This is a genomic window from Ensifer sp. 22521, assembly GCF_052044795.1.
GTDB lineage: Bacteria > Pseudomonadota > Alphaproteobacteria > Rhizobiales > Rhizobiaceae > Ensifer.
In genome coordinates this window covers 338,851-387,788 of the sequence record NZ_JBQENM010000005.1, presented here as the reverse complement: position 1 = coordinate 387,788, position 48,938 = coordinate 338,851, and the positions used below count along the sequence as shown (strand labels likewise).

The window sequence follows — 48,938 nt, the reverse complement described above, 5'->3', positions numbered from 1 at the left end:
GTTGACTACAACGTCAAGATCCGCGTGAAGGCAGACGGTTCGGGCGTCGAGCTTGCCAACGTGAAGATGTCGATGAACCCCTTCGACGAAATCTCGGTCGAAGAAGCGCTGCGGCTGAAGGAAGCCGGCAAGGCGGAGGAAGTCGTCGTCGTTTCCGTTGGTCCGGCCAAGGCCGAAGAGACGCTACGCACGGCCCTTGCCATGGGCGCCGACCGCGCCATCCTGGTTGAGACCGAAGACCAGGTCGAGCCGCTCACTGTGGCCAAGATCGTCAAGGGCGTCGCCGAAGCCGAACAGCCGGGCCTGATCATCGTCGGCAAGCAGGCGATCGACGACGATTCGAACCAGACCGGCCAGATGCTGTCGGCTCTGCTCGGCTGGGCCCAGGGCACCTTTGCCTCCAAGGTCGAGATCGGCGATGGCAAGGCAACCGTGACCCGCGAAGTCGACGGCGGTCTGCAGACCATCGACATCAAGCTGCCGGCAGTTGTCACCACCGACCTGCGCCTCAACGAACCGCGCTACGCCTCGCTGCCCAACATCATGAAGGCGAAGAAGAAGCCGCTCGACAAGAAGACCCCTGCGGACTTCGGCGTCGACACCGCTGCCCGCCTCAAGGTGCTGAAGACCGAGGAGCCGTCGGGCCGCAAGGCCGGCATCAAGGTCAAGTCGGTCGCCGAGCTCGTCGAAAAGCTCAAGACCGAAGCCGGCGTGCTCTGATTTAAGGAAGGGAGATATCATCATGGCCATTCTTCTTCTGGCTGACCACGACAGCAACCACCTTTCCGACCAGACCGCCAAGGCGCTGACCGCCGCCTCCAAGATCGCCAGTGGGACTGGAGCCGATGTGCATGTGCTGGTCGCCGGTAGCGGCGCCAAGGTGGCAGCCGAACAGGCGTCCAAGCTCGCAGGCGTTGCCAAGGTGCTCGTCGCCGACGACGCCTCGCTTGCCAACAACCTCGCAGAGCCGCTGGCAGCCCTCATCGTATCGCTCGCCGGCAACTACGACACGATCGTCGCAGCGGCGACCTCTGTCGGCAAGAACGTCATGCCGCGCGTCGCAGCGCTGCTCGACGTCGCCCAGGTCTCGGAAATCATCGAGGTCGTCTCTTCCGACACCTTCAAGCGCCCGATCTATGCCGGCAACGCCATCCAGACGGTACAGACGACGGAAGCCAAGCGCGTCATCACCGTGCGCACCGCCTCCTTCGCCTCTGCCGCTGAAGGCGGTTCGGCTGCGATCGAAAGTGTCGCGGCTGCCGCCAACCCGGGTGTCTCCAGCTTCGTCGCCGACGCCCTGTCGTCGTCCGACCGTCCGGAGCTGACCTCGGCCAAGATCATCATCTCCGGTGGTCGTGCGCTCGGTTCCTCGGAGAAGTTCCAGGAAGTCATCCTGCCGGTTGCCGACAAGCTCGGTGCTGCCGTCGGCGCCTCGCGCGCCGCTGTCGATGCCGGCTACGCGCCGAACGACTGGCAGGTCGGTCAGACCGGCAAGGTGGTCGCACCTGATCTCTATATCGCCTGCGGCATCTCCGGTGCCATCCAGCACCTCGCCGGCATGAAGGACTCGAAGGTCATCGTCGCGATCAACAAGGACGAAGAGGCACCGATTTTCCAGGTCGCCGACTACGGCCTGGTTGCCGATCTCTTCGAAGCGCTGCCTGAGTTGCAGAAGGCCCTGTAACCACGGCAAGAGCCGCCCGCCGCCACCCATGAAAAGGGCTGGCAAAAGCGTGGACTTGGCATTAACAATCTACCGGGCCGGCCAAACCGGCCCGGTTTGCGTGTCTGATGGCGGCCTCACCGCCAAACCTTTGAAGATGGATGTTCGCCGCGATGATCAAGACTGTCGGAATTATTGGTGCCGGGCAAATGGGCTGTGGCATCGCGCATGTTTCGGCAATCGCCGGATACAAGGTGCAGATCTACGATCTTGCCGCTGAACGGATCGAAGCGGGCCTTGCCACCATCAACGGCAACCTCGCCCGCCAGGTATCGTCCGGCAAGATGACCGACGAGGCCCGCAAAGCCGCCTTGGCCCTGATCAAGGGCTCATCCGACATCAACGACCTGTCGCAGGCCGACCTCGTCATCGAAGCCGTCACCGAAGACGAGACGATCAAGCGCAAGATTTACGGCCAGGTTTGTCCGATCCTGAAGCCGGAAGCGATCCTGGCGACCAACACCTCTTCTCTGTCGATCACCCGTCTGGCCTCGGCCACCGATCGTCCCGAGCATTTCATGGGCATCCACTTCATGAACCCGGTTCCGGTCATGAAGCTGGTCGAGCTCGTGCGTGGCATCGCCACCGACGAGCTGACCTTCAAGACCGCCAAGGAGTTCGTTGCGACGCTCGACAAGACCGTAACGGTCGCCGAAGATTTCCCGGCCTTCATCGTCAACCGCATCCTGCTGCCGATGATCAACGAGGCGATCTACACGCTTTACGAAGGCGTCGGCAGCGTCGAGGCCATCGACACGGCGATGAAGCTTGGCGCCAACCATCCGATGGGCCCGCTGCAGCTTGCCGACTTCATCGGCCTCGACACCTGCCTGTCAATCATGCAGGTGCTCTATGACGGCCTGGCGGACTCGAAGTATCGCCCCTGCCCGCTGCTGGTGAAGTATGTCGAGGCAGGCTGGCTCGGCCGCAAATCCGGCCGCGGCTTCTACGACTACCGCGGCGAGATTCCGGTTCCGACCCGCTAACTTGTCGTCAAAGGCAAAGAAAAACCCGGCGATCCGCCGGGTTTTTGTTTTGTGCACCTACCGATCCCGCCTCAGCTACCGACTGCCGGGGCGACAGCGGCGCTGATCAGCGCCTTGGCATCATCGCTGTCCCAGGCGGCCGGGCCGTTCATCGAGCCGATGAGGCAGCCCTTGTCATCGAGCAGCAAGGTCGCCGGCAGGCCGAAGGCGAGGCCTTCCTTCTTCATGTTGTTGAACACGCCCATGGAGGCGTCGCGGTAGTAGCCAAGGTCGTGCACGGCGGTCTCGTCGAGGAACGCCTTCGGCTTCTCGTCGTCGCCGACATCGATGTTGATCGCCACCACCTCGAACTTGTCGCTGCCGAGCGACTTCTGCAGTGCGTTGAGCGCCGGCATTTCCTCGCGGCACGGCACGCACCAGGTGGCCCAGAGGTTGACCAGCAGGGTCTTGCCGGCAAAGGCCGAGACATTGGTCGGCTTGCCGTCCGGACCGTTGAAGTCGAGCGCAATCGGCCGCGGCGACGAAGCCGGCGACATGGCAGCGACATGACCCTTCATGAACGGCGTCAGCGACGCGACCTTGGCTGATGTCAGCGGGCAGCTGGTGCTGGCCGTTTCAGTCGCCTCGCCATTGCCAGACCCCGTCTCCTTCACGTATACCGCTGCCGCACCGACGATCACGCCAAACAGGGCGGCGAGCGCGAACAGTTTCACGGCCGGGGGGGATTTCTTCTGGTCGGGCATTTCATTCTCCAAGGCGGGCATTCTTCATGGCTGACGGCAATTCCGAGACGAAATCCTCCAACCAAATGTGGGGCGGTCGCTTTGCCTCGGGTCCGGACGCGATCATGGAGGAGATAAATGCCTCGATCGGCTTCGACAAGAAGCTCTATGCCCAGGACATCCGCGGCTCAATAGCGCATGCGACGATGCTGGCGCATCAAGGCATCATTTCGACTGAAGACAAAGACAAAATCGTTCACGGCCTCAACACGATCCTGTCAGAGATCGAAAGCGGCCAGTTCGAGTTCTCGCGCCGCCTCGAAGACATCCACATGAACATCGAAGCGCGGCTTGCGACGCTGATCGGTCCCTCGGCCGGACGCCTGCACACCGCCCGCTCGCGCAACGACCAGGTGGCGCTCGACTTCCGCCTCTGGGTCAAGGAAGAGCTGCAGCGCACCGAGAAGGCGCTGACGGCGCTGATCGCCGCCTTCCTCGACCGTGCCGAGGAACATGCCGATACCGTCATGCCGGGCTTCACACACCTGCAGACCGCGCAGCCGGTCACCTTCGGCCACCATTGCATGGCCTACGTGGAAATGTTCGGCCGCGACCGTTCGCGCGTGCGCCATGCCATCGAGCATATGGACGAAAGCCCGATTGGTGCTGCCGCACTCGCCGGCACCGGTTTCCCGATCGACCGGCACATGACCGCCAAGGCGCTCGGCTTCGCCGGCCCGACCCGCAACTCGATCGACACCGTGTCCGACCGCGACTTCGCGCTCGAATTCCTGTCGATGGCATCGATCACGGCCACGCACCTGTCGCGCCTCGCCGAAGAGATCGTCATCTGGTCGACGCCGCAATTCGGCTTCATCCGCCTGTCGGATGCGTTTTCGACCGGCTCCTCGATCATGCCGCAGAAGAAGAACCCGGATGCTGCCGAACTGGTGCGCGCCAAGACCGGCCGCATCAACGGTTCGCTGGTCGCACTTCTGACGGTCATGAAGGGCCTGCCGCTCGCCTATTCCAAGGACATGCAGGAAGACAAGGAACAGGTCTTCGACGCCGCCGAGAGCCTCGAGCTGGCGATTGCCGCCATGACCGGCATGGTGCGCGACATGACTGTTCGCACCGACCGCATGAAGGCGGCCGCCGGCTCCGGCTATTCGACCGCGACCGATCTTGCCGATTGGCTGGTGCGCGAGGCGGGCCTGCCCTTCCGCGACGCCCACCACGTCACCGGCCGCGCCGTAGCACTTGCCGAACAGAAGGCCTGCGATCTGGCGGATCTCTCGCTTGCCGACCTGCAATCGATCCATGCCGACATCACCGAGAAGGTCTTCGACGTTCTGACGGTCGAGGCTTCGGTTGCCAGCCGCACCTCCTTCGGTGGCACTGCGCCCAACGAGGTTCGCAAACAGATCGCCTGGTGGCGCGCCCGAAACTAAGGGATGAGCGAAGGTGTGGGCGGCCTCCGCCCGCAAATTCAGGGTGCACAAGCGCCGGAAAAATCGATAAGACATCGCACCAGCATCAGTCCCGCGAAGGAAAATAACGATGACATTCACGAAGGCGGCCCGGCTTGCGCTCCTGCTGGCGATCCCCGGGCTGGTTCTTGTCGGTTGCGGACGCAAGGGCGATCTCGACCGCCCCGGTTCGACGGCGCCGATCAACACCAAGGCGCCCGCCGGCACCGTCGAGCAGAAGGAAAAACCGGACGACCGTCCTTTCCTGCTCGATCCCCTCCTCTAGATCCGCTCATCGTTTCCAACGAACCATTGAATTGATCTAACTCTTTGAAATTACGCAATTCCGGACGAAAAACCGCTTCATACTCTCCTGGAATTGCGCAAAAGCCGAGCTGCAGCCCGTGAACCACTTCCAGTACCGCGACGGAATCCTCTACGCTGAAGACGTGCCGGTCACCGACATCGCGCGCGCCGTCGGCACGCCTTTCTATTGCTATTCGACCGCCACGCTCGAGCGCCACTACACGGTCTTTTCCAAGGCCTTCGCCGATGTGGACGCGATGGTCTGCTATGCGATGAAGGCCAACTCGAACCAGGCGGTGCTGAAGACGCTCGGTCGCCTGGGCGCCGGCGTCGACGTCGTCTCGGGCGGCGAACTGCGCCGCGCCCTTGCAGCCGGCATTCCCGCAAGCCGGATCATGTTCTCCGGCGTCGGCAAGACGCCGCAGGAAATGGACCTGGCGCTGGACGCCGGCATCTATTGCTTCAACGTCGAGTCCGAGCCGGAACTCGAAGTCTTGAACCAGCGCGCCGTGCGCGCCGGCAAGCGCGCCCATGTCTCCTTCCGCATCAACCCTGACGTCGACGCGAAGACCCACGCCAAGATCTCGACGGGCAAGAAGGAAAACAAGTTCGGCATTTCCTGGGAGCGCGCCCGCGCCGTCTATGCCCATGCCGCCACGCTGCCCGGCATCCAGGTCACCGGCATCGATATGCATATCGGCAGCCAGATCACCGAACTGCAGCCCTTCGACGACGCCTTCAAGCTGCTGCGCGAGCTGGTCGACACGCTGCGCTCCGATGGCCACTCGATCGACCACGTCGACATCGGCGGGGGCTTGGGCATTCCCTACAAGGACGACAACAACCCGCCGCCGCTGCCCGATGCCTATGCGGAAATCGTCAAGAGCCAGCTGCAGTCGCTCGGCTGCAAGATCGTCACCGAACCGGGCCGGCTGATCGTCGGCAATGCCGGCATCCTCGTGACCGAAGTGATCTACGTGAAGGATGGCGGCGACAAGACCTTCGTCATCGTCGACGGCGCGATGAACGACCTCATCCGCCCGACGCTTTATGAGGCCTATCACGAGATCCGCCCTGTTCGCATCTCCGCCGCCAACGCCCCGCGCATCCGTGCCGACGTCGTCGGGCCCGTCTGCGAAACCGGCGACTACCTGGCGCTCGATCGCGAGATGGCGATGCCGAAGCCCGGCGATCTCTTCGCCATCAGCTCGGCAGGTGCCTATGGCGCCGTCCAGGCCAGCACCTACAATTCCCGTCTGCTGATCCCTGAAGTTCTGGTCAAGGGCGACCGCTTCCACGTCGTTCGTCCGCGTCAGGATTATGATGCCCTGATCGGCCTCGATTCGGTTCCGGACTGGCTCGCCTGAGGCGATCCGCACCAACGACGACAATCTGTGGATCGGCCACCCGGGCGATCACGATTCTGTTTGCGCCCTCGTCTTCGCCACAAACGATGGTATCCTGAAGGCCAGCGGAATAAGCTAAGCTGCGCCGTCTCCGGCCGCATCTCGCTTTACGATATAGGGTCAGCCACGAGCGTTGACGGGCGACCGAAAGGAAACTTGGGCGGATGACGCAATTCCGGCAGGATGAAACGCCACAACCGAAGCCGTTTTCGAGAACCCTGGCGCTGAAGAGATGGCTGGCGCGCTGGGTGCTGGTCGCCGAACAGCTTCTGCCGCGCACCCTCCTGCCCGGTTCCATCGTTCTTCTATTTCTCGCCTGCGCTTGGCTCGGCTTCTTCCGCGTGGCACCGTTCTGGCTGCATGCCGCAGCTCTCTTTGCCTTCGCCATCGGTTTTCTCGCATCGCTGTTTCCGCTGACGCGGATCCGTTTGCCCGGAAATGTCGACGCGGACCGCATGCTGGAAGAGCGCAACGCCCTGCCCCACCAGGCGATCCGCGTCCAGGACGATCGGCCGGCAACCGACAATCCACTGGGCGACGCGCTGTGGCGCGAGCACCAGGCCCGCATGGCACGGATGATCGGCGCGCTCGAGACGGGGCTTCCGCGTCCTGATATCGCCCGGCACGATCCTTTTGCCCTGCGTGCCGTACCGGTGCTTCTCGCCTGTCTCGCCTTCGCCTACTCCTATTCCAACCGCGCCGGCCTGCTCAGCGACGCGCTGCGCCTGCCGCAGGCTGCGGTCGAAACGGCCGATATCCGCATCGATGCCTGGGTGACGCCACCCGCCTATACCGGCCGTGCCCCGATTTTCCTCACCGGAAAGCCGGAGCCCGTATCGGCTGCGGAGGACCCCGGGGCCATTACCATCCCGCAATTCAGCGACCTGACGGTCCGTGTCACCGGCGCCGGACCGGACCAGATCGTCCGCTTTGCGGAAAGTGGCGCGGTCAAGGCAATCGCCATTCCGGCGGCCGGCGAGAAAGCCGGGGAAACGAAGCCCAAGCCGAAGGTAGGCGAGGCCGGGCCCAAGGTCGCCGAAATGGTTGCGTCAGAGCCTGCCCGCAACCCGAATGCCGTGCGCAACCATGTCTACAAGGTCGTCAAGGACGGCGAGCTCGTCGTCGGGGATCGGCGCTGGGCTTTCAAGATCATTCCGGATGGTGTGCCGCAGATCTCCTTCGACGGCATTCCTCGTCCGACCGTCAATGCGGCGCTGGAAATCACCTTCGCTGCAACGGACGATTACGGCATCGCCCAGGCTTGGGCCGAGATCCAGCCACTCGACGAAGCGGCAGAGGGGGCTCGCCCGCTCTATCCGCTGCCGGAATACCGGCTCGATCTGCCGCGCCGCAACGCGCGCGAAGCCAAGGGCACGACCAGCCGAAACCTCAGCGAACACCCGCTCGCCGGCAAGCGCGTGAAGGTCACCCTCGTCGCCCGCGACGCCGCAGGCCAGGAGGGCCGCAGCCCGCCGCATGAAATGATCCTGCCCGCCCGCCAGTTCATCCAGCCGCTCGCCGGCGCAGTCGCCGAGCAACGGCAGGTCTTCGCCCTCGATGCCAACGACCTGCCGCGCGCGCTCGACCTCAACGATGCCGTTGCTTCGCTTGCCGAGGACTGGATCCCCAATCTCACGCATTTCCTGCTGCTGAAATCGGCTCGCACGCGCATGGCCCTTGCCTACAACGAAGACATGCTGCGTGACGCCGCCGGATACCTATGGGAGATCGCGCTCGGCATCGAAGATGGCGACCTGTCGCTCGCCGAGCGGCGCCTGCGCGACGCACAGCAGGCGCTCTCGGACGCGCTGGAGCGCAATGCGTCCGACCAGGAAATCGCCAAGCTGATGCAGGAGCTGCGCCAGGCCATGCAGGAATACATGCAGGCCCTCGCCCAGCAGGCGGCGAAGGACCCGCGTATGGCGGGCAAGATGAACCCGAACAACATCCTGCGCCAGCAGGACCTCGAAAGGATGATGAACCAGATCGAGAACCTGGCGCGCTCCGGCGCGCGCGATCAGGCACGCCAGCTGCTGTCGGAACTGCAGCGGATGATGAACAATCTGCAGGCCGGCCGCGGCCAGCAGCAGATGGGCCAGCAGAACGATGCCATGAGTCAGCAGATCGAGAAGCTCGGCAAATTGCTGCAGGATCAACAAAAGCTCATGGACGAGACCTTCAAGCTCGACCAGGCGCAGCGCGACCGGATGCAGCGCGGCGACCCGTTGCAGGGCGAGGATAACGAGCTCTTCGGTCAGGAGATGCCGCAGGATCCGGAACAGCGCGGCGATCCGAATGGCCAGCCCAACCCGCTCGACGAGATGACCGCCGAACAGCTGAAGGATGCGCTCAAGCAGTTGAAGCAGCAGCAAGACGCGCTTGGCAAGCAGCTCGGAGAACTCAACAAGAGCCTCGAAAACATGGGCATCAAGCCGGGCAAGGGCTTCGGCGAAGCCCAGCGGGAAATGGACGGAGCCTCCGGCGCGCTTGGCAAGGGCCAGGGCGAACAGGCGGTGGGCAATCAAGGCCGTGCGCTACAGGCGCTGCGCCAAGGCGCCCAGGACATGATGAACCAGATGCAGAGCCAGGGTCAGGGCCCCGGCATGGGCGTCCCGCAATTCGGCCAGAACGGCCGCGACCCGCTTGGCAGGCCCCAGAACAACCGCGGTCCGGAATTTGGCGACCACGTGAAGGTGCCCGAGGAATTTGACACGCAACGCGCCCGTCAGATCCTCGAAGAGATCCGCCGCCGGCTCGGGGATAACCTGTCGCCGGAGGCCGAGCGGCAATATCTCGAGCGCCTGCTCGACATGCAATGAGCCCGTAGCTGGTTCGGGCCAGCCGATCCGATATTCCGGTCCTCGCGAGGCGCAGCGTTGCGGCGCCTAGAGCAATTCCAGGAAAAGTGCGAAACGGTTTTCCGTGCGGAATTGCGTAATTTCAAAGACTTAGGTCATTTCAGTGTTTCGATGAAACAATGAAATGATCTAGCCTCAAGCCCACGACCTCGGCAGCAATCAGTTGTCGGATTGGGATTCGTCAGGCAGCCAGCGCGAGCGCAACGGCCTTGCGGATATCGGGAAGGGAAAACGGCTTGGAGATGACGTCGACGATCTTGTCGGCCAGATCGTCGGCCCGCTCGCGCTGTTCGGCATAGCCGGTCATCAGCAGGATCTTCATTGCCGGAAAGGCAGCCGACGCCTGATGCGTCAGCTCGATGCCGTCCATGACGGGCATGCGAATGTCGGAAAGCAGGAGATCGAAAGCCTCGCTCTGGAGGCAGGCAAGGCCGTCGGCACCGTCGCCCGCCTCGACCGTCTCATGGCCGTCGAGCTTCAGTGCCCGCGCGACGAAGGAACGCAACGCATCCTCGTCCTCGGTAATCAGGATTTTCGCCATCATGGCCTCCGCGTTTCCGAGGCGCGGCTTTCACGCCGACGCCCGCACCTGATCCAAAAGGTTACAGCGGGCGTCGGTCATCGACCGGACACGACGGCGCTGCAGCACCGCCAATCCGATAGGGAATCACCACGCGGTACATCCCCAACCAACCAGTTTTTCGTTTGTGTTCGGTAAACGCGCGGCGACCGGATTTCAGGGTCGGCGTGCCGTTTTGACACGCCTTACTCGGCGTCGCCGGTGACGACACCTACAAAAGGCAGCTCGCGGAAGGCATAGGCGACATCCATGCCATAGCCGACAACGAAGTGATCGGGGCATTCGAAACCGACATAATCGGCTTCGAGCTCGACCTTCCGCTTGACGCGCTTGTCGAGCAGCACGGCGATCGTCACGTTGCGCGCGCCGCGCTCGTACATCAGCTCCTTGGCGAAACGCAGTGTCCGGCCGGATTCGAGAATGTCGTCGATCAAAAGCACGTCACGCCCATGCACGTCGCTGTCGATATCCTTGATGATCTTCACGCCCTGAGAGACCGTACCGAGCCCGTAGCTCGACAGCGTGATGAACTCGACTTCCGGTGCAAGGCCGGTGTTGTGCATGGCGCGGATCAGGTCTGCAGCAAAGATGAACGATCCCTTGAGCACCGCGATCACCAGCAGATCCTTGTGCGGACCGTTGACGATCATCCCGGCCAACTCGCTGTTGCGCGCGGCAATCGTTTCGGCCGTGTAGAGAGGTTCGATATTCTTACCGCGAACAACGGGCATCAAGGCTTCTCCAGCGTTTCATCCGGAAGACCAAAGCCTTCCCATCCGCGCCGCTTAGCACAATCAGCGGGCTGAAACACCGTTTTCAGCGAAGGAAACCGTCACATCGGGCATTTTTCCACCTGCATAGGGCAGCCGCGTCCTGAAATGGCGGCTCTCGCCCGGCGCGATTGCCGCGCCTTCGGGCATCACGCGCGTGGTCGTAACCTGGCGCCCGTTGGCTGCCACCCCCACCACGACGAGCGGCAGGCGCTGTTCGACATCGGAGCGGTTGTCGATCGAGCCGTAGACGGAAAGCACCCGCATGCCGCCGGAATAGTCGAGCGAGCTCGTGACCCCTGATATCGCAAGCGGCTGGATATCGGCCTGCCCGTCGCCCGCGAAACCGACGATCACCAGAAAGGATGCGAGTGCGAAACCCGCGACCAGGCCGGCGAAGCGGCGCGCCGGCATGTCGCGCAGCCGCGCTTCGGCGAGGCTCAACAGTCGGCCGGCAAGCGACGTTTCGTCGGCCACGACCGTCAAGGTCGGCCGTTTCTGATTTCCCATCTTGGCGTTGTCGTTGAACACCGGATAGGGCGTTCGGCGCGACGAGGGAGCAATCACCTCGAACTCGGCATCGACATAGTCGACGCGTCGCGGCATCGCGGCTGCCTCACGACCGCCCCGTTCGGGCGGCAGGAAGTCCGCCGAAGCGCCGGCGGTTTTGGTCCGGAATGCATGCATGACCAGTTCCTCCTGTCCCACAGGGGCACGGTGCGGCCACTCGACCTACCGCCTCGACTGCGAAACCATCGGGCAATGCGCGAACCCTTGGCATGCAAGAATCTAGGCATTGCATCAATTCTTTCCGACACGTAAACCGGAATGGTTAATGTTTCGGAAAGACGTCGCGAAAGCGGCACCTTTTCATGAAAAATTAACCGCTGCTTAACCATGATTCCGCTGGCGGTTTTGCCTTTCGAGGCTGGTCGTCCTATGCGCGGAGGACCGGAACCGGCCGTCGGTTGCAGGGCCGTGAGAGAGACTGGGCTGCCGCTTGATTCACTTTGAGAACGTCGGACTGCGCTATGGCATGGGACCGGAAATCCTCCGGGACCTGACCTTCGATATTCCGCGCCGTTCGTTCCAGTTCCTGACCGGTCCGTCGGGCGCCGGCAAGACCACCCTTTTGAGACTGCTGTTCCTCTCGCTGCAGCCGACGCGCGGCCTGATCCGGATGTTCGACCGCAACATCTCGTCGATCCCGCGCGAGGAGTTCCCGATGCTGCGCCGGCGCGTCGGCATCGTCTTCCAGGATTTTCGCCTGCTCGATCACCTGACCACCTATGAGAACGTCGCCCTGCCGCTGCGCGTCCGCGGCAAGGAGGAATCGAGCTATCGCGCCGACGTGCTGGAACTGTTGAAATGGGTCGGCCTCGGCGAGCGCATCAATGTCCTGCCGCCGGTTCTTTCAGGCGGCGAAAAGCAGCGCGCGGCGATCGCGCGGGCGCTGATCGACCGGCCAGAGATCCTGCTTGCCGACGAACCGACCGGCAACGTCGATCCGCCGATGGCCAGGCGCCTCCTCAACCTCTTCCTCGAGCTGAACCGGCTCGGCACCGCGGTGGTGATCGCCACCCACGATCTGTCGCTGATGGATCAGGTGGAGGCGCGACGCATGATCCTTTCGCAGGGGCGGCTCGACATCTATGAGTGACAGCCGCACGAAACGCCAGAAGGATGCGCCCGAGCAGGCGTCGGAGCCGCAACAACGCCGGACGGAAATGCGCGTGCGGCCGACCGGCCCGATCGTGCCTTCGACCAATGTCTCCGGCCATGCGCTGATGTGCGTCATCGCCATCATGTCGTTCCTTGCCTGCCTGACACTCGGCGGCGTCAGCATGGTCAGGGCAACGGCCCAGAGCTGGCAGTCGCAGATCTCCCGCGAGATCACCGTCCAGATCAAGCCGGACGATAGCCTCGACATGGAGAAGGCGCTCGCCGATGCCCGCGATCTGGCGCTGACCTTCAGCGGCACGACCGATGGCAAGATCGTCGATCGCGCCGCCACCGCGCGCCTACTGGAACCCTGGCTCGGCGAGGGCCTCGATCTCGACGAATTGCCGGTGCCGCGGCTGATCATCATCACCATCGACGAAAACAATCCGCCCGATTTCGCCGCCATGCGCAAGGCGCTGACCGAGACGATCCCACAGGCCTTCCTCGACGATCACCGCACCTGGGTCGACCGGCTCGTCGCCATGGCCAATACCACGGCGATGATCGGCACCGGCGTGCTGGCCCTCGTGTTCTCCGCCATGGTGCTGACGGTGATTTTCGCCACCCGCGGCGCCCTTTCCGGCAACCGTCACATCGTCGAGGTGCTGCATTTCGTCGGTGCCGAGGCCGGTTTCGTCGCCTCCGAATTCCAGAAGCATTTTCTGAGAATCAGCCTCAAGGGTGCCGGCACCGGCGGCCTGCTTGCCGCGCTGTCCTTTGCGCTTGCCGGCTTCTGGCAGTCGCAGACATTGGCAACACCGCAGACCGATCAGGCAACCGCCCTCTTCGGAACCTTTACCATTGGCTATGGTGGCTATCTCGGTATCGCCGCCATCATCGTCGTCATCGCCATCCTGACGACCGTGACCGCTCGCCTCACGGTCATGCGCACGATCTACGAGATCGACCTCATCCGTTCGGACCCCGGCCGCACGGATCTCTACCAGAGCTGAACCGCCCGATGTTTCGCCGTGCCTCGATCTATTCCTTGCCGTAATCTGTGGCTATGTGAAGAGAATCATGATGGCGCGAGAATTACGCGGGAACGGGATGGCCGGAGGAGGCAAATGGCAGGGGAAAGCCGACGATGGCCGGCGGCCCCGCAGCCTCTTGCGCAAAATTCTCCGGCGAACGTTCTTCGTCCTCCTGTTACCGCTCGCGCTCCTGATCGGCGCCTTCCTCAATTTCGCCGACACCGTCGCATCGCTGCAGCCACCCGTGCATCCCAAGGCGGATGCGATCGTCGTCCTGACCGGTGGTTTCCAGCGCATCGACCAAGCGGTCGATCTCTTGAAGGGCGGCGCCGGAAAGCGCCTGCTCATCTCCGGCGTCCACCCGACGACCACCGGCAGCCAGATCCGCCGCAACACCCAGAGCTCCGCCGATCTCTTCAAATGCTGCGTCGATATCGGTCATGAGGCGATCGATACCATCGGCAACGCCACCGAGACGGCACAATGGATCCGTGATCGCGGCTATACGAGCGTGCTCGTCGTTACCAACAACTACCATATGCCACGCAGCCTGCTGGAGCTTCGGCGTACCCGCCCGGAGACGGAATTCATCCCCTACCCGGTGGTCAATTCGGATCTCAAGACGACGAACTGGCTGCGCAACCCGATGGTACTGAAATCGATCCTCCTGGAGTTCGGGAAGTATACGATCGCATCGGTTCGCGATCTCGCCGGCGCCCGGCCGACGAGCGGCCTGCGCACCGATTCCTCACGCGCCACGCCGGCGGAAGAATAGAGGCCATCGAGAACGTCGATGGCCTAAAGTGAGAGAGGGCAGTTTTCCTTCTGCACGGTTTCGTGTAGGCAGCGATCAATCGGCCTGACGCCGAGCCCCTTAAGAACTCGCCTACGAGAGCGTACCTGATGATCGTCTTGCGTTCGATCCTTTTCAACATGGTGTTCTACGCCAATCTGATCGTGCAGATGATCGTGCTGACGCCGATCTATTTCCTGCTGCCGCGCAAGAAGGCCTGGTTCGTTCCCAAGAACTGGGTGCGCAGCAATCACTGGCTGCTCGACAAGATGGTCGGGACGACCTTTGAGATCGAAGGCTTGGAGAACCTCCCGAAGGTCCCCTACATCTTCGCTCCCAAGCACCAGTCCTTCTGGGATGCCTATGCGCTGCTCCCCTGGCTCGACGATCCCTTCTACATTCTGAAGCGTGAGCTCACCTGGATCCCGCTGTTCGGTTGGTACATCCTCAAGCAGCGCATGGTTCCGGTAAACCGGGCCGCACGCGGCAAGGCGATGACCAGCGTCATGGATCGCACCAAGCAGGAAATGGCAACCGGCCGCGAACTCATCATCTACCCGGAAGGCACGCGCCGCCCGCCGGGCGCTCCGCCGGAGTACAAGTACGGCATCGCCCGCCTCTACCGCGACCTGAACGTGCCCGTCGTGCCGGTCGCCATGCATCCCGGCCTCTTCTGGCCGCGCCGCAAGTTCCTGCGCTTTCCCGGCCACTTCAAGGTCCGCATCCTGCCGCCGGTCGAGGCGGGCATGGATCCGGATGCATTCCTTGCCAAGCTCATGGAAGTCACGGAGAAGGCCAGTGACGAACTGCTTGTCGAAACGGTGCAGAACAATCCGCACCTGCCGCTGCCGCCAACCGCCGAGCAAAGGCTGAAGGAACTGAAGGCCGCCGGCAGGGCCTGAGCGATCAGGCCCGCGCACGCTGGCGTGTCTGCTCGAGCAGGCCCACCACCTCTTCCAGCCAGTGATCGCGGATGCCCATTTCCTTGAGATGGGCAAGCGTGTTGAACACATACTCGCTGTTCGGCCCGGATTTTCCGGTCGAAACGGCGACGATATCGGCCGCCTCACCGGTGCTGAGCGTTCCGGCATACTGGACGTGGTCGCGGTCGATGACATAGGCAAGCGCCGGCACCCGCCGTCCATCGGCAAGCAGCACCGGCATCGTGCGCTCCTTGTAGACATGCGTCACCAGTTCACGCTCGCGCAGATAATCGGTAACACTCTCCCGCTGCCCACGCTCGACACGAAAAGCCGTGCCGATGCAGGAGCCGCCTCGGTCGAGCCCAAGCACCAGTCCCGGCCGCTGTTCGGTGCCGCGGTGAACCCAGGAATGCACGCAGAGCGACCGGCGATAGCCGAATGCGCGTGCCGTCAGCTTCTCCTCGAAGGCAAAGCCGGGGTTCCACATCAGCGACCCGTAGCCAAAGACCCAAAATTCGTCCATATCCACTGTCATTCAACCCGCGCTGTCTGCTCTCGCCACCGAATCACCATCGGCTTGTAGGAATGGTCAGCCATGTCGGTTTCTACGGCACAGCATCTCGGCACGAAAGAGACAAGCTCGTCCTCGTGCACCCGAAGACAAGAATAGTTTTGCGGATCGGCGGCGCCACCCGAAAGGCAGCCGCAGTCCAGTTTAGAGTGAGGTATCCGCGCCCATGTCGGCAACCGCAGTTTCCAATCCCTCGCCGGTCAGCCGGAAGTTCCGCTGGCTGACGGCAGGCATCGTGCTTGTCGCCGGCATCTATTCGGCCGGCTGGTTCCTCGCCGCCGATCAGATCGAGAAACGCCTCACGGCCCGTCTTGCCGATGGACAGGCAGCCGGCCTCGGCGGCGAATGCACGAACATGGACGTGCGCGGCTTTCCGTTCCGAATCGGCCTCTTCTGCGACAAGGTCCACCTCGACGACACCCGCCATGGCACATCCGCCTCCTTCGGGGCGCTGCGCACAGCCGCCCAGGTCTACCAGCCCGGCCACGCCGTGATCGAGCTCGACGGCCCGGCCGAAATCCGGGCGTCGCCCGGCCTCAACGTCTTCGCCGACTGGACGCTGCTGCATGCGAGCGTGCGTGCGACCTTGTCCGGTGTCGACCGCACCTCGCTCACCTATGACAACCTCACCGGTCGGGTGCGCCTGCCGCTTGCGGGCGACGGTCTTGGCTTCGGCGCCAGCCACGGCGAACTGCACCTGCGCCAGAACGGCGCGGATCTTGATGCCGCTTTGAGCGTCGACAAGCTCGACCTTCGTCCGGAGGAAGGCCCGAGCTACGCGCCGCCGGCCACGGTGGCTGCGGACCTGACCTTCACCGACAAGGCCGGGTGGATGGCAACCACACCGACACCGGAGATGTTTCGCGGCAGCAAGGGCGAACTCCGACAGCTCACCCTCGATCTCGGCTCCGGCATGAACGCCAAGCTTTCCGGCCCCTTCTCGGTCAACGATCAGGGACTGATTTCCGGCGAGTTCTCGCTGACGATGACGAATATCGAGGCCTGGCGGGCCAATCTGGTCAAGCTGATTCCCGACGACGCCAACCTCGTCGACAACACCGCGAACATGCTGAAGGCGCTCGCCAACGGCAAGGACGAGGCGACCGTGAAGCTCAACGTGCGCGACGGCACGGCGTTTCTCGCCTTCATCCCGATCGGCGTCCTGCCGACGCTCTAGATCGTCGAACACCCGCTTCCGGACGGAAGACCGTTCCTCGGTCTTCCTCGACTTGCTCAGCTTATTTCTGATCCATGGCATGCCGGCCGAAGTCCGGCATCGCCGTATCCTGGCCCGCCTGGATGATCGAGCGGCGGATGGCGCGGGTGCGGGTGAAGAGGTCGAAGAGCTTCTCGCCGTCGCCCCAGCGGATCGCCCGCTGCAGATAGGCGAGATCCTCCGAAAACCGTGCCAGCATCTCCAGGATCGCGTCCTTGTTGTGCAGGCAGACGTCACGCCACATGGTGGGATCGGATGCCGCGAGACGGGTGAAGTCGCGGAAACCCGAGGCCGAATACTTGATGACTTCGGACTCGGTGACGGTCTCGAGATCATCGGCCGTTCCGACGATGTTGTAGGCGATGATGTGCGGCAGATGCGAAACGATCGCCAGCACCTTGTCGTGGTGCTCGGCGTCCATTTCCTCGACCATCGAGCCGAGCGTTTCCCAGAAACGCCGGAGCCGCGCGACCGCTTCCCCATCAGCGCCCTCCGGCGGCGTCAGGATGCACCAGCGGCCGCGGAAGAGGCCGACGAAGCCGGCATCCGGGCCCGAGTGCTCGGTACCGGCGATCGGATGCCCCGGCACGAAATGAACGGTCTCGGGCAGATGCGGCGCCATCTGCGCGATCACCGAGCCTTTGGTCGAGCCGACATCGGTGACGATCGCACCGGGCTTCAGATGCGCGGCAATCTCGGCCGCGACGGCACCGGACGCGCCGACCGGGACCGAGACGATCACGAGGTCGGCGTCGCGAACGGCGTCGGCCGCAGACAGTGTATAGCGATCGCCGAGCCCGAGCTCCTGCGTACGCTTCAGCGTCGCCTCGCTGCGCGTGGAGACGACGAGCGTACCGGCAAGCTGCTTCTCGCGGATATCGCGCGCGATCGACGAGCCGATGAGACCAATGCCGATGAGGGCGATCGTTTCAAACTGCTGAGCCATTATTTCCGTCCCATGAATTCGATCAGCGCCGCGATGACGCCTTCGTTGGCTTCTTCCGAGCCGATGGTCATGCGCAGCGCATTGGGGAAGCCGTAGCTGCGGACCGCCCGCAGGATATAGCCGCGGCTGGTCAGGAAATCATCGGCTTCCTCGGCCCGCTTGCCGTTTTCTTCCGGAAAGTGGATCAGCACGAAATTCGTGACCGAGGGCGTGATGCGCAGCCCGATCGCTTCGAGCGCTTCGCTGACACGCGCAAGCCAGGTGAGATTGTGATCGACTGCCGTTGCCACGAAAGCCTGATCACGGATCGCCGCAGCACCCGCCGCGATAGAGGGCGCACTGAGGTTGAAGGGCCCGCGGACACGGTCGACCGCGTCGATCACCTCCGGCGGTGCATACATCCAGCCGATGCGCAAACCCGCAAGACCGTAGATCTTCGAGAAGGTGCGGGTCATCACCACATTGCGGCTGGCCGAGACGAGCTCCAGACCGGCGGCATAGTCGTTGCGGCGCACATATTCGGCATAGGCCGCATCGAGCACCAGCAGCACACCCTCGGGCAGCCCCGCATGCAGCCGGCGGACTTCATCGACGGGGATGTAGGTGCCGGTCGGATTGGCCGGGTTCGCCAGGAAGACGACCTTGGTGCGCTCGGTGACCGCCGCGAGAATGGCATCGACATCGACGCGCGCATCCTTCTCCTTGACGGTAATGGGCGTCGCGCCCGCCGCCAGGATCTGGATCTTGTAGACGAGGAAGCCATGCTCGGTGATGATGCCTTCGTCGCCGGGCCCGAGATAGGTGTGGCAGAGAAGCCCGAGCAGCTCGTCCGACCCATTGCCGCACATGATGTTTGCCGGGTTGAGGCCGTGCACAGCACCGATCGCCTCTCGCAGCGCCCGCGCCTGGCCATCCGGATAACGTTCGAGGTTGAAGGCAGCCGACTGGAAGGCCTCGATCGCCTTCGGGCTTGCGCCAAGCGGTGTCTCGTTGGACGAGAGCTTATGCACCTTGGCGACACCCGGCGCGTGCTCCTTGCCCGGCACATAAGCGGCAATATCCAGGATGCCGGAACGCGGCTCAGGGCTCTTCGAAGCAAGGCTCATCGGGTCAGCTTTCTTTGGCCATCAAAGTGCTGCAGCGACCGATACGTGCCTTGGGAGGCGCGCGGCGCTGCAGGCAGGAAAAGAGGTCAAGCCATTAGCGGCGCAAGCGGCTTTTGTCGAGGGTCCGCCGCGGTTCCCAGGCAGGTTAGCGGGTGGGACGCGGCCTCTCGCGCGTGCTCGGCACGCCCTGCGGCGCCAGCACCGGCACGAAGACGCGGCGCGATGCGCGTGCGGCGACCGGCAGCCCCTGGTAAAGCCGCTTCTGCGCCTCGACGACGATGACGCCGGAGAAGACCGGCCAGAGCGAACGGCCGAGCCGCTCGAAGCCCCGACGCAGCCGCAGGATCGCCCTGAGTTTCGACGGCGGGAAGAAGAGCGCATCCGCCGTGGCACCTGGCGTGAAGTTGGTCTCGCGCAGCAGCGCCGTCAGCTGCCCACGCGAATAGGGTCGCCCGGAACCGAAGGGCGTGTGTTCCATGCGCGCCCAGACGCCGCGCCGGTTGGGCACGACGATGATAAGGCGACCGCCTGGCGCCAGCACCCGCCAGATCTCCTTCATGGTCTCCCGCGGGCTTTCGGCGAATTCCAGCGAATGCACCATCAGCACCCGGTCGATCGAGGCGTCGGGCAGCGGCAACTCCTCATCGAACACCAGCGCCGTCGAGGAGAGCTCGGCAACCGGCCAGTTCACCGCCCCCTGCCCCGCCGGCATGAAGGCGAAGGTGCGCTCCGTGTCCTTGCGGAACCGTTCGAGATAGGGAACGGCATAGCCGAGGCCGACCAGCCGCTCGTCCGGGAGCCGCGCCCAGACGGACGAAAGCGCCATGGTGACGGATTGCTCCGCCATCCGGCCGAGCTCGGAGTGATAGAATTCTCGCAGGTCGACGATATCGGTGTGCATTCGCAACATGTTAGCTTCGAAGCGGTAGACTTCAAGGTAAGGCTCGCTACATTCGGCAGCATTCCCTCTCTTCTGACCGGAGGACGTGCCATGGCCGCGCTCGAACTCGACCTCTTCCTCTGCCGCACCGATAATTTCGGCGTGCTGATCCACGATCCCGAAAGCGGCCTGACCGCCTCTATCGACGCGCCGGAAGAGGCGCCCATCCTGGAAGCGCTGGAGCGGCGCGGCTGGAGGCTTACCCACATCCTGACGACCCATCATCACGGCGATCACGTGGCGGCAAATGACGCCCTGAAGGAACGCTTCGGCGTCACGATCATCGGGCCTTTCGGGGAAGCCTCGAAAATTCCGGGGCTCGACAAGGCCGTGCGCCATGGTGAGCGCTTCGATTTTGCCGGTCGTTCCGTCGAGGTGATCGAGACCCCGGGCCACACGGCCGGTCACATCTGCTTCCACTTCCCGCAGGACAGGCTGCTGTTTGCCGCCGACACCCTGTTTGCGCTGGGCTGCGGTCGTCTGTTCGAGGGGACGGCAGCGACCATGTGGCAGTCTCTCAGCCGGCTGATGGCGTTGCCGGATGACACGACGGTCTATTTCGGCCACGAATACACGCTGTCCAACGCCCGCTTCGCGGTCACGGTCGACCCCGAGAATGCCGAGCTCAAGGCGCGCGCCGCCGAGATCGAGGAGACGCGCTGCGACGGCGGCTTCACCGCACCGACGACGATCGGCCTGGAGAAGCGCACGAACCCGTTCCTGCGCGCCACCGACCCGGGCATCCGCGCCCATCTTGGAATGCAGAACGCCGACGATGCCACGGTCTTTGCCGAAATCCGCAAGCGGAAAGATAATTTCTAGTGGCTGAGACGCAATCGGCGGCGGAGATCATCAAGGCACTCGGTTTGGCGCGCCATCCGGAGGGCGGCTGGTACTTCGAGACCTTCCGCGATACGGCTGGTGGCCCACGCGGGCATTCGACGGCAATCTATTATCTGTTGGAGCGCGGCGAGCGCTCGCACTGGCACCGTGTCCGCGACGCGGTCGAGATTTGGCACTATCACGCCGGTGCGCCGCTCGAACTCAGCATCGCCGAAGATGGAAAATCCGCCGAGACGCTGCGGCTCGGGTCCGACATTCTGAGCGGAGAACGACCGCAGGGCGTGGTCCCGGCCGATTGGTGGCAGTCCGCCGCCTCGCTTGGCGAATGGACGCTGGTCGGCTGCACCGTCGCGCCAGCATTTGATTTCGCCGCCTTCGAAATGGCGGCCCCCGACTGGCAGCCGCCCAAGCGATAACAAGCCCGGTTATTCCGCCGGCTGGGCCACCGTCGCACGATTGCGGAAGATCATGTCCTTTGCAGCAAGCACTGCGCCGCCGGTCACGAACAGGCAGGCGAGCGCGATGCGCCAGGACGGCTCGGCAAAACCGAACAGGATCAGGATCAGCGTCGAAAGCACCGGCGCCGCATAACTCGCGACGCCGAGAAGCTGGATATTGCCGTTCTTCACCCCAAAGTCCCAGGCATAGAACGCCGCTCCGACCGGCAGCAGCCCGAGGCCGACGACCGCCAGCCACTCGAAGGTCGTCGCCGGCCAGACGGTCGTTTCGAGCGCCAGATGGCAGACGAAAGACAGGATCGAGGTCGCAAGACAAAATCCTGTCACGACATCCGTCGAGACCGCTTCGAAGCGGCGGGTGATGAGCGAATAGCCCGACCAAGTGAAGGCGCAGAGAAAGGCGGCGCCGTAGCCAAGCAGATAGGCATCGTCGAAGGCAACGCCATTGCGCGCCACGATCAGGATCGTGCCGACGAGGCCGGCGAGTGCGCCGGCGAGATGATACCAGCGCAAGCGCTCGCCCGGCAGCAGCGCCGAGCCGACGACGATCAGCAGCGGCCAGAGATAGGCGATCAACCCGGCTTCCACTGCCGGGGCGTTGCGCAGGGCCGTGAAATAGAGAAAATGATAGCCGAACAAACCGGCGATACCCGTGATCCAGACCTTGGCGGGTTGCTTGAGCAGCGCCAGGCGCTCCGGCCTCATCCCCAGCACCACCAGGCCGGGCAGGCTGCCGATCAGGAAGCAGATCGCCGAAAGCTGGAACGGCGGCATCTTGCCGGATGCTGCCGTGAACAGCGCGAGCAGCGACCACATCAGGATGGCGGAAAAGCCGATCAGCGTTGCCTTGAATGTCATAGTCGTCCCCTCGCGCGATTTCTCTCACGGAAACCTGCGCCGATAAAATCTTCGTGCTTCGTGGTATTTAACCTTTTAGTTGCACACGACCGCGCGTCAACCACCAAATCGCGTCGCCGAGACCGTGACCGGTCCGAGCTTGGTGGGGATGCGGACATAGACGGGGGCGTAGACGTTCACGTTGGGCGCCTTGGCAAACCAGATTTCCATCGTCTGCAGACGACGCAGATACTCGACATCCTCGCGGCCCTTCTTGTAGCCGGCCTTCGGCACGAAACGGATACCGCAGACGATCACCTCCCCTTCGAAGCCCTTGGTCTTGAAAGGCTTGGTCCCCTTCGGTGAGAGCTTGATGTCGAGCCGCGACTCGCCATCAAAGATCGGCAGCGTGTTGGGGCATACGCGCGCCTCGGCGGGAATGATGAGGCCCGAGAGCGGGTCGAGCACGTTGCGCATGTCGCGTGAGGTGACGGGCACCCAGTTCTTCGGCAAGGGCGTCCGCTTCGGCGTCATGCTGGCTTGCACCACATTGCCGTTGCGATAGGTGACGTTGATCGCCCTGCTCTTCGATCCACTGCGATAGGACATCGAATAGTGCGAGGCGCGCAGGTAGTCCCTGCCGATCACACCCGAAACCTGCGTCTGGCCCGATGTGTGGCTCAGGATGTCGAGCAGACCGGCCGACTTCAGCGTTCCGGATATCGTGTAGCGATTCTTCTGAAGCTCGGTATGGAAGGAGGCGCGCGCAACCGGCAGACCGGCGAGCGAGATGCTGTAATCCGTCAGATGTTCGACATCGGCGGCCGACGATGCTGTGGAAAACGAGACCGCGGACAGCAACGCCGCCACGCGAAAGCCATTTCGCAACTTCATGCCCTTAAAAAATCCATCGCTTGAATATCGCCGCAATACCCTGAAATGCAGGCTCTTTGCGGCTTTTCTACGCCCAGTTCGCTGCAGCCGGTCGTCGGGCCGGCCCCGTGGCCGCCACACGTCCTCATGCAAGAAATAACGCATAGCAAAACCGCTTGGAATGGGTCTCGCAAGGCATTATTCTTGGGAAAACCACGCCTCATATCTGAAGAACGGTCGGGAAAAACCGCGGGTTTTCCGAGAATGCAAGAGGTTTGGCTTGACGGGCGGGCCGTCTCTGACTATAGAACCGCGACTTTCCAATAATGGCCTAGGAACGCGGCCTGGGCTCTGGGCCCGCTACCGCATTGTCCGGCGGCGATAAAGAGAATAGGTGTACCATGTCCCGTAGTTGCGAATTGACCGGCAAGGGCGTCCAGTCGGGCAACAATGTAAGCCACGCCAACAACAAGACCAAGCGCCGGTTCCTGCCGAACCTGTGCAACGTCACGCTGATTTCCGATGCTCTCGGCCAGCGCTACCGTCTGCGCGTTTCCGCTGCAGCTCTCCGCTCGGTTGAACACCGTGGCGGCCTCGACGCCTTCCTGCTGAAGTCGGACGAGAACGAGCTGAGCATGCGCGCTCGCCTGCTGCGCCGCCAGATCGTCAAGAAGGTTGCTGAAGCCGCCTAATCGGCGCCAGCGTCCTGTCTTTGACACGCGTTTAAAAGGCTTGCGGGTTCATCCAGCAAGCCTTTTTCTCGTGCGCGTGTTTCTGCCTTCATCGGCCGGATGCTCGATCCGGCTTTCATCCCTCTAGCTGGTGGCATCTCCCAGGATAAAAAAATGCTGATCAACCGCACTTTCTTCGTCTATATCGCGCTGATGACCCTCGTGGTCGTGGCTTCGAACATCCTCGTACAGTACCCGCTGCCGGGCTCGATTGCCGGCATGCAGCTCGGCGATCTTCTCACCTGGGGCGCCTTCAGCTACCCCTTCGCCTTCCTGGTGACGGATCTTACCAATCGACAGTTCGGGCCGCGCATCGCGCGCCGCGTGGTGGTCGCAGGCTTCATCGTAGCCATCCTGCTCTCCTTCGTCGCCGCCACGCCGCGGATCGCGATCGCCTCAGGTTCGGCCTTCCTGTTCGGGCAGCTTCTCGACATCTCGGTATTCAACCGACTGCGCCGTCAGAGCTGGTGGCATGCGCCGCTCGCAGGCTCGCTGATCGGCTCGGCGCTCGACACCGCAATGTTCTTCTCCTTCGCCTTTGCCCCGTTCTTCGTGTTCTTCGGACCGAACGACAGCTTCGCGCTGGAAACCGCCCCCCTTCTCGGCGTGCTCACGGCCGAAGCACCGCGCTGGATCTCCTGGGCGATCGGCGACTTGAGCGTCAAGATCCTCTGCGGCCTCGTCATGCTGCTGCCCTATGGTGCGCTGATGAGCGTCGTCAAGCCGATGCCGGCAGCGGAAGCCAAGGCATCCGCCTAAACAAGGTCTACCGAAAAGGATCGAGCCGATGATTGCGGTCAAAACGACCGCAATCATCGGCTCTGTCGTTTCAGAGCTTGGATCACTCGCCCCTTGGGCGAAACAAGCATTGCCTACTGCGTCAGCACGGTCGTGAGGCGGAACTCGAGCATCAGATTGCGCTCGAGGATGGAGTGGTTGTCGTCCGAAACGACGATCACCCGAACTTCGCCATCCGGCCGTACGACGACGTCGAGCCCTTCCATATTGTCGATCTGGTGGCGCATGTCGGCTTCGAAGATGACTTCGCCATCGACCACGGCGCCGGGCTTGATCGTGTCGCCGGCAATACGCCGGATCTGCATTCCGAGACCAGAACCGAAAGAGAAGCGCCGTTCCAGCAGCAACAGGTCGCCGTTCGGCAGGAACGCGCCGTCGGTTACCGCATAGGGATCCTTGCGCACGACGGCAAACGCGCCGCGCTGCGGCCCGTCGAGAATGCCCGCCAGCAGATTATCCGCCCTGTCGACGCTGCGCTCTGCAACGGCGATCGTCGCGCCGGCCAGGGGGCCGTCCTTTGGCGCGACTGCGATGGTCTCGATGCCGCCATTGTTGCGCAATTCCTTGATCGGGAACGGCAACGCCAGGCTCCCGATCGGCGTCGATGCAGCAAAGCCCGGGTCCGGGTAGATGTCGATGCGGTGTGCCTGCTCGTAGCTGACGACCACCTGCCCCGACCGCAGCGCCAATCCTTCCGAATCCACCTTCCACTTCGCCAGCCCGACGTCGCCGTTGCGGTCGGCCATCGGCGTGGCGGTAAGGTCCGTAAGACCGGAAAGCCGGCCGGCCGCATCACGGGTCACGGCGCCTTCGAGCCAGTGTCCGGTGTCCATGATCGCGATGAATGAAGTGCCATCCGGCCGAAAACGGATTGCCGACACGGCGCCGAACAGGGAATTCGCAGAGGTCATTTCCAGTCCGCCAACGAACTCCAGCGCGTCGAACCGGGTGGCGCTCGATCCAACCGCGAAACTGCTGATCTGACGACTGCGGATCGGCAGAATTTCGCCGTTCGAGGCGGCCCATGCCGAGCCGGTCGACGCCAAAAGCAGGAGGGCTAGAAGTCCGCGACCGAGCATGGGGAAGTACCTTCAGGGGAAGAGCATCAGGAATGAAACGGAGTACGACGACGAGAGACACCTGCCACGGCGCACTGAGATCATCGCTGCAGCTTGGTAGACTGTAAAATTTTGTCCGTAAATTGACTTCGGCTCAAGGTCGGAACGGGCTGTCGCCGATTGGCGTTCGGAAGCGGCAAACACCACCTCCGAACGAAACAAATTATCCGGCGCGACGAAGACGCGAGGAACCGCGGCGCTGGCTTTCATCCTCGAAGAGCGCGGCCAGCTGCTCGGTCATGGCACCGGCGAGTTCGTCGGCATCGACGATGGTCACGGCGCGACGGTAGTATCGCGTCACATCGTGGCCGATCCCGATTGCAAGCAACTCGACAGGCGAGCGCGTCTCGATCTGCTCGATGACAGCGCGCAGATGCCGCTCCAGATAGTTCCCGGGGTTCACCGAAAGCGTCGAGTCGTCAACCGGCGCACCGTCGGAGATCATCATCAGGATGCGGCGCTGCTCGCGCCGTGCCATCAGTCGCTCGTGCGCCCACATCAGCGCCTCGCCGTCGATGTTTTCCTTGAGCAGGCCTTCGCGCATCATCAGGCCGAGATTGCGGCGCGCCCGGCGCCAGGGCGCATCGGCGGACTTGTAGATGATGTGCCGCAGATCGTTGAGCCGGCCCGGCGCCTGCGGCTTGCCGCCGGCGAGCCACTTTTCGCGCGACTGTCCGCCCTTCCACGCCTTGGTGGTGAAGCCGAGGATCTCGACCTTGACGCCGCAGCGTTCCAGCGTGCGCGCCAGGATGTCGGCGCAAGTGGCGGCAACGGTGATCGGGCGGCCACGCATCGAGCCGGAGTTGTCGATCAGCAGCGTCACTACCGTGTCGCGGAAGTTGGTGTCCTTCTCTCGCTTGAAGGAAAGCGGCTGCATCGGGTCGATGATGATGCGCTGCAGGCGCGCCGTGTCGAGGTAGCCCTCTTCGAGATCGAATTCCCAAGAGCGGTTCTGCTGCGCCATCAGGCGGCGCTGCAGGCGGTTGGCAAGGCGACCCACAGCACCCTGGAGATGGGAAAGCTGCTTGTCGAGGAAGGCGCGCAACCGGTCGAGCTCGGCCTCGTCGCACAGCTCTTCCGAAGCGATCGTCTCGTCGAATTCGCGAGTGAAGACGGCGTAGTCGACTTTCTCGTTGAAGTCGGCGAAGGGCTGGTTCGGTCGCTTGACCTCGCCGGGTGTCTCGCTGTCCTCGTCACCCTCGTCCTGGAGATCGTCGTCGGAGATCTCCGCGCCGTCCATCTCGCCTTCTTCCATCTGCTCTTCGGCAGCCTGGTTTTCATCGGCGGGTGCGGCATCGTCGCCGGCTTCCTCGTCGCTGGCGTTTTCGTCCTGCTCCTGGCTGCGCGGCTGATCTTCGTCGGTCTCGCTTTCCTGCTCGTCCGGCTCGACGTCGTCGTCGCCATACTTCTCGGCGACCTCCATCGAGGTCAGCATGTCGCGCACGACCCGGGCAAAGGCCTGCTGGTCGTTGATCGTCGACGACAGGTTCTGGATATCGCCGGCAGCCTTGCCCTCGATGAACTCGCGCCAGAGGTCGAGCACCTTGCCGGCGGAGGCCGGTGGCTTCTCGCCGGTCAACTTCTCGCGCACCAGCAGCGCCACGGCTTCGCCGAGCGGCGCGTCGGCCTGCCGCTCGATCGTGGCAAAATTCGCCTTGGCGTATTTCTCCTCGAGCATGACGTTCAGGTTCTTGGCGACACCCGCCATGCTGAGCGCGCCGATCGCCTCGACGCGCGCCTGCTCGACCGCATCGAAGATCACGCGGGCGTCGGCCCCTTGCGGCGACATCGTCGCGTGGATGCGCGCGTCGTGACAGGCCTTGCGCAGCGCCATGCTGTCACCCAGCCCGCGGGTGACGCTGAGTTCCTGCAGCGTCGGGCGCTTGGAAAGCTCCGGCAGACGAATGCGCTCGCCGGTCATGCCCGGCCGCTCGTTGGCGAAGGCGACTTCCACCTCGGCATCGCCCGCGATCGATCGGATGCAGCCGGAAAGCGCCCGCTTGAACGGTTCGGCAGCATTCTCGCGCGTGGTTGGCTTTGCCTTCGAGTTCGAGCTCACGAGAGTTCCTTCTTCAGCCAGATGCGGTGAAATCCCGGCGGGAAATCATCGAGTTTGCCATAAACGTCATAACCCAGCTTCTGATAGAAGCCGTGCCCTGGAAACTGAATGTGTCGACATAGATGTAACGGGCACCGCGGCTTGCGGCGACCGCTTCGACACGCGCAACGAGCTCACGCCCGCTGCCCGACCCTCTCAGCGCCTCGTCTACCCAGAGCAGTTCGATGAAGCACCAGTTCCACGCCGTGTAGGCGACGATGCCGCCTACGATCTCGTCGCCGTCGTTACGCACCGAAATGGCGAAGCGCTTGTATTTGGCGCTTCCCGCCTTTTCGAGGTTGAAGGCCTTGAGGCCCTTGAAGACCGCGTTGGCGGTCTTCGTGACGCTCTTCTCCTCAACGAAGCGAAGCGCCTGTGCGCCCTCCGCCTCCGCCATGGCTCAGGCGGTGGCTTCCAACACGATGTTGGCAGCGCTTTCCTTGAGCTCGATCCCGAAGGCGCGCTGGTAGTGCTCGGCGACCAGCGCCCGCTCCAGTTCGTCGCACTTGTTGAGGAAGGTCACACGGAAGGCAAAGGCGATATCGCCGAAGATGTGGGCGTTCTCGGCCCAGGTGATGACCGTACGCGGGCTCATGACGGTCGAAAGATCGCCGTTGATGAAGGCGGCGCGCGTGAGGTCGGCAACACGCACCATCTTGGAGACGGTCTCGCGGCCCTTGTCGGCGGTGAAGCCCTTCACCTTGGCGGCGACGATGTCGACTTCCTTGTCATGCGCCAGGTAGTTCAGCGTCGTGACGATCGACCAACGGTCCATCTGCGCCTGGTTGATCTGCTGCGTGCCGTGGTAGAGGCCGGTGGTGTCGCCGAGGCCGATGGTGTTGGCGGTCGCAAACAGGCGGAAGGCCGGGTGCGGACGGATGACGCGGCTCTGGTCGAGCAGCGTCAGGCGGCCGGAGGATTCGAGAACCCGCTGGATCACGAACATGACGTCCGGACGGCCGGCATCGTATTCGTCGAAGACGAGTGCGACATTGTGCTGGTAGGCCCAGGGCAGGATGCCGTCCTTGAACTCGGTGACCTGCAGGCCGTCCTTGACGACGATCGCGTCCTTGCCGACGAGATCGATACGGCTGACATGGCTGTCGAGGTTGACGCGCACGCACGGCCAGTTGAGGCGGGCAGCGACCTGCTCGATATGGGTGGACTTACCGGTACCGTGATAGCCCGAGACCATCACGCGTCGGTTGTGGGCGAAGCCTGCGAGAATAGCGAGCGTGGTTTCGCGGTCGAAGAGGTAATCCGGGTCGAGGTCCGGCACATAGGCGTCGCCCTTCGAATAGGCAGGAACGCGCAAATCCGTATCAATGCCGAAAACCTCCCGGACCGAGATCGTCGTATCGGGGAGGTTGGAAATGTCGAGGTCAATCTTGCTCATCATGTCTCCAGAGCGGCCACCGGACGGCACCCGCGCATTCGCCTGCAAAAGTGCTTCTGTAATAATCCGCGTTGTTAGCAGAAACCAGCCTGTTTTAACAATTGGTAGGCTTGAATAACCGCGCGAAAACGCTCTTCGGATCCCCTATCTCCGCCATTGGCATCGGGGTGATGCTTCTTGACGAGATCCTTGTAGGCAGCCTTGATATCGGCAGCAGTGGCCGAGGCCCCGAGGCCGAGTGTTTCGAACGCCTTTGCCTCGAGCGTCTTCAACTTGCGCTGGCGCGGCTCCGGGCGACGGGCGCGCGCTTCGCTGACGAAGCCGAAGGGGTCGCGCATCCGGGCCTGGGCGCCGGCCGAGCCCGACCGCGTCTGCGACTGCGTCGGACCGTTCTTCGCATTCTTGTTGACGCCGACGGTCCAGGTCGGTCGGTGGCCGGTCACCGCTTCCTTCTGGTAGCGGGCGACCTCGCTATCGGAAAGGCCGGAGAAGTAGTTGTAGCCCTTGTTGTACTCCTTCACATGTTCGAAGCAGAACATGAAGTACTGGCCCTCGGCATTGCGGCCGACGGGCGCTTTATGCACGCCCTTCTGATCGCAGCCGTCCCACTGACAAACGGGCGCAGCCGGCTCCGCCCGGGGCTCAACCTTGCGCCGGGTGCGAATGCGATCGAAGTATTTTGAATCGAGTCTCATGGTGCTCATTATGGGGCTTGGCTGGGGCCACAACAAGAATTGACAAAACGGAATGTTGCTGGCTTTGTGCGGGCATTTTGCGCCGCCAAGCCAGCGATTACCGGGTACTGCAGATCCGCGAGGGGGCGTCAAGCAACCAAGGAAATGGGACGGAAGAATGTCGCTCACGGACACGATCGAAAAGAAGCTGATCGAGGCCTTCCATCCTGAGAGATTGGCGGTCATCAACGAGAGCCACATGCATGCCGGTCATCAGCCGGGTTTCGATGGCGGCGGCGAAACCCACCTGCGGGTGCGCATCGTTTCCAGCGCCTTTACCGGCATGAGCCGCGTCGCCCGTCACCGCGCCATCAATGATCTCCTGAAACCGGAACTCGATGCCGGCCTGCACGCCCTTGCCGTCGAGCCCGCGGCTCCCGGCGAAGCGACCCGCTGGTAGCAATCAAGACGTCGGAGCGGCACCGTCTTCCGCCGGGCGGATGCGCAGCTTGGTGATCCGGTTCTTCACCCTCTTCATCACAATGAAGCGCTTGCCATGGAAGGTGAAGGCCTGACGCTCCTCGGGAATGCTCTTTGACTCGTGAATGACGAGCCCCGCCACCGTCGTCGCTTCTTCGTCCGGCAGCGACCAGTCGAGCGCGCGATTGAGGTCGCGGATCGGCACCGAGCCGTCAACGACGATCGAACCATCCGCCTCCTGGCGCACACCCTGAATGTCGAGGTCGTGCTCGTCGGCAATGTCGCCGACGATCTCCTCCAGAATGTCTTCGAGCGTCACCAGCCCCTGAACCTGGCCGTATTCGTCAACGACGATCGCCAAATGCAGCTTGCGGCGCAGGAAGGCGTTGAGCTGGTCCTTGAGGTTGGTCGTGTCCGGCACGAACCAGGGCTTCTGCGCGATCTTGCCGATATCCAGGTTCTCAGGCTCGACATTGGGCTCCGCCAACGCCCGCAGGAGATCCTTGGAGTGCACGACGCCGATGATGTTGTCGGTCGAACCGCGCCAGAGCGGCAGTCGCGTGAACGGGCTTTCGAGAATGTCGCGGACGCAGGTCTCCGGCGGCTCGTCGGCATTGATCGCCCGCATGGCGGTGCGGTGGATCATGATGTCGGAGACTTCGAGTTCGCCGAGATCGAGCACGCCGCCCAGCCGGTCGCGGTCGGCCTTGATCACCGAACCCTCGCGGTGCAGCAGGTCCACCGCGCCGCGCAGTTCCTCATGCGCCGAGAGCATCGACATGTCGGCGGCAAGATTGACGCCGAAGAGATTGAGCAGGCGCCGGACAATCCCGTTGACGAGGCTGGAGACCGGGCCGACGACCGCGACGAAGGGGCGGACGAGCGGCGCAACGGCAATCGCGAAGCGATCGGGCGAAGCAATCGCCCAGCTCTTCGGCAGCACTTCCGAGAAAATAACGAGCAGCACGGTCATGGCGAGCGTCGCGATGGCGACGCCGGAATCGCCGAAGAGACCGATCAAAAGGCTCGTCGTCAGCGACGACGCGAGAATGTTGACCAGATTGTTGCCGATCAGCAGCGTGCCGATCAGCCGGTCACGGCGTTCGATCAGCCGGTTGACGATGCCGGCACGCTCCTCGCCGTTGTTTTCGAGCGTGTGCATGCGCGAGCGCGAGGCTGCCGTCAGCGCCGTCTCAGAGCCCGAGAAGAACGCCGACAGCACGAGCAGGCAGAGGACCGAGAGGATCGACAGCCAGTATTCCGCCAGAAAAGCAATAAAGGCTTCGCCTGTCATTGCGGATGTTTTTCCCTCAGGAAGCTCAGGGCCTCCGATGCCGGAACGTCATCGGCCACAAAGGATTGTCCGACGCCGTGCGTCAGAATGAAGGTGAGCTTGCCGCCCTTGACCTTCTTGTCCTGGGCGATCGCGTCCATCAGCCTCTCGGCCGGAGGCAAGGTGCCCGGAATTTCCGACATGCGGGTCGGCAGGCCCACAGTCTTCAGATGCGCCTCGACACGAGACGCATCGTCCGGGCTCGCAAGGTTCATGCGTGCCGAGAACTGATGCGCAAGCACCATGCCGATCGAAACGCCCTCGCCGTGCACCAGCCGGGCGCTGTCGTATTCGGTCGCAGCCTCCAGCGCATGGCCGAAGGTGTGGCCGAGATTGAGCAACGCCCGCAGACCGTTCTCGCGCTCGTCCGCTGCCACGACCTCGGCCTTGGCCTGGCAGCTGATCGCGATCGCCTCGATGCGAGCCGCGCCGCCGGCAAAGACCGCCTGCCAGTTCTTTTCGAGCCAGGTGAAGAAGTCCGGCTTGTCGATCAGCCCATACTTCGCGACCTCGGCATAGCCGGCGCGAAACTCGCGTGGACTCAGCGTGTCGAGCACGTCGGTATCGGCGAGCACCAGATCCGGCTGATGGAAGACGCCGATCAGGTTCTTGCCGTGCGGGGAATTGATGCCGGTCTTGCCGCCGACGGAGGAATCGACCTGTGCCAAGAGCGAGGTCGGGATCTGGATGAAACGCGAGCCACGGCGCACGATGCCAGCGGCAAAGCCGGTAAGATCGCCGATGACGCCCCCGCCAAGCGCGATCACCGCATCGTTGCGCTCGATCCGGGCGCCAAGCACGGTTTCACAGACCGGGATCAGTTGCTCGAAGCTCTTGGTCTTCTCGCCGGCGGGAAGCACGAGCGACACTGCGTCGATGTCACGCTCCTTCAGGCTCGCCATCAGGGGCTCGAGGTAGCGCGGCGCTACGTTCTCGTCAGTGATCACGGCCATCTTGCGCCCCTTGAGGCGGGCGGCGATCTCCTGGCCGGCGGCGGCAATCAGCCCGGGACCGATCAGGATATCATAGGAACGATCGCCGAGGTCGACGCGGACCTTGCGTTCGGCAGCGGGCGCAACATGGCTATTCATGGTTCTTCTTGTCCTGGTATTCGATAACGGCGGTGAGAACGTCCTCCACCATCGTCTCTTTCTTCACATCGCGCGACAGCACCGTCAGGTCGGCTTCCGAATAGATCGGGTAGCGCGCGTTCATCAGGTTTTCGAGCGTCTGCTTGGGATTTTCGGTCTTCAGCAGCGGCCGGGTATCGCGCTTGTTGACCCGCTCCCAGAGCACGTCGAGCTCGGCATTGAGCCAGACCGTCAGGCCGCCCTTCCTGATCTGGCGGCGCGAGCGCTCGTTGATGTAGGCGCCGCCGCCGGTCGAGACCACACGCGGACCACTTCTCAGAAGCCGTTTCAGCACCCGCGTTTCCAGTGCGCGGAACTCCTCCTCGCCGTAGCGGGCAAAGAGATCGCTGATCGTCATGCGCGAGACGCGTTCGATCTCGTGGTCGGAATCGACGAAGGGAATTCCGAGCGCCTGGGCGGTCAATCTTCCGATTGCCGACTTGCCGGCGCCCATGAGACCGATGAACACGAGATTGCGTTTACCGAGTACAAGCTTCGCCCGCTCGGCAAGCGTTGCGGAAACCGGTTCGATCACGTCGTTCATTGGACTTCTTATTCCCCATTCCCTTTCGGTATCGACAAATCGGGGTGTAGCGTCAAGTCGTCGCGCGCGTCCGCTCACGGTTCTTGAACTCGGCCGAAGCGGCGTTCATATAGGTCTGGCACCCGCCTTTGTGCCGCGCGTTCATCCGAACGCGCGATCACGCTGGCTGTTTGAACGCCTGCATGCATATCCTTTGGTCCGCTTCGGCCGAAGGCTTCATGCAGAGGAGATTGAAATGCCGACCCTCTTCCGGTTCCTGTTCTTTTGTCTGGTTGTCGCCGGGATAGTCTATGGCACGATGATCTCCCTCGTCACCTTTGTCGAACCGGTTGAGCGCGACGTGACCGTGAAAATCCCGTCCGAGCGGGTGAACAAGCCCCAATGAGCGACCTCTCCGCCGCCCATGTCGAGGCCTTCCTCGAAATGATGAGCGCCGAACGCGGCGCTGCGGTCAACACGCTGCAATCTTACGAGCGCGACCTGGAGGATGCCGCCTCGCACCTGCGCACGCTCGGAACCGGGCTGACGGCGGCAACCCCGGACGACCTTCGCACCTATCTCGCCCATCTCTCGGGCCAGGGCTTCAAGCCCTCCTCGCAGGCACGGCGGCTTTCGGCGCTCCGGCAGTTCTACAAATTCCTCTACGCCGAGGGTATGCGCGGCGACGATCCGACCGGCATTCTCGACGCCCCGAAGAAGGGGCGCAGCCTGCCAAAAACGCTGAGCGTCGAGGACGTCTCGCGGCTGATCGGGCAGGCCGAGAGCGAGGCCGCATCAGGAGGTCCGGACCACCTTGCGAAGTTGCGCATGCATGCGCTGATCGAACTGCTCTACGCCACCGGCATGCGCGTCAGCGAGCTGGTCTCCCTTCCGGCAAGCGTGCTGGCGCAGAACGGCCGCTTCCTCGTGATCCGCGGCAAGGGCAACAAGGACCGGCTCGTGCCGCTCTCGCAAGCGGCAATCCGGGCGATGCGGGCCTATGGCGAGGCGCTCGCCGAGGAAATGGCCAGGGAGGAAGCGGGCAACCGCGAGAGCCCGTGGCTCTTCCCCTCCTCCGGCAAGCAGGGCTTCCTGCCGCGCCAGGTTTTTGCGCGCGATCTGAAATCGCTCGCCGCACGCGCCGGCATAAGGGTCGCCACGATCTCCCCGCACGTGCTGCGGCACGCCTTCGCCAGCCACCTGCTTGCCAATGGCGCGGACCTTCGCGCCGTGCAGGAACTGCTCGGCCATTCGGACATTTCAACGACACAAATCTATACACATGTGCTGGAAGAACGGCTGCACAACCTCGTGCAAAACCATCACCCTCTTGCCAAACAGGCGAAAAAACAGGATTAGGACGGCCGGGCACGCTGGTTTCGGCCCGCTGGTCCTTGTCGCAAAATGATCGGAAACGCATCTCATGCACAACTATCTCGATTTCGAAAAGCCCATCTCCGACCTCGAAGGCAAGATTCTCGAATTGAAGAAGCTCGCCGGCGAAGACGAGAGCGTGAACACTTCGGATGAGATCGAACGCCTGGAGACGCGCGTCCGCGACGCGATGATCGAGATCTATTCCAAGCTGACGCCCTGGCAGAAGACCCAGGTCGCCCGTCACCCCTCGCGCCCGCACTTCCTGGATTACGCCGCCGAGCTCTTCACCGAGTTCACGCCGCTTGCGGGCGACCGCAACTATGCCAACGACGATGCCATCCAGGCCGGCCTTGCGCGTTTCCGCGGCATGCCGGTCGCCGTTCTCGGCCAGGAGAAGGGCAACGACACGAAGTCGCGCATCAAGCACAACTTCGGCAGCCCCCGTCCTGAAGGCTACCGCAAGGCGATCCGCGTCATGGAAATGGCCGATCGCTTCGGCCTGCCCCTGATCACGCTGGTCGATACCGCCGGTGCCTATCCAGGCGTCGGCGCAGAAGAACGCGGCCAGGCGGAAGCCATCGCCCGCTCCACCGAGATGTGCCTCAATGTCCGTGTGCCGATCGTCACCATCGTCATCGGCGAAGGCGGCTCCGGCGGCGCCATCGCGATCGCTACCGGCAACCGCGTCTACATGCTGGAGCATGCGATCTACAGCGTCATCTCGCCGGAAGGAGCTGCCTCGATCCTGTGGCGCGATTCCACCCGCGCCAAGGAAGCCGCCAGCAATATGAAGATCACCTCCGAGGACCTGAAGGCACTCGGCGTCATCGACGGCATCATTCAGGAGCCGGTCGGCGGCGCACACCGCGACCCGAACGCGGTCATCGGCCGCACCGGAACCGTGATCGCCGACGCGTTGAAGGAATTGTCCGGACGCAATGGCGACCAGTTGCGCACGGATCGCCGACAGAAGTACCTCAATATCGGCCGCAACCTCTAGGCAGGAACGGGATAGGGGCGGAAATCCCACGCCCTCTATCCGATCTGGTCCTGGTGGTTCGCGATTGCGCGAGCGGATTTCGCAACTGCAAAGCGGAGTATGGCCAAATCTTGGCCATATTCATGAGGTCATGAACAGCGCATCGGCAGGGCCACCCTGCAGGGTTAAGAATTCGTGAAGTATAATCGCTTAGTGATTCTCTAAAGAGCCCACCCTCGCGGACTTGGGCTTTCCTGCATAATTCCTTAAATCGGCATCGATTTAAGGGCAAAATTATGCAGCTATCTAAAGAGTCACAGCGTCCTTGGCGCGTCAAAGACGCGCGGCGCTGTAGTCGAGTTGGGTTTAAACGGGCCTCTGCTGATGCGTTTCAGAAACCTTGTAGCCTCCGCCGCCATTGTCGCCGCGCTTGCCGGCTGCACCAATGAAACGCTGGACACGACGACGTCGGTCGACCTCAGGTCCGTCAAGAACAAAACCGAGTACCAGGTCTCCGGACCCATGGTCAAAAAGATGACCGAACTCGGGATACAGAAGCAGGCCCCGATCTCGCTGCGCATCTTCAAGGAAGAAGGCACGCTCGAGGTCTGGAAGGCCAATACGGCCAATCGCTTCCAGCTGCTGAAAACCTATAAGATCTGCGCCTGGTCCGGCAAATTGGGCCCGAAGGTAAAGGAAGGCGATCGTCAGGCGCCGGAGGGCTTCTATCCGCTCTTCCCGCACCAGATGAACCCCAACTCGAATTATTACCTGGCGATCAACACCGGCTATCCCAACACCTACGACAAGGCGAACGGCCGTCAGGGAACGCACCTGATGATCCACGGCGCCTGCTCGTCGTCGGGCTGCTACTCGATGACCGACGAGCAGATGATCGAGATCTTCGCCCTCGCCCGGGATTCCTTCAAGGGCGGCCAGGAAAGTGTTCAGCTCCAGGCCTTCCCCTTCCGCATGACCGCGGAAAACATGGCGCGCCATCGCAACAACCCGAACATCGATTTCTGGAAGATGCTGAAGGTCGGCTACGACCAGTTCGAGATCACCAAGCGTCCGCCTGAAGTGAACGTCTGCGAGAAGAAGTACGTCTTCAACCAGCAGGCCTCCGGCCCGTTCAATCCGAGCGGCCAGTGCCCGGCCATGTCGACCCCGCCGGCGCTGCAAGTGGCGATGGCAGGCTTCGAGAAGACCTACCAGACCGACTACGACAAGGCCATGAAGAAGTATGACGGCATGGTCTGGTACGAGCCGAGCGAAGCCGAGCGCAAGGCGATCGTCGCCAAGCAGCGCGTCGGCCGCGAACTCGCCTATGCGCCAACCGGCAACTCCTTCGACGCCGGCAAGCTGATGAAGGCCAGCGACCTCGAGAAGAAGCTCGCCGACCAGAAGGAAGCGGAAGAGACCAAGCAGGCCGTCGAGATCCAGAAGAAGGAACTCGAAAAGGCGACCGACGGCGGCAAGCACGTCCCGGTTCCAGCCGCCAACCCCGTACCGCAGCCGGTGATGCAGGCAGCCGTCGAGCAGCCGGCGAAGAAATCCTTCTGGAGCCTGTTCTCGAAGAGCGAGCCGGAGGCAGAAGCACCCGCTCCGGCGGTTCAGACACCCGAACAGCAGGCAGCCGTCGCACCGCAAGCGCAGGAACCGGCGAAGACGACCAAGCAGGCACGCACGACGGCGCCAGCTGCGACCGAGCAGCAGACGGCCGCCGTTGCAACGGCACCTGCCCCCGAGGCGGTGGCGGAAACACCTGTGCTCACCGAAGAGCCGCCGAAGAAGCGCCCCTTCTGGAAAATCTGGGGCAATTGATGCCGGGCGAGACCAAGATCGTCTACGACCTCAGGGGGCTTAAATGCCCCCTTCCCGTTTTGAAGACGCGCAAGCGCATGTCCTCACTAGCCCCGGGCGCATTGCTGGAGATCGAGACGACCGATCCTCTGGCGGTGATCGATATCCCGCACTTCTGCAACGAAGACGGCCACACGCTCGAAGAGTCCGCTGCTGCCGACGGCGGCCACCGGTTTCTGATCCGCAAGGGCGCCTGAGACGCCGCGACGGGCCGCGGCATCACAATGCTATCTGAATGATGATTAAAACCGCATGCCGGGAACGGCGAGCGGATTGTCGGAAAGCGCCTGCGCGTCCGGCCGGTCGATGCGCGGCTTGCCGGTAAAGGCGTCGAACAGGTCGCGGACAAAGCCTTCCGTCAATCCCTTGGTGATCAGCACCATGCGGGTGCGCCGGTCGTTCGGGTCCGGCCATGCCGCCAGACGCTCCGGCGTGTGAAAGACATTCTGCACGCCATGCAACACCAGCGGCCGGTCCGGTCTGTCGGCCACCGCTACGATTGCTTTCATCCTGAGCAGCTTCTCGCCATGCGCCGAACGCAGGAGGTCGATGAACATATCGAGTGCCATCGGCTCGATCGGCCGGTCGTGCACGATGCTGAACGAGCGGATGTCGCCACCATGCCGGTTCACATCATGATGATGATCGTGGTCATGGTGGTGATCATGATCGTGATGGTGGTCACCATGATCGTGGTGATGATGGTTGTGCTCGTGATGGGCTTCATCCTGCAGCCAGCGGCCGACATCGGCGATCTTCGAGGATGGATCATAAAGGCCGCAGGCGAAAAGCGCTGAGCGTCCCGCCTCCTCGCTGTCGCCATCGATGAGCGGCGCACGCGGATTGAGCGCCCGGATCCGTGCCGTCAGCTCGTCGCGCTGGGCTGCATCGGCAAGACCGGTCTTGCTGACGACGATGCGGTCGGCGACCGCGATCTGCTTCAGGGCTTCCTCGTGATTGGCGATCGTCTGCAGGCCGTTGACGGCATCGACGACCGTGACGACGCCATCCAGCCGGAAGCTCTGCGCGATAATGGGATTGCCGATCACCGATTGCAGCACCGGCGCGGGGTCGGCAAGGCCGGTTGTTTCGATGACGATGCGCTTCAGCGGCTTGATCTTGCCCGTCTGCATCCGGTCCATGAGATCGGCAAGCGTGTCGACCAGTTCGCCGCGCACCGTGCAGCAGAGGCAGCCGTCGGAAAGCTCGATAACCCCGTCGCTGGAGGCCTCCACCAGCAGGTGGTCGATCGAGACATCGCCGAACTCGTTGATGATGACTGCCGTGTCCGAGAGATCGGGATCCTTCAGCAACCGGTTCAGCAACGTTGTCTTGCCCGCACCGAGAAAGCCGGTGAGGATCGAGACCGGCACCGCCGGCAAGGGACTAGCCATCATGAACTCCGATCAGAAAGTCGGCCGCGGCACGGGGATCGGCACATTGGCGGCGTCTCCCTGGCCAGCCTGGTCGGCGACGACTTTCGGCGCCTTCTCACCGCTGCCGGCGATAAGACCGGCGAAGGCGAGATTCAGCGGCCGGTTGATTTCGTGGATATAGGGCGAGAGCAGCTTCTGGCGGCCGCCCTCGTCGCGGCCTTCGCTGCGGACCTTGGCCGCCGCCTTCGAGCAGATCTGTTTGCTGACATCGGCCACCATGTCGCGTGTCTCGCCATAGGGCGGGATCTGCACGAGGGAAGGTTTGCCATTGCCGCTCGTCGTCAGCGCCATCTGCATGAGCCGCGCAGATTCGTCGGCACGCGCGCCGAGGCTATCCTCGCCGAGTACGACAGAGACGACGCTACGCCCGTCACGGGTGGCAGACGAAACCTGGTTGAAGCCGGAGGCGCAGATGAAGCCGGTCTTCATGCCATCGGCGCCTTCGAAGCGTCCGATCAGCATGTTGTAGTTCGGATAGTTCTTCTTGCCGGTGGTGAAGCCTTCCAGCGAGAAATAGGAAGCATATTGCGGGAACTCGCGCTTGAGCGTAATCGCCAGCACCGCAAGGTCGCGCGCCGTCGTATACTGGCCCGGACCCGGCAGGCCGTTGGGATTGATGAAGTTGGACGAGGTCATGCCGATGCGGCGCGCCTCGGCGTTCATCCGCTCGATGAAGGCGGGCTCCGAACCGCCGACCGTCTCGGCGATGGCCACTGCGACGTCGTTCGCGGACTTGACCAGCATCATCTTCAGCGCGCTGTCGAGCGTCATCGCCTGCCCGGGCTTGTAGAACATCTTGCTCGGCGGCTCGGAGGCCGCATTCTTGGTCATGATGACCGGGCTCTCGAGCGTAAGCTGCCCCGACTTGATCGCGCGGAAGGCCGTATAGGCCGTCATCAGTTTGGTCAGCGATGCCGGATACCATTTCTGGAAGATGTCCTGATGTTCGTAGACCTTCAGCGAATTGACGTCGACGACGAGCCGCGGATTGGCTGCAGCCGGCAATGCCGCAAGAAGCGTCGCGCACGTCACTGCCGTGACACCAAGCGCCCTCATCTTGCCACGTGTGAAAATTCCTGCTGTCACCACGATAGAACCTCGAAATTCCGCTGTTGCCTCGTCTCGTCCGGCTATTTAGCCTATATGGCGAGGAGATGGCAAAGCCCATTCACGGGCACCCCTGCCAATCCACCGCAGATACACAGTGATCGAACAGACCGACAGGACGAACCGATGCCGATACTCAACCGTGCCGCCGAGCTCCAGAACGAAGTCGCCGAATGGCGGCGCCACCTGCACAGGAACCCGGAGCTCCTGTTTGCGGTCGAAAATACGGCATCCTTCGTCGAAAAGAAACTCAAGGAGTTCGGCGTTGACGAAGTCGTGACGGGCCTCGGCCGCACCGGCGTCGTCGGCCTGATCCGCGGCAATCTCGGCTCGGGCCGCACGATCGGCCTGCGCGCCGACATGGATGCGCTGCCGATTACCGAGACGAGCGGCAAGCCCTGGGCTTCGGAAACGTCTGGCAAGATGCATGCCTGTGGCCACGACGGCCATACGGCGATGCTTCTCGGAGCGGCCAAGTATCTCGCCGAAACCCGCAACTTCGCCGGCAGTGTCGCAGTCATCTTCCAGCCCGCCGAAGAAGGCGGCGGTGGCGGCAACGAGATGGTCAAGGACGGCATGATGGAGCGTTTCGCCATTGAGGAAGTCTATGGCATGCACAACATGCCGGGCATGCCCATTGGTCACTTCGGCAGCCGTGTCGGCCCCATCATGGCTTCGACCGACGAGTTCACCATCACCATCAAGGGCCGCGGCGGCCATGCGGCCCAGCCGCACAAGACGATCGACCCGATCATCGTCGGCACCCAGATTGTCACCGCTCTGCAGACGATCGCCTCGCGCACGGTCGATCCCCTCGCCTCCGTCGTCGTCTCGGTGACCAAGTTCAACGCCGGCTTCGCCCACAACGTCATTCCGGAAGAAGCCGTTCTCGGGGGCACGGTGCGCACTCTCGTGCCTGAGGTACGCGATATCGGCGAGGGCCGCATCCGCACGATCGCCGAAGGAGTGGCGGCCCTATACGGCGCGACCGTCAACGTCGCCTACAATCGCAACTATCCGGTGACCGTGAACCATGCGGAAGAGACCGGCTACGCTTTGAGGGCCGCGGCCGAGATCGCGGGGACAAGCAACGTCAAGCCGTCGCTCGACCCGATGATGGGCGGAGAGGATTTCTCCTACATGCTGATTGCCCGTCCCGGCGCCTTCGTATTCATGGGCAACGGCGACACCGCCGGGCTGCATCACCCGGCTTACGATTTCAATGACGAGGCGATCCCGCACGGCATCTCCTACTGGGTGAAGCTCGCGGAAACGCGACTTGCCGCCTGAGGCATCGGCGGGAGGCACCATGCATCAGATCGACAAGATTGACCGTAGAATTCTCAACATCCTCCAGGCGGATGGGCGGATCACCAACCTTGAGCTTGCCGATCGCATCGGCCTGTCGCCGACGGCGACCAGCGAGCGGCTGCGCCGGCTGTTGAAGGAAGGCTACGTCTCGGGCTTCGGCGCGCGGCTTGACCCGCACAAGCTCGGCTTCGGCCTGCTGGTTTTCATCGAGGTCATGCTCGACAAGACGACGCCCGACGTCTTCGACCAGTTCGCCGCCGCCGTCAAACAGGCGCCGGCCGTGCTCGAATGTCACATGGTGGCGGGGGGCTTCGACTATCTCGTCAAGACGCGGTTCGAGGACATGGCGGCCTACCGCAACTTCCTCGGCCAAGTGCTCTGGACGCTTCCGGGCGTCAAGGAGACCCGAACTTACGCAGTGATGGAAGAGATCAAGAACGACGGACCGCTGCCGCTCGTTTGAGCCGCAGTCAGAAAAAAGGCCCGGAAACCCCATCGGATTCCGGGCCGTTCCATTTCAGTTTAGGCGGCGTCCTGCAGCGACGCCATGTCGATGACGAAGCGGTAGCGCACATCGCTCTTGACGACGCGTTCATAGGCTTCGTTGATCTGTTGGATCCGGATCGTTTCGATTTCCGAGACGATATTGTGCTCGCCGCAGAAGTCGAGCATCTCCTGGGTTTCCTTGATCGAGCCGATCATCGAACCGGAAATGCTCCGGCGGGCGGGCACCAGCGAGAAAGCATGTACCGGCACCGCATTCTCAGGAATGCCGACCAGCACGAAATCGCCGTCGACCTTCAGAAGGTTGACGTAGGCATTCCAGTCGATCTCGGCGGCCACCGTGCAGATGATCAGATCGAACGTGCCTGCCAGTGCCGTGAAGGTCTCCGGATCGTTGGTGGCGTAGTAGCGATCGGCGCCGAGCTTCAGCCCGTCTTCCTTCTTGGAAAGCGTCTGGCTGAGAACGGTCACCTCCGCGCCCATGGCGTGCGCCAGCTTGACGCCCATGTGGCCGAGGCCGCCCATGCCGACGATCGCGACCTTCTTGCCGGGACCGGCCTTCCAGTGGCGCAGCGGCGAATAAAGCGTGATGCCGGCGCAAAGCAGCGGTGCTGCGGCGTCGAGCGGCAGGTTCTCCGGGATCGACAGCACATAGCCTTCCTTGACGACGATACTGTCGGAATAGCCGCCCTGGGTCGGCGTCTTACCGTCGGCTTCCACGCCGTTATAGGTCACGATCAGACCGGGCATGTAATGTTCCAGATCCACATCGCGCGTGGCGCAGGTGGTGCAGGAATCGACGAAGCAGCCGACGCCGGCGCGGTCACCGACTTTGAACTTGGTGACCTTGGAGCCAACCGCCGTCACGATGCCGACGATCTCGTGGCCGGGAACCATCGGGAAGGCCGAATTGCCCCATTCGTTGCGGGCCTGGTGGATGTCGGAGTGGCAGACGCCGCAATATTTGATCTCGATCACCACGTCGTCGTCGCGCGGTTCGCGGCGCTCGAAGGTGAAGGGCGTCAGCGGCTTCGACGCATCGGTCGCCGCATATCCTCTTGCAATGGCCATCAGTCTGTCCTCATTTTGGGAAAGGGTGCAGGTCCGGAGGGAACCCGGCCTGACGCACCTCGAACTATGGGGGCGCAGACACGGTGAGCGTTAGAGCGATCCTGCAAAATTCTTGCACGATCCTACAAGATTGACAGTGAGATCCTGGAGATGGCACGTCGATGCCCTACCTGAGCGTTGCCTCACACAATGCTAAGCCGCTGGAAAGACCGCAGATTATGACAGCCACAAGACAGACTGCCCGCCACCAGATGATCGATGTCATTGCCCGGTTTGCCGAGCGGGACGGCGACCACCTGACCGGGATTTCCGGCCTGACCCTGCATCGCCATGGCGGCGACGCTCCGGTCAATTGCTCGGCCTATCGGCCAAGCCTGGCAATCATCGTGCAAGGGGCCAAACGTGTGGTTCTCGGCGACGAGACACTGATCTACGGCGCGTCGGACTATCTGCTGACGTCAATCGACCTGCCCGTTCTCTCCCAGGTCTGCAAGGCCTCCGCAGAAGAACCTTATCTCAGCATGGCCTTCACGCTCGATCCCGGCAAGATCCAGGCGCTGCTTGCGTCCTTGTCGCAATTGCCGCAGCCGGCCGCTTCGGCGCGCGGCATGAGCGTCAGCAAGATCACTGTCGATCTCGAAGACGCGGCCCTGCGCCTGCTGCGCCTGCTCGAACGGCCGGACGATATCCCCGCCCTCTTGCCACTGATCGAACAGGAGATCCTCTACCGGCTTTTGACCGGCCCGCACGGCCACCGCCTGCGGCAGATGGCGACGACCGACAGCCAGCCTCATCAGGTCGGCCGCGCCGTCGCCTGGCTGAAAGAGCACTATTCGCGGCCGCTGCGGATCGACGATCTCGCCAACCGTGTCTCCATGAGCGTGTCGTCGCTGCACCATCACTTCAAGGCGATCACCGCGATGAGCCCGCTGCAATACCAGAAGCAGCTCCGGCTGCAGGAGGCGCGACGGCTGATGCTGGAGGAGCAGCTCGACGCCGGCGACGCCGGCCATCAGGTGGGCTACGAAAGCCAGTCGCAGTTCAGCCGCGAGTATGCCCGCCACTTCGGCGAGCCACCGATGCGCGACATCGGCCGGGTGCGCCGCTCGCTGCTCGAACGGCTGGCTCCGCAGGCGGAGATGTTGAGCGAGGGCTGAGGAGCACGCCTCAACTCCGCTCGATATCCCTTCGCAGCACGATCGACGTCGTCAAATCCTCGACATTGTCCATCGTCGCCACCTCGTTGCGCAACTCGTTGAGCGCATTGATCGAGCCGACCTCGACCTCGACGACGAGATCGAGCTGGCCGCTGACGGATGACACCTTGCGCACCGAGGAAAAGCCGGCGAGCCGGTCGAGCACGCCGATCGACGGCGTGCGCTTCAAAGTCACCAGCAGGAAAGCCTGGATCGTGCCCTCCTCCAATTGCCCGATATCGGCGCGATAGCCGCGAATGACACCGGCCTTTTCAAGCCGGCTGACCCGCTCGGTGGTCGCACTTCTGGAGAGGCCGATGCGGCCCGCCAGCGACTTCATCGGGATGCGCGCCTCTTGCGACAGGATGCTGAGGATCGTGCGGTCGATCGCGTCTATGTCCTGCATCTCTGCTCCTCCGCGGTCCGCCGACAAGATGACGGTTATTATAAACATAGTGCCGGTGCAACCGGCATATTGCCGGATGCATCACGGCACGGCTCATGTAACTCTCGCCGACAGATGAGGGTCCCCATGAACGATATGCTGACGACGACGCCTGACTTTTCGACCGATGCGGCAGCGGCGCTGCTGAAGGAGCATTACGGCCTCGAAGGCTTGCTCTCGCTGCTTGCCAGCGAACGCGACCAGAACTTCAAGGTCGAGACAAAGGGTGGCGACACCTACATCCTCAAGATCATCAACGGTGCCGAACCCGCAGTCGAAAGCGATTTCCAGACGGCATTGCTCGGCCACGTCGGAGCCCATGCCGTCGATCTGCCGGTGCCGCATATCCGCCCGACGCTCAAAGGCGCGAGCCTTGCTTCGACCACGAGTGCGCGCGGCGTCACCCACAGCCTGCGCCTCGTCAGCTGGGTCGAGGGCCTGCCGCTTGCCGAGACGGGGCGCAGCGACGCAGCACTTCAGTCGCTCGGGCAGATGCTCGGCCGCTTCGACGCATCGCTTAAAGGCTTCATGCATCCGGGGGCGCTGCGCGATCTCGACTGGGACATCCGTCACGCCGGCCGCTCGGCCGACCGGCTGCACCACGTCGCCTCCGCTGAAGACCGCGCTTTGCTCGAGCGGTTCCTCACCCGCTTCGAAAAATCCGTCGCGCCGCGGCTCGCGACCCTTCGCGCCGCCGTCATTCACAACGACGCCAACGACTGGAACGTGCTGGTCGCCAAGGCCGACCACGACCAGATCTCCGGCCTGATCGATTTCGGTGATGCACTGCACGCGCCCGTCATTGCCGAAGTGGCGATCGCCGCCGCCTATGCCGGGCTCGATCATCCCGATCCGATCGGCGCCGCCGCTGCAATCGTCCGCGGCTTCCATCAGGAATATCCGCTGGCGGAAGAAGAGGTCGACCTTCTGTTCGATCTCATCGCCATGCGCCTCGTCACTTCAGTCACCATCTCGGCCTCGCGCCGGGCTCACACCGACGACAACCCCTATCTCGCGATCAGCGAGCGGCCGGCCTGGACGCTGCTGCGCAAGCTCGACCGGATGAACCCGCGTTTCGCCACCGCCATCCTGCGCAAGGCCTGCGGCTTCGAAGCAAGCCCCGGCGCCAGCCGCGTCACCACCTGGATCAACGCCAACCGCAAGACGTTGAAGCCCTTGCTCGCGCGCCCGGCTGCGACCTACCCGGCGGCGCTCGTGCCCTATGGCGACCCCTTACATCCGATGACCGTGAAATCGGCCGGTGAACAGCCGGGCGAAGCCCAGGCGATCTGGGAAGTCTATTGCCGCGAGCATGGCGTTGAACTCGGCATCGGTCCCTTCGGCGAGGAGCGCACCGTCTATGCCGGCGAGATGTTCGTCTCGCGCTTCATCGACCACACCCGCCGCACCCGCCATCTCGGCCTCGACCTGTTCATGGCCGCCGGCACCAAACTCTATACCCCCCTTGCCGCCACCGTCGTCAGCGTCGAGATCGAAGAAGATCCGCTGGGCTATGGCTGCCTGATCGCGCTTCGCCACGAGCCCGACGGCTGCCCGCCCTTCGTCACACTCTGGGGTCACCTGGCACATGAAGCGGTGGGACGGATCAGGGCCGGCGACCAGCTTGAGGCCGGGGCGCTCGTCGGCGAAATGGGGGCTCCAAAGGAAAACGGCGGCTGGGCGCCGCATCTGCATCTGCAGCTTTCGACCGACACCAGCCTGACCGCGACCGAGATCCTCGGCGTCGGCGAGCCGCAGTTTCTCGACGTCTGGGCCGAGTTGTTCCCCGATGCCCGCACCTTTGCCGGCATCGCCGAAGAATTCTACGAGAAAAAGGGCCGCTCGCACGAGGAGATCGTCAGACGGCGCAAGGAACTGCTCCTGCCGAACCTCTCGATCTCCTACGACAAGCCGATCAAGTTCGTGCGCGGCGAAGGCGTCTGGCTGATCGACGACAGCGGCCGCGCCTATCTCGACTGCTTCAACAATGTCTGCCACATCGGCCACGCCCACCCGGCGGTGGTCGAGGCGATGGCGAAGCAGGCGGCAATCCTCAACACCAACACCCGGTATCTGCACGACAACATCGTCGCCTATGCCGAGCGGCTCACGGCGACGCTACCGAAAGAATTGACCGTTGCCGGCTTCGTTAACAGCGGTTCGGAGGCGAACAGCCTGGCGCTCAGGCTGATGCGCGCCCATACCGGCCGCGAGAATGCGATCACGCTCGACTGGTCCTATCACGGCACCACGCAGGAGCTGATCGACATCAGCCCCTACAAATTCCGCCGCAGGGGCGGCAAGGGACCGAAGTCGCATGTGCATGTGGCGACCATTCCCGACAGCTACCATGCGCCGGCGGACTGGCCGGCTGAGGAACACGGCAAGCGCTTTGCCGAAAGCGTCGCCGAACTCATCGCCGCGATGAAGGCCAAGGGCGAAGGCCCCGGCTTCTTCATCGCGGAATCGATCCCGAGCGTCGCCGGCCAGGTGTTCCTGCCTGAAGGTTATCTAAAGGAAGTCTATCGGCTCGTGCGCGAGGCGGGCGGCGTCTGCATCGCCGACGAGGTGCAGGTCGGTTTCGGCCGCGTCGGCAGCCATTGGTGGGCCTTCGAAACGCAAGGGGTCGTGCCCGATATCGTCACCATGGGCAAGCCGATCGGTGACGGCCATCCGCTGGCAGCTGTCGTCACGACCCGCGAGGTCACCGACAGCTTCAACAACGGCATGGAGTATTTCAACACCTTCGGCGGCAACCCGGTCTCCTGTGCCGTCGGCCTTGCGGTGCTCGACGTGATCGAGGGACAGGATCTGCGCGGCAACGCCCTTTCGATCGGCAACTATCTGATCGACGCCTTCCGAGCAATGCAGGCCCGTTACGAAGTGATCGGCGACGTGCGCGGCATGGGCCTCTTCCTCGGCATCGAGCTTGTGACCGACCGCAAGACCAAGGCGCCGGCGACCGAGTTTGCCCGGGCCGTTTCCAACGGCGCGCGCCGCCGGGGCGTGCTGATGGGCACCGAAGGTCCGCATGACAACATCCTGAAAATGCGCCCACCGATGATCTTCTCGAAACGCGATGCCGATCATTTGATCGCCGTGCTCGAAGAGACTTTCGCAGACGTATCGAAAACGCTCGGCTGAGGCCGGGCGCAATACCGCCGAAACCAGAGCCAATCGGCCGGGATGCGACGCGCATCCCGGCGGCGAAGACGCATGCCCTAAAACATGAAAAAGAGGAGAACAGGACAATGAAACTTGGAGTTCTAGCACTGGCGAGCGCGGCGTTCCTTGCCGGCACCGCCGCCAACGCCGGCATGCTCGACGTCATCAAGGAACGCGGCGAGCTTCGCTGCGGCGTCAGCCAAGGCGTGCTCGGCTTTTCCGCCCCCAACGACAAGGGCGAATGGACCGGCTTCGACATCGATTTCTGCCGCGCAGTCGCAGCCGCAGCGCTTGGCAATCCCGACAAGGTGAAATACGTGCCGCTCTCGACCAAGGAGCGCTTCACCGCCCTGCAGTCGGGCGAGGCCGATCTCCTCTCGCGCCAAACCACCTGGACCCTGTCGCGTGACACCGATCTCGGCATGAGCTTCGTCGGCGTCAACTACTATGACGGCCAGGCCTTCATGGTGCGCAACGATCTCGGCGTGAACAGCGTCAAGGAACTCTCGGGCGCCTCCGTCTGCACCGAGACCGGCACGACGACCGAGCAGAACATGGCCGACTATTTCGGCGCCAACAACATCCAGTACCAGGTGGTCGCCTTCGAAAAGGCCGACCAGACGATCCAAGCGTTCAACACCGCACGCTGCGACGTCTATTCGACCGATGCCTCGGCGCTCTACGCCCAGCGCCTGACGCTCAACGATCCGGATCGTTTCGTCGTGCTGCCAGAAGTGATCTCCAAGGAGCCGCTCGGCCCGGCCGTCCGCCAGGGCGACGATCAGTGGTTCAAGATCGTGCGCTGGACACTGTTTGCGCTGACCGAGGCCGAAGAACTCGGCATCACCAAGGACAATGCCGCCAAGCTGCTCGAAAGCGGCACGACCGCGCAGAAGCGCTTCCTTGGCATCGAGAACGAAGCCGGTAAGTCGCTCGGGCTCGATCCGAAGTGGGCCTACCAGGCGGTTTCGGCGGTCGGCAATTACGGCGAGGTCTTCGAACGCCACCTCGGCAAGGACAGCCCGCTGAAGATCGACCGCGGCCTCAACAAGCTCTGGAGCAACGGCGGCCTGATGTACGCTCCGCCGGCACGCTGATCCGCTCGCCCAGTTCCGGCAAAGTCTCCAGTCCGGAATTGTTCGACAAAGGAAAAGCGCCAACGAGACGCCGCGGCCCTCCCC

Annotated in this window: 49 protein-coding genes; 27 read left to right on the top strand and 22 right to left on the bottom strand. The window is 63.0% G+C overall.

From position 1 onward, the window contains the following. From ACTJKE_RS09775 to ACTJKE_RS09765, 3 genes are all read left to right on the top strand, one after another. Window positions 1–720: electron transfer flavoprotein subunit beta/FixA family protein (locus tag ACTJKE_RS09775; protein ID WP_440691803.1), on the top strand; the 720-nt coding region annotated here is incomplete at its 5' end. Between the two features lie 22 nt (window positions 721–742). Continuing rightward, window positions 743–1,684, top strand: a complete 942-nt coding sequence (locus ACTJKE_RS09770; protein WP_440691801.1) for an electron transfer flavoprotein subunit alpha/FixB family protein — start codon at window positions 743–745, stop codon at window positions 1,682–1,684. A 152-nt stretch (window positions 1,685–1,836) separates the two neighbouring features. Continuing rightward, a complete protein-coding gene (locus tag ACTJKE_RS09765; protein ID WP_057254841.1) occupies window positions 1,837–2,709 on the top strand; it encodes a 3-hydroxybutyryl-CoA dehydrogenase in 873 nt (290 codons plus the stop codon). Between the two features lie 71 nt (window positions 2,710–2,780). Here ACTJKE_RS09765 and tlpA read toward each other — a convergent pair whose 3' ends face one another. After that, window positions 2,781–3,452: a thiol:disulfide interchange protein TlpA gene (gene tlpA / locus ACTJKE_RS09760; protein WP_058325830.1), complete on the bottom strand. Its 672-nt coding sequence runs from the start codon at window positions 3,450–3,452 to the stop codon at window positions 2,781–2,783. A gap of 26 nt (window positions 3,453–3,478) precedes the next feature. On the opposite strand from tlpA, the gene argH reads away from it, so the two are divergent. From argH to ACTJKE_RS09740, 4 genes are all read left to right on the top strand, one after another. Further along, window positions 3,479–4,882, top strand: coding sequence for an argininosuccinate lyase (argH, locus tag ACTJKE_RS09755; RefSeq protein WP_057254770.1), 1,404 nt, complete (start codon window positions 3,479–3,481; stop codon window positions 4,880–4,882). A gap of 109 nt (window positions 4,883–4,991) precedes the next feature. Then, a complete protein-coding gene (gene lptM / locus ACTJKE_RS09750; protein ID WP_057254769.1) occupies window positions 4,992–5,186 on the top strand; it encodes an LPS translocon maturation chaperone LptM in 195 nt (64 codons plus the stop codon). 118 nt (window positions 5,187–5,304) lie between these two features. Next, window positions 5,305–6,573: a diaminopimelate decarboxylase gene (lysA, locus tag ACTJKE_RS09745; protein ID WP_057254768.1), complete on the top strand. Its 1,269-nt coding sequence runs from the start codon at window positions 5,305–5,307 to the stop codon at window positions 6,571–6,573. Between the two features lie 203 nt (window positions 6,574–6,776). Next, window positions 6,777–9,431, top strand: coding sequence for a TIGR02302 family protein (locus ACTJKE_RS09740; protein WP_058325831.1), 2,655 nt, complete (start codon window positions 6,777–6,779; stop codon window positions 9,429–9,431). Between the two features lie 220 nt (window positions 9,432–9,651). Here the strand turns inward: ACTJKE_RS09740 and ACTJKE_RS09735 are convergent, their stop codons facing one another. From ACTJKE_RS09735 to ACTJKE_RS09725, 3 genes are all read right to left on the bottom strand, one after another. Next, window positions 9,652–10,011, bottom strand: coding sequence for a response regulator (locus ACTJKE_RS09735; RefSeq protein ID WP_057254840.1), 360 nt, complete (start codon window positions 10,009–10,011; stop codon window positions 9,652–9,654). Between the two features lie 224 nt (window positions 10,012–10,235). After that, window positions 10,236–10,781: a hypoxanthine phosphoribosyltransferase gene (gene hpt / locus ACTJKE_RS09730; RefSeq protein ID WP_057254766.1), complete on the bottom strand. Its 546-nt coding sequence runs from the start codon at window positions 10,779–10,781 to the stop codon at window positions 10,236–10,238. A gap of 63 nt (window positions 10,782–10,844) precedes the next feature. Continuing rightward, complete coding sequence (locus ACTJKE_RS09725; RefSeq protein WP_057254765.1) at window positions 10,845–11,507, bottom strand: hypothetical protein; 663 nt, start codon at window positions 11,505–11,507, stop codon at window positions 10,845–10,847. A gap of 313 nt (window positions 11,508–11,820) precedes the next feature. Here ACTJKE_RS09725 and ftsE point away from each other — a divergent pair, with 313 nt between their 5' ends. The 4 genes from ftsE (at window position 11,821) to ACTJKE_RS09705 (ending at window position 15,211) form a co-directional block, all read left to right on the top strand. Further along, on the top strand, window positions 11,821–12,480 hold the full coding sequence (gene ftsE, locus ACTJKE_RS09720) for a cell division ATP-binding protein FtsE (RefSeq protein ID WP_057254764.1): 660 nt from the start codon (window positions 11,821–11,823) through the stop codon (window positions 12,478–12,480). After that, window positions 12,473–13,495 carry a cell division protein FtsX gene (locus ACTJKE_RS09715; RefSeq protein ID WP_058321087.1) on the top strand — a complete coding sequence of 341 codons (1,023 nt, stop codon included), beginning with the start codon at window positions 12,473–12,475 and terminating at the stop codon, window positions 13,493–13,495. Before ftsE ends, ACTJKE_RS09715 begins: the two co-directional genes overlap by 8 nt. 97 nt (window positions 13,496–13,592) lie before the next feature. Continuing rightward, on the top strand, window positions 13,593–14,291 hold the full coding sequence (locus ACTJKE_RS09710; RefSeq protein WP_057254762.1) for a YdcF family protein: 699 nt from the start codon (window positions 13,593–13,595) through the stop codon (window positions 14,289–14,291). A gap of 128 nt (window positions 14,292–14,419) precedes the next feature. Continuing rightward, window positions 14,420–15,211 (top strand): lysophospholipid acyltransferase family protein, encoded by a 792-nt coding sequence (locus tag ACTJKE_RS09705; protein ID WP_057254761.1) that lies wholly within the window; start codon window positions 14,420–14,422, stop codon window positions 15,209–15,211. Between the two features lie 4 nt (window positions 15,212–15,215). On the opposite strand, the gene ACTJKE_RS09700 is transcribed toward ACTJKE_RS09705, so the two are convergent. Further along, window positions 15,216–15,767 (bottom strand): gamma-glutamylcyclotransferase, encoded by a 552-nt coding sequence (locus ACTJKE_RS09700; protein WP_057254760.1) that lies wholly within the window; start codon window positions 15,765–15,767, stop codon window positions 15,216–15,218. Window positions 15,768–15,969: 202 nt separating this feature from the next. Between ACTJKE_RS09700 and ACTJKE_RS09695 the strand changes: the two genes are divergently transcribed. Then, on the top strand, window positions 15,970–16,980 hold the full coding sequence (locus tag ACTJKE_RS09695) for a DUF2125 domain-containing protein (RefSeq protein WP_058321083.1): 1,011 nt from the start codon (window positions 15,970–15,972) through the stop codon (window positions 16,978–16,980). A 61-nt stretch (window positions 16,981–17,041) separates the two neighbouring features. Here ACTJKE_RS09695 and ACTJKE_RS09690 read toward each other — a convergent pair whose 3' ends face one another. The 3 genes from ACTJKE_RS09690 to ACTJKE_RS09680 all read right to left on the bottom strand — a co-directional run bounded on the left by ACTJKE_RS09690 (window position 17,042) and on the right by ACTJKE_RS09680 (window position 19,981). Continuing rightward, window positions 17,042–17,965, bottom strand: coding sequence for a prephenate/arogenate dehydrogenase family protein (locus ACTJKE_RS09690; protein WP_057254758.1), 924 nt, complete (start codon window positions 17,963–17,965; stop codon window positions 17,042–17,044). Beyond that, window positions 17,965–19,071, bottom strand: a complete 1,107-nt coding sequence (gene hisC / locus ACTJKE_RS09685; protein WP_058321082.1) for a histidinol-phosphate transaminase — start codon at window positions 19,069–19,071, stop codon at window positions 17,965–17,967. The genes ACTJKE_RS09690 and hisC overlap by 1 nt, the downstream gene beginning before the upstream one ends. Window positions 19,072–19,216: 145 nt before the next feature. Continuing rightward, on the bottom strand, window positions 19,217–19,981 hold the full coding sequence (locus ACTJKE_RS09680) for a class I SAM-dependent methyltransferase (protein WP_093233941.1): 765 nt from the start codon (window positions 19,979–19,981) through the stop codon (window positions 19,217–19,219). An 81-nt stretch (window positions 19,982–20,062) separates the two neighbouring features. Here ACTJKE_RS09680 and gloB point away from each other — a divergent pair, with 81 nt between their 5' ends. Beyond that, window positions 20,063–20,833 (top strand): hydroxyacylglutathione hydrolase, encoded by a 771-nt coding sequence (gene gloB / locus ACTJKE_RS09675; protein WP_057254755.1) that lies wholly within the window; start codon window positions 20,063–20,065, stop codon window positions 20,831–20,833. Further along, window positions 20,833–21,270, top strand: coding sequence for a cupin domain-containing protein (locus ACTJKE_RS09670; protein WP_058321081.1), 438 nt, complete (start codon window positions 20,833–20,835; stop codon window positions 21,268–21,270). The genes gloB and ACTJKE_RS09670 overlap by 1 nt, the downstream gene beginning before the upstream one ends. Window positions 21,271–21,279: 9 nt before the next feature. Here the strand turns inward: ACTJKE_RS09670 and yddG are convergent, their stop codons facing one another. Continuing rightward, entirely contained in the window at window positions 21,280–22,170 is an 891-nt protein-coding gene (yddG, locus tag ACTJKE_RS09665) for an aromatic amino acid exporter YddG (RefSeq protein ID WP_058325832.1), read from the bottom strand. Window positions 22,171–22,266: 96 nt separating this feature from the next. After that, complete coding sequence (locus ACTJKE_RS09660) at window positions 22,267–23,043, bottom strand: DUF3108 domain-containing protein (protein ID WP_057254753.1); 777 nt, start codon at window positions 23,041–23,043, stop codon at window positions 22,267–22,269. Between the two features lie 380 nt (window positions 23,044–23,423). Between ACTJKE_RS09660 and rpmB the strand changes: the two genes are divergently transcribed. Both rpmB and ACTJKE_RS09650 read left to right on the top strand, forming a co-directional pair. Next, window positions 23,424–23,714 (top strand): 50S ribosomal protein L28, encoded by a 291-nt coding sequence (rpmB, locus tag ACTJKE_RS09655; RefSeq protein ID WP_034806568.1) that lies wholly within the window; start codon window positions 23,424–23,426, stop codon window positions 23,712–23,714. 153 nt (window positions 23,715–23,867) lie between these two features. Then, window positions 23,868–24,512 (top strand): queuosine precursor transporter, encoded by a 645-nt coding sequence (locus ACTJKE_RS09650; RefSeq protein WP_057254752.1) that lies wholly within the window; start codon window positions 23,868–23,870, stop codon window positions 24,510–24,512. 113 nt (window positions 24,513–24,625) lie between these two features. Here ACTJKE_RS09650 and ACTJKE_RS09645 read toward each other — a convergent pair whose 3' ends face one another. The 5 genes from ACTJKE_RS09645 to ACTJKE_RS09625 form a co-directional block, all read right to left on the bottom strand. Further along, entirely contained in the window at window positions 24,626–25,630 is a 1,005-nt protein-coding gene (locus ACTJKE_RS09645) for an esterase-like activity of phytase family protein (protein WP_058325833.1), read from the bottom strand. Window positions 25,631–25,832: 202 nt separating this feature from the next. Next, window positions 25,833–27,728: a cobaltochelatase subunit CobT gene (gene cobT, locus ACTJKE_RS09640; protein WP_113513193.1), complete on the bottom strand. Its 1,896-nt coding sequence runs from the start codon at window positions 27,726–27,728 to the stop codon at window positions 25,833–25,835. Between the two features lie 13 nt (window positions 27,729–27,741). After that, entirely contained in the window at window positions 27,742–28,164 is a 423-nt protein-coding gene (locus tag ACTJKE_RS09635; RefSeq protein ID WP_058325860.1) for a GNAT family N-acetyltransferase, read from the bottom strand. 3 nt (window positions 28,165–28,167) lie between these two features. Further along, on the bottom strand, window positions 28,168–29,163 hold the full coding sequence (gene cobS, locus ACTJKE_RS09630) for a cobaltochelatase subunit CobS (RefSeq protein WP_058321093.1): 996 nt from the start codon (window positions 29,161–29,163) through the stop codon (window positions 28,168–28,170). 74 nt (window positions 29,164–29,237) lie between these two features. Beyond that, window positions 29,238–29,867 carry a J domain-containing protein gene (locus ACTJKE_RS09625; RefSeq protein WP_057254748.1) on the bottom strand — a complete coding sequence of 210 codons (630 nt, stop codon included), beginning with the start codon at window positions 29,865–29,867 and terminating at the stop codon, window positions 29,238–29,240. Window positions 29,868–30,015: 148 nt separating this feature from the next. Between ACTJKE_RS09625 and ACTJKE_RS09620 the strand changes: the two genes are divergently transcribed. Continuing rightward, window positions 30,016–30,297, top strand: coding sequence for a BolA family protein (locus tag ACTJKE_RS09620; protein ID WP_057254747.1), 282 nt, complete (start codon window positions 30,016–30,018; stop codon window positions 30,295–30,297). A gap of 3 nt (window positions 30,298–30,300) precedes the next feature. On the opposite strand, the gene ACTJKE_RS09615 is transcribed toward ACTJKE_RS09620, so the two are convergent. The 3 genes from ACTJKE_RS09615 to ACTJKE_RS09605 are packed head-to-tail and all read right to left on the bottom strand — an operon-like array spanning window position 30,301 to window position 33,324. Continuing rightward, window positions 30,301–31,611, bottom strand: coding sequence for an HlyC/CorC family transporter (locus ACTJKE_RS09615; protein WP_058325861.1), 1,311 nt, complete (start codon window positions 31,609–31,611; stop codon window positions 30,301–30,303). Beyond that, window positions 31,608–32,741, bottom strand: coding sequence for a 3-dehydroquinate synthase (aroB, locus tag ACTJKE_RS09610; protein WP_058325862.1), 1,134 nt, complete (start codon window positions 32,739–32,741; stop codon window positions 31,608–31,610). Before aroB ends, ACTJKE_RS09615 begins: the two co-directional genes overlap by 4 nt. Further along, window positions 32,734–33,324, bottom strand: a complete 591-nt coding sequence (locus tag ACTJKE_RS09605; protein WP_057254744.1) for a shikimate kinase — start codon at window positions 33,322–33,324, stop codon at window positions 32,734–32,736. Before ACTJKE_RS09605 ends, aroB begins: the two co-directional genes overlap by 8 nt. Before the next feature lie 235 nt (window positions 33,325–33,559). On the opposite strand from ACTJKE_RS09605, the gene ACTJKE_RS09600 reads away from it, so the two are divergent. The 5 genes from ACTJKE_RS09600 (at window position 33,560) to ACTJKE_RS09580 (ending at window position 37,719) form a co-directional block, all read left to right on the top strand. Beyond that, window positions 33,560–33,709 carry a hypothetical protein gene (locus tag ACTJKE_RS09600; protein WP_113399023.1) on the top strand — a complete coding sequence of 50 codons (150 nt, stop codon included), beginning with the start codon at window positions 33,560–33,562 and terminating at the stop codon, window positions 33,707–33,709. Then, window positions 33,706–34,662, top strand: a complete 957-nt coding sequence (gene xerD / locus ACTJKE_RS09595; protein ID WP_058321072.1) for a site-specific tyrosine recombinase XerD — start codon at window positions 33,706–33,708, stop codon at window positions 34,660–34,662. Before ACTJKE_RS09600 ends, xerD begins: the two co-directional genes overlap by 4 nt. Before the next feature lie 64 nt (window positions 34,663–34,726). Beyond that, window positions 34,727–35,680 (top strand): acetyl-CoA carboxylase carboxyltransferase subunit alpha, encoded by a 954-nt coding sequence (locus ACTJKE_RS09590; RefSeq protein WP_058325863.1) that lies wholly within the window; start codon window positions 34,727–34,729, stop codon window positions 35,678–35,680. A 363-nt stretch (window positions 35,681–36,043) separates the two neighbouring features. After that, the gene (locus ACTJKE_RS09585; protein ID WP_058325864.1) at window positions 36,044–37,483 is read left to right on the top strand and encodes a L,D-transpeptidase family protein; all 1,440 of its coding nucleotides are present in this window, start codon (window positions 36,044–36,046) and stop codon (window positions 37,481–37,483) included. Beyond that, on the top strand, window positions 37,483–37,719 hold the full coding sequence (locus ACTJKE_RS09580; protein WP_058325865.1) for a sulfurtransferase TusA family protein: 237 nt from the start codon (window positions 37,483–37,485) through the stop codon (window positions 37,717–37,719). Before ACTJKE_RS09585 ends, ACTJKE_RS09580 begins: the two co-directional genes overlap by 1 nt. A gap of 45 nt (window positions 37,720–37,764) precedes the next feature. Here the strand turns inward: ACTJKE_RS09580 and ACTJKE_RS09575 are convergent, their stop codons facing one another. Beyond that, the gene (locus ACTJKE_RS09575) at window positions 37,765–38,916 is read right to left on the bottom strand and encodes a CobW family GTP-binding protein (protein ID WP_113513195.1); all 1,152 of its coding nucleotides are present in this window, start codon (window positions 38,914–38,916) and stop codon (window positions 37,765–37,767) included. 12 nt (window positions 38,917–38,928) lie between these two features. Beyond that, the gene (locus tag ACTJKE_RS09570) at window positions 38,929–40,014 is read right to left on the bottom strand and encodes a D-alanyl-D-alanine carboxypeptidase family protein (protein ID WP_058325866.1); all 1,086 of its coding nucleotides are present in this window, start codon (window positions 40,012–40,014) and stop codon (window positions 38,929–38,931) included. 177 nt (window positions 40,015–40,191) lie between these two features. Between ACTJKE_RS09570 and ACTJKE_RS09565 the strand changes: the two genes are divergently transcribed. Then, entirely contained in the window at window positions 40,192–41,355 is a 1,164-nt protein-coding gene (locus tag ACTJKE_RS09565) for a M20 aminoacylase family protein (protein ID WP_058325867.1), read from the top strand. Window positions 41,356–41,374: 19 nt separating this feature from the next. Further along, on the top strand, window positions 41,375–41,839 hold the full coding sequence (locus ACTJKE_RS09560) for an Lrp/AsnC ligand binding domain-containing protein (protein WP_057254736.1): 465 nt from the start codon (window positions 41,375–41,377) through the stop codon (window positions 41,837–41,839). Between the two features lie 59 nt (window positions 41,840–41,898). Here ACTJKE_RS09560 and ACTJKE_RS09555 read toward each other — a convergent pair whose 3' ends face one another. Continuing rightward, window positions 41,899–42,951: an NAD(P)-dependent alcohol dehydrogenase gene (locus ACTJKE_RS09555; RefSeq protein ID WP_058325868.1), complete on the bottom strand. Its 1,053-nt coding sequence runs from the start codon at window positions 42,949–42,951 to the stop codon at window positions 41,899–41,901. 218 nt (window positions 42,952–43,169) lie between these two features. Between ACTJKE_RS09555 and ACTJKE_RS09550 the strand changes: the two genes are divergently transcribed. Continuing rightward, entirely contained in the window at window positions 43,170–44,108 is a 939-nt protein-coding gene (locus tag ACTJKE_RS09550) for an AraC family transcriptional regulator (protein WP_057254734.1), read from the top strand. A gap of 10 nt (window positions 44,109–44,118) precedes the next feature. Here the strand turns inward: ACTJKE_RS09550 and ACTJKE_RS09545 are convergent, their stop codons facing one another. Then, window positions 44,119–44,601: an Lrp/AsnC family transcriptional regulator gene (locus ACTJKE_RS09545; protein ID WP_057254733.1), complete on the bottom strand. Its 483-nt coding sequence runs from the start codon at window positions 44,599–44,601 to the stop codon at window positions 44,119–44,121. A 78-nt stretch (window positions 44,602–44,679) separates the two neighbouring features. On the opposite strand from ACTJKE_RS09545, the gene ACTJKE_RS09540 reads away from it, so the two are divergent. Both ACTJKE_RS09540 and ACTJKE_RS09535 read left to right on the top strand, forming a co-directional pair. Next, window positions 44,680–47,736, top strand: a complete 3,057-nt coding sequence (locus tag ACTJKE_RS09540; protein ID WP_058325869.1) for an aminotransferase class III-fold pyridoxal phosphate-dependent enzyme — start codon at window positions 44,680–44,682, stop codon at window positions 47,734–47,736. A 107-nt stretch (window positions 47,737–47,843) separates the two neighbouring features. Beyond that, entirely contained in the window at window positions 47,844–48,854 is a 1,011-nt protein-coding gene (locus ACTJKE_RS09535; protein ID WP_440691799.1) for an amino acid ABC transporter substrate-binding protein, read from the top strand. Window positions 48,855–48,938: the final 84 nt, after the last annotated feature.

What these genes read in the sequence shown, in the direction of transcription:
- ACTJKE_RS09770 (WP_440691801.1), top strand. Translation starts at nt 743, where the DNA reads ATGGCCATTCTTCTTCTGGCTGACCACGACAGCAACCACCTTTCCGAC.
- ACTJKE_RS09765 (WP_057254841.1), top strand. Translation starts at nt 1,837, where the DNA reads ATGATCAAGACTGTCGGAATTATTGGTGCCGGGCAAATGGGCTGTGGC.
- tlpA (WP_058325830.1), bottom strand. Translation starts at nt 3,452, where the DNA reads ATGCCCGACCAGAAGAAATCCCCCCCGGCCGTGAAACTGTTCGCGCTC.
- argH (WP_057254770.1), top strand. Translation starts at nt 3,479, where the DNA reads ATGGCTGACGGCAATTCCGAGACGAAATCCTCCAACCAAATGTGGGGC.
- lptM (WP_057254769.1), top strand. Translation starts at nt 4,992, where the DNA reads ATGACATTCACGAAGGCGGCCCGGCTTGCGCTCCTGCTGGCGATCCCC.
- ACTJKE_RS09740 (WP_058325831.1), top strand. Translation starts at nt 6,777, where the DNA reads ATGACGCAATTCCGGCAGGATGAAACGCCACAACCGAAGCCGTTTTCG.
- ACTJKE_RS09735 (WP_057254840.1), bottom strand. Translation starts at nt 10,011, where the DNA reads ATGGCGAAAATCCTGATTACCGAGGACGAGGATGCGTTGCGTTCCTTC.
- hpt (WP_057254766.1), bottom strand. Translation starts at nt 10,781, where the DNA reads ATGCCCGTTGTTCGCGGTAAGAATATCGAACCTCTCTACACGGCCGAA.
- ACTJKE_RS09725 (WP_057254765.1), bottom strand. Translation starts at nt 11,507, where the DNA reads ATGCATGCATTCCGGACCAAAACCGCCGGCGCTTCGGCGGACTTCCTG.
- ACTJKE_RS09715 (WP_058321087.1), top strand. Translation starts at nt 12,473, where the DNA reads ATGAGTGACAGCCGCACGAAACGCCAGAAGGATGCGCCCGAGCAGGCG.
- ACTJKE_RS09710 (WP_057254762.1), top strand. Translation starts at nt 13,593, where the DNA reads ATGGCCGGAGGAGGCAAATGGCAGGGGAAAGCCGACGATGGCCGGCGG.
- ACTJKE_RS09705 (WP_057254761.1), top strand. Translation starts at nt 14,420, where the DNA reads ATGATCGTCTTGCGTTCGATCCTTTTCAACATGGTGTTCTACGCCAAT.
- ACTJKE_RS09700 (WP_057254760.1), bottom strand. Translation starts at nt 15,767, where the DNA reads ATGACAGTGGATATGGACGAATTTTGGGTCTTTGGCTACGGGTCGCTG.
- ACTJKE_RS09695 (WP_058321083.1), top strand. Translation starts at nt 15,970, where the DNA reads ATGTCGGCAACCGCAGTTTCCAATCCCTCGCCGGTCAGCCGGAAGTTC.
- ACTJKE_RS09690 (WP_057254758.1), bottom strand. Translation starts at nt 17,965, where the DNA reads ATGGCTCAGCAGTTTGAAACGATCGCCCTCATCGGCATTGGTCTCATC.
- hisC (WP_058321082.1), bottom strand. Translation starts at nt 19,071, where the DNA reads ATGAGCCTTGCTTCGAAGAGCCCTGAGCCGCGTTCCGGCATCCTGGAT.
- ACTJKE_RS09680 (WP_093233941.1), bottom strand. Translation starts at nt 19,981, where the DNA reads ATGTTGCGAATGCACACCGATATCGTCGACCTGCGAGAATTCTATCAC.
- gloB (WP_057254755.1), top strand. Translation starts at nt 20,063, where the DNA reads ATGGCCGCGCTCGAACTCGACCTCTTCCTCTGCCGCACCGATAATTTC.
- yddG (WP_058325832.1), bottom strand. Translation starts at nt 22,170, where the DNA reads ATGACATTCAAGGCAACGCTGATCGGCTTTTCCGCCATCCTGATGTGG.
- ACTJKE_RS09660 (WP_057254753.1), bottom strand. Translation starts at nt 23,043, where the DNA reads ATGAAGTTGCGAAATGGCTTTCGCGTGGCGGCGTTGCTGTCCGCGGTC.
- rpmB (WP_034806568.1), top strand. Translation starts at nt 23,424, where the DNA reads ATGTCCCGTAGTTGCGAATTGACCGGCAAGGGCGTCCAGTCGGGCAAC.
- ACTJKE_RS09650 (WP_057254752.1), top strand. Translation starts at nt 23,868, where the DNA reads ATGCTGATCAACCGCACTTTCTTCGTCTATATCGCGCTGATGACCCTC.
- ACTJKE_RS09645 (WP_058325833.1), bottom strand. Translation starts at nt 25,630, where the DNA reads ATGCTCGGTCGCGGACTTCTAGCCCTCCTGCTTTTGGCGTCGACCGGC.
- ACTJKE_RS09635 (WP_058325860.1), bottom strand. Translation starts at nt 28,164, where the DNA reads ATGGCGGAGGCGGAGGGCGCACAGGCGCTTCGCTTCGTTGAGGAGAAG.
- cobS (WP_058321093.1), bottom strand. Translation starts at nt 29,163, where the DNA reads ATGAGCAAGATTGACCTCGACATTTCCAACCTCCCCGATACGACGATC.
- ACTJKE_RS09625 (WP_057254748.1), bottom strand. Translation starts at nt 29,867, where the DNA reads ATGAGCACCATGAGACTCGATTCAAAATACTTCGATCGCATTCGCACC.
- ACTJKE_RS09620 (WP_057254747.1), top strand. Translation starts at nt 30,016, where the DNA reads ATGTCGCTCACGGACACGATCGAAAAGAAGCTGATCGAGGCCTTCCAT.
- ACTJKE_RS09615 (WP_058325861.1), bottom strand. Translation starts at nt 31,611, where the DNA reads ATGACAGGCGAAGCCTTTATTGCTTTTCTGGCGGAATACTGGCTGTCG.
- aroB (WP_058325862.1), bottom strand. Translation starts at nt 32,741, where the DNA reads ATGAATAGCCATGTTGCGCCCGCTGCCGAACGCAAGGTCCGCGTCGAC.
- ACTJKE_RS09605 (WP_057254744.1), bottom strand. Translation starts at nt 33,324, where the DNA reads ATGAACGACGTGATCGAACCGGTTTCCGCAACGCTTGCCGAGCGGGCG.
- ACTJKE_RS09600 (WP_113399023.1), top strand. Translation starts at nt 33,560, where the DNA reads ATGCCGACCCTCTTCCGGTTCCTGTTCTTTTGTCTGGTTGTCGCCGGG.
- xerD (WP_058321072.1), top strand. Translation starts at nt 33,706, where the DNA reads ATGAGCGACCTCTCCGCCGCCCATGTCGAGGCCTTCCTCGAAATGATG.
- ACTJKE_RS09590 (WP_058325863.1), top strand. Translation starts at nt 34,727, where the DNA reads ATGCACAACTATCTCGATTTCGAAAAGCCCATCTCCGACCTCGAAGGC.
- ACTJKE_RS09585 (WP_058325864.1), top strand. Translation starts at nt 36,044, where the DNA reads ATGCGTTTCAGAAACCTTGTAGCCTCCGCCGCCATTGTCGCCGCGCTT.
- ACTJKE_RS09580 (WP_058325865.1), top strand. Translation starts at nt 37,483, where the DNA reads ATGCCGGGCGAGACCAAGATCGTCTACGACCTCAGGGGGCTTAAATGC.
- ACTJKE_RS09575 (WP_113513195.1), bottom strand. Translation starts at nt 38,916, where the DNA reads ATGGCTAGTCCCTTGCCGGCGGTGCCGGTCTCGATCCTCACCGGCTTT.
- ACTJKE_RS09570 (WP_058325866.1), bottom strand. Translation starts at nt 40,014, where the DNA reads ATGAGGGCGCTTGGTGTCACGGCAGTGACGTGCGCGACGCTTCTTGCG.
- ACTJKE_RS09565 (WP_058325867.1), top strand. Translation starts at nt 40,192, where the DNA reads ATGCCGATACTCAACCGTGCCGCCGAGCTCCAGAACGAAGTCGCCGAA.
- ACTJKE_RS09560 (WP_057254736.1), top strand. Translation starts at nt 41,375, where the DNA reads ATGCATCAGATCGACAAGATTGACCGTAGAATTCTCAACATCCTCCAG.
- ACTJKE_RS09555 (WP_058325868.1), bottom strand. Translation starts at nt 42,951, where the DNA reads ATGGCCATTGCAAGAGGATATGCGGCGACCGATGCGTCGAAGCCGCTG.
- ACTJKE_RS09550 (WP_057254734.1), top strand. Translation starts at nt 43,170, where the DNA reads ATGACAGCCACAAGACAGACTGCCCGCCACCAGATGATCGATGTCATT.
- ACTJKE_RS09545 (WP_057254733.1), bottom strand. Translation starts at nt 44,601, where the DNA reads ATGTTTATAATAACCGTCATCTTGTCGGCGGACCGCGGAGGAGCAGAG.
- ACTJKE_RS09540 (WP_058325869.1), top strand. Translation starts at nt 44,680, where the DNA reads ATGAACGATATGCTGACGACGACGCCTGACTTTTCGACCGATGCGGCA.
- ACTJKE_RS09535 (WP_440691799.1), top strand. Translation starts at nt 47,844, where the DNA reads ATGAAACTTGGAGTTCTAGCACTGGCGAGCGCGGCGTTCCTTGCCGGC.